49 protein-coding genes, 1 tRNA gene and 3 pseudogenes (2 of these 53 running past the window's edge) are annotated in these 56,181 nt (G+C 72.2%); 20 read left to right on the top strand and 33 right to left on the bottom strand.

The window, feature by feature from the left end; all coding sequences use genetic code 11:
- A protein-coding gene (gene tamR / locus ACFY2B_RS22730) for a MarR family transcriptional regulator TamR (protein WP_390764897.1) crosses the window boundary here: on the top strand, window positions 1-210 show its final stretch. It extends 288 nt beyond the left edge of the window; 210 of the gene's 498 nt are visible here — the last part of the coding sequence; its start codon lies off the left edge, out of view; it ends in the stop codon at window positions 208-210.
- Here the strand turns inward: tamR and ACFY2B_RS22725 are convergent.
- Entirely contained in the window at window positions 169-936 is a 768-nt protein-coding gene (locus ACFY2B_RS22725; RefSeq protein ID WP_390764896.1) for a LuxR C-terminal-related transcriptional regulator, read from the bottom strand. The genes tamR and ACFY2B_RS22725 overlap by 42 nt on opposite strands.
- Before the next feature lie 262 nt (window positions 937-1,198).
- Between ACFY2B_RS22725 and ACFY2B_RS22720 the strand changes: the two genes are divergently transcribed.
- A complete protein-coding gene (locus ACFY2B_RS22720) occupies window positions 1,199-1,660 on the top strand; it encodes a GNAT family N-acetyltransferase (protein ID WP_390764895.1) in 462 nt (153 codons plus the stop codon).
- Between the two features lie 57 nt (window positions 1,661-1,717).
- On the opposite strand, the gene ACFY2B_RS22715 is transcribed toward ACFY2B_RS22720, so the two are convergent.
- Window positions 1,718-1,933 (bottom strand): zinc-binding dehydrogenase, encoded by a 216-nt coding sequence (locus ACFY2B_RS22715; protein WP_390764894.1) that lies wholly within the window; start codon window positions 1,931-1,933, stop codon window positions 1,718-1,720.
- Here ACFY2B_RS22715 and ACFY2B_RS22710 point away from each other — a divergent pair.
- Window positions 1,932-2,153, top strand: coding sequence for a hypothetical protein (locus tag ACFY2B_RS22710; RefSeq protein WP_390764893.1), 222 nt, complete (start codon window positions 1,932-1,934; stop codon window positions 2,151-2,153). The two genes, ACFY2B_RS22715 and ACFY2B_RS22710, sit on opposite strands and share 2 nt — an antisense overlap.
- 423 nt (window positions 2,154-2,576) lie before the next feature.
- On the opposite strand, the gene galK is transcribed toward ACFY2B_RS22710, so the two are convergent.
- Genes galK through ACFY2B_RS22695 form a run of 3 tightly spaced genes read right to left on the bottom strand, consistent with a single transcriptional unit; the run spans window position 2,577 to window position 5,830 of the window.
- On the bottom strand, window positions 2,577-3,740 hold the full coding sequence (galK, locus tag ACFY2B_RS22705; RefSeq protein WP_390765048.1) for a galactokinase: 1,164 nt from the start codon (window positions 3,738-3,740) through the stop codon (window positions 2,577-2,579).
- 12 nt (window positions 3,741-3,752) lie between these two features.
- Window positions 3,753-4,718: a UDP-glucose 4-epimerase GalE gene (galE, locus tag ACFY2B_RS22700; RefSeq protein WP_390764892.1), complete on the bottom strand. Its 966-nt coding sequence runs from the start codon at window positions 4,716-4,718 to the stop codon at window positions 3,753-3,755.
- A complete protein-coding gene (locus ACFY2B_RS22695) occupies window positions 4,715-5,830 on the bottom strand; it encodes a galactose-1-phosphate uridylyltransferase (protein WP_390764891.1) in 1,116 nt (371 codons plus the stop codon). The genes galE and ACFY2B_RS22695 overlap by 4 nt, the downstream gene beginning before the upstream one ends.
- 177 nt (window positions 5,831-6,007) lie before the next feature.
- On the opposite strand from ACFY2B_RS22695, the gene ACFY2B_RS22690 reads away from it, so the two are divergent.
- Both ACFY2B_RS22690 and ACFY2B_RS22685 read left to right on the top strand, forming a co-directional pair.
- Entirely contained in the window at window positions 6,008-7,699 is a 1,692-nt protein-coding gene (locus tag ACFY2B_RS22690) for a sodium:solute symporter family protein (RefSeq protein WP_390764890.1), read from the top strand.
- 27 nt (window positions 7,700-7,726) lie between these two features.
- Window positions 7,727-8,059 (top strand): hypothetical protein, encoded by a 333-nt coding sequence (locus tag ACFY2B_RS22685; protein WP_390764889.1) that lies wholly within the window; start codon window positions 7,727-7,729, stop codon window positions 8,057-8,059.
- Window positions 8,060-8,264: 205 nt separating this feature from the next.
- On the opposite strand, the gene ACFY2B_RS22680 is transcribed toward ACFY2B_RS22685, so the two are convergent.
- The 3 genes from ACFY2B_RS22680 to ACFY2B_RS22670 form a co-directional block, all read right to left on the bottom strand.
- Window positions 8,265-8,993 (bottom strand): LuxR C-terminal-related transcriptional regulator, encoded by a 729-nt coding sequence (locus tag ACFY2B_RS22680; RefSeq protein ID WP_390764888.1) that lies wholly within the window; start codon window positions 8,991-8,993, stop codon window positions 8,265-8,267.
- A 206-nt stretch (window positions 8,994-9,199) separates the two neighbouring features.
- Window positions 9,200-11,077 (bottom strand): PQQ-binding-like beta-propeller repeat protein, encoded by a 1,878-nt coding sequence (locus tag ACFY2B_RS22675; protein WP_390764887.1) that lies wholly within the window; start codon window positions 11,075-11,077, stop codon window positions 9,200-9,202.
- 425 nt (window positions 11,078-11,502) lie between these two features.
- Window positions 11,503-13,311, bottom strand: a complete 1,809-nt coding sequence (locus tag ACFY2B_RS22670; protein WP_390764886.1) for an ABC-F family ATP-binding cassette domain-containing protein — start codon at window positions 13,309-13,311, stop codon at window positions 11,503-11,505.
- A 157-nt stretch (window positions 13,312-13,468) separates the two neighbouring features.
- Here ACFY2B_RS22670 and ACFY2B_RS22665 point away from each other — a divergent pair, with 157 nt between their 5' ends.
- Window positions 13,469-14,065, top strand: coding sequence for a Uma2 family endonuclease (locus ACFY2B_RS22665; protein ID WP_390765047.1), 597 nt, complete (start codon window positions 13,469-13,471; stop codon window positions 14,063-14,065).
- Window positions 14,066-14,109: 44 nt separating this feature from the next.
- Here the strand turns inward: ACFY2B_RS22665 and ACFY2B_RS22660 are convergent, their stop codons facing one another.
- The 6 genes from ACFY2B_RS22660 to rsmI all read right to left on the bottom strand — a co-directional run bounded on the left by ACFY2B_RS22660 (window position 14,110) and on the right by rsmI (window position 20,492).
- Window positions 14,110-15,003, bottom strand: coding sequence for a 4-(cytidine 5'-diphospho)-2-C-methyl-D-erythritol kinase (locus tag ACFY2B_RS22660; protein WP_390764885.1), 894 nt, complete (start codon window positions 15,001-15,003; stop codon window positions 14,110-14,112).
- Entirely contained in the window at window positions 15,000-15,962 is a 963-nt protein-coding gene (gene rsmA / locus ACFY2B_RS22655; RefSeq protein ID WP_390764884.1) for a 16S rRNA (adenine(1518)-N(6)/adenine(1519)-N(6))-dimethyltransferase RsmA, read from the bottom strand. The genes ACFY2B_RS22660 and rsmA overlap by 4 nt, the downstream gene beginning before the upstream one ends.
- A 122-nt stretch (window positions 15,963-16,084) precedes the next feature.
- On the bottom strand, window positions 16,085-17,587 hold the full coding sequence (locus ACFY2B_RS22650) for a ubiquitin-like domain-containing protein (RefSeq protein ID WP_390764883.1): 1,503 nt from the start codon (window positions 17,585-17,587) through the stop codon (window positions 16,085-16,087).
- Window positions 17,588-17,711: 124 nt separating this feature from the next.
- On the bottom strand, window positions 17,712-18,599 hold the full coding sequence (locus ACFY2B_RS22645) for a TatD family hydrolase (protein ID WP_390764882.1): 888 nt from the start codon (window positions 18,597-18,599) through the stop codon (window positions 17,712-17,714).
- 234 nt (window positions 18,600-18,833) lie between these two features.
- Window positions 18,834-19,259: a hypothetical protein gene (locus ACFY2B_RS22640; RefSeq protein ID WP_390764881.1), complete on the bottom strand. Its 426-nt coding sequence runs from the start codon at window positions 19,257-19,259 to the stop codon at window positions 18,834-18,836.
- Window positions 19,260-19,652: 393 nt separating this feature from the next.
- Window positions 19,653-20,492 carry a 16S rRNA (cytidine(1402)-2'-O)-methyltransferase gene (rsmI, locus tag ACFY2B_RS22635; RefSeq protein ID WP_390764880.1) on the bottom strand — a complete coding sequence of 280 codons (840 nt, stop codon included), beginning with the start codon at window positions 20,490-20,492 and terminating at the stop codon, window positions 19,653-19,655.
- A 96-nt stretch (window positions 20,493-20,588) separates the two neighbouring features.
- On the opposite strand from rsmI, the gene ACFY2B_RS22630 reads away from it, so the two are divergent.
- From ACFY2B_RS22630 to ACFY2B_RS22615, 4 genes are all read left to right on the top strand, one after another.
- Window positions 20,589-22,346 (top strand): dolichyl-phosphate-mannose--protein mannosyltransferase, encoded by a 1,758-nt coding sequence (locus tag ACFY2B_RS22630; protein ID WP_390764879.1) that lies wholly within the window; start codon window positions 20,589-20,591, stop codon window positions 22,344-22,346.
- Between the two features lie 250 nt (window positions 22,347-22,596).
- Window positions 22,597-23,274 (top strand): hypothetical protein, encoded by a 678-nt coding sequence (locus tag ACFY2B_RS22625; RefSeq protein WP_390764878.1) that lies wholly within the window; start codon window positions 22,597-22,599, stop codon window positions 23,272-23,274.
- Window positions 23,275-23,433: 159 nt separating this feature from the next.
- Window positions 23,434-25,056 carry a penicillin-binding transpeptidase domain-containing protein gene (locus ACFY2B_RS22620; protein WP_390764877.1) on the top strand — a complete coding sequence of 541 codons (1,623 nt, stop codon included), beginning with the start codon at window positions 23,434-23,436 and terminating at the stop codon, window positions 25,054-25,056.
- Between the two features lie 114 nt (window positions 25,057-25,170).
- Window positions 25,171-26,835, top strand: a complete 1,665-nt coding sequence (locus tag ACFY2B_RS22615) for a penicillin-binding transpeptidase domain-containing protein (protein ID WP_390764876.1) — start codon at window positions 25,171-25,173, stop codon at window positions 26,833-26,835.
- 75 nt (window positions 26,836-26,910) lie between these two features.
- Here ACFY2B_RS22615 and ACFY2B_RS22610 read toward each other — a convergent pair whose 3' ends face one another.
- On the bottom strand, window positions 26,911-27,273 hold the full coding sequence (locus ACFY2B_RS22610; RefSeq protein WP_390764875.1) for an SsgA family sporulation/cell division regulator: 363 nt from the start codon (window positions 27,271-27,273) through the stop codon (window positions 26,911-26,913).
- A 181-nt stretch (window positions 27,274-27,454) separates the two neighbouring features.
- Between ACFY2B_RS22610 and ACFY2B_RS22605 the strand changes: the two genes are divergently transcribed.
- The 5 genes from ACFY2B_RS22605 (at window position 27,455) to ACFY2B_RS22585 (ending at window position 31,744) form a co-directional block, all read left to right on the top strand.
- Complete coding sequence (locus tag ACFY2B_RS22605) at window positions 27,455-28,498, top strand: energy-coupling factor ABC transporter permease (protein ID WP_390764874.1); 1,044 nt, start codon at window positions 27,455-27,457, stop codon at window positions 28,496-28,498.
- A 1-nt stretch (window position 28,499) separates the two neighbouring features.
- Window positions 28,500-29,261, top strand: a complete 762-nt coding sequence (cbiQ, locus tag ACFY2B_RS22600) for a cobalt ECF transporter T component CbiQ (RefSeq protein WP_390764873.1) — start codon at window positions 28,500-28,502, stop codon at window positions 29,259-29,261.
- Window positions 29,249-30,031: an energy-coupling factor ABC transporter ATP-binding protein gene (locus tag ACFY2B_RS22595; RefSeq protein WP_390764872.1), complete on the top strand. Its 783-nt coding sequence runs from the start codon at window positions 29,249-29,251 to the stop codon at window positions 30,029-30,031. Before cbiQ ends, ACFY2B_RS22595 begins: the two co-directional genes overlap by 13 nt.
- 127 nt (window positions 30,032-30,158) lie before the next feature.
- Window positions 30,159-31,379 (top strand): serine hydrolase domain-containing protein, encoded by a 1,221-nt coding sequence (locus tag ACFY2B_RS22590; RefSeq protein WP_390764871.1) that lies wholly within the window; start codon window positions 30,159-30,161, stop codon window positions 31,377-31,379.
- Window positions 31,380-31,468: 89 nt separating this feature from the next.
- On the top strand, window positions 31,469-31,744 hold the full coding sequence (locus ACFY2B_RS22585) for a DUF1876 domain-containing protein (RefSeq protein ID WP_390764870.1): 276 nt from the start codon (window positions 31,469-31,471) through the stop codon (window positions 31,742-31,744).
- A gap of 195 nt (window positions 31,745-31,939) precedes the next feature.
- Here the strand turns inward: ACFY2B_RS22585 and ACFY2B_RS22580 are convergent, their stop codons facing one another.
- The 3 genes from ACFY2B_RS22580 to ACFY2B_RS22570 form a co-directional block, all read right to left on the bottom strand.
- On the bottom strand, window positions 31,940-32,818 hold the full coding sequence (locus ACFY2B_RS22580; protein WP_390764869.1) for an NAD(P)-dependent oxidoreductase: 879 nt from the start codon (window positions 32,816-32,818) through the stop codon (window positions 31,940-31,942).
- 305 nt (window positions 32,819-33,123) lie between these two features.
- Window positions 33,124-35,346 carry an MMPL family transporter gene (locus ACFY2B_RS22575; protein WP_390764868.1) on the bottom strand — a complete coding sequence of 741 codons (2,223 nt, stop codon included), beginning with the start codon at window positions 35,344-35,346 and terminating at the stop codon, window positions 33,124-33,126.
- 217 nt (window positions 35,347-35,563) lie between these two features.
- The gene (locus ACFY2B_RS22570) at window positions 35,564-36,205 is read right to left on the bottom strand and encodes a TetR/AcrR family transcriptional regulator (protein ID WP_390764867.1); all 642 of its coding nucleotides are present in this window, start codon (window positions 36,203-36,205) and stop codon (window positions 35,564-35,566) included.
- 193 nt (window positions 36,206-36,398) lie between these two features.
- Between ACFY2B_RS22570 and ACFY2B_RS22565 the strand changes: the two genes are divergently transcribed.
- Window positions 36,399-39,938 carry a S41 family peptidase gene (locus tag ACFY2B_RS22565; protein WP_390764866.1) on the top strand — a complete coding sequence of 1,180 codons (3,540 nt, stop codon included), beginning with the start codon at window positions 36,399-36,401 and terminating at the stop codon, window positions 39,936-39,938.
- Between the two features lie 182 nt (window positions 39,939-40,120).
- Here the strand turns inward: ACFY2B_RS22565 and ACFY2B_RS22560 are convergent, their stop codons facing one another.
- The 4 genes from ACFY2B_RS22560 to ACFY2B_RS22545 all read right to left on the bottom strand — a co-directional run bounded on the left by ACFY2B_RS22560 (window position 40,121) and on the right by ACFY2B_RS22545 (window position 43,912).
- The gene (locus ACFY2B_RS22560; protein ID WP_390764865.1) at window positions 40,121-40,360 is read right to left on the bottom strand and encodes a hypothetical protein; all 240 of its coding nucleotides are present in this window, start codon (window positions 40,358-40,360) and stop codon (window positions 40,121-40,123) included.
- Between the two features lie 86 nt (window positions 40,361-40,446).
- Window positions 40,447-41,331 carry an SDR family oxidoreductase gene (locus ACFY2B_RS22555; protein ID WP_390764864.1) on the bottom strand — a complete coding sequence of 295 codons (885 nt, stop codon included), beginning with the start codon at window positions 41,329-41,331 and terminating at the stop codon, window positions 40,447-40,449.
- Window positions 41,328-42,410: an alpha/beta fold hydrolase gene (locus ACFY2B_RS22550; RefSeq protein ID WP_390764863.1), complete on the bottom strand. Its 1,083-nt coding sequence runs from the start codon at window positions 42,408-42,410 to the stop codon at window positions 41,328-41,330. Before ACFY2B_RS22550 ends, ACFY2B_RS22555 begins: the two co-directional genes overlap by 4 nt.
- Window positions 42,407-43,912, bottom strand: a complete 1,506-nt coding sequence (locus tag ACFY2B_RS22545; protein WP_390764862.1) for a flavin-containing monooxygenase — start codon at window positions 43,910-43,912, stop codon at window positions 42,407-42,409. Before ACFY2B_RS22545 ends, ACFY2B_RS22550 begins: the two co-directional genes overlap by 4 nt.
- 201 nt (window positions 43,913-44,113) lie before the next feature.
- Between ACFY2B_RS22545 and ACFY2B_RS22540 the strand changes: the two genes are divergently transcribed.
- The gene (locus tag ACFY2B_RS22540; RefSeq protein WP_390765046.1) at window positions 44,114-44,734 is read left to right on the top strand and encodes a MerR family transcriptional regulator; all 621 of its coding nucleotides are present in this window, start codon (window positions 44,114-44,116) and stop codon (window positions 44,732-44,734) included.
- A gap of 71 nt (window positions 44,735-44,805) precedes the next feature.
- Here the strand turns inward: ACFY2B_RS22540 and ACFY2B_RS22535 are convergent, their stop codons facing one another.
- Window positions 44,806-45,609: an exodeoxyribonuclease III gene (locus ACFY2B_RS22535; protein WP_390764861.1), complete on the bottom strand. Its 804-nt coding sequence runs from the start codon at window positions 45,607-45,609 to the stop codon at window positions 44,806-44,808.
- Between the two features lie 68 nt (window positions 45,610-45,677).
- Between ACFY2B_RS22535 and ACFY2B_RS22530 the strand changes: the two genes are divergently transcribed.
- The gene (locus ACFY2B_RS22530) at window positions 45,678-46,154 is read left to right on the top strand and encodes a GNAT family N-acetyltransferase (RefSeq protein ID WP_390764860.1); all 477 of its coding nucleotides are present in this window, start codon (window positions 45,678-45,680) and stop codon (window positions 46,152-46,154) included.
- Window positions 46,155-46,181: 27 nt separating this feature from the next.
- Here ACFY2B_RS22530 and ACFY2B_RS22525 read toward each other — a convergent pair.
- Window positions 46,182-46,610 (bottom strand): annotated as a pseudogene (locus ACFY2B_RS22525) (nuclear transport factor 2 family protein); the annotation flags it as partial.
- A gap of 332 nt (window positions 46,611-46,942) precedes the next feature.
- Here ACFY2B_RS22525 and ACFY2B_RS22520 point away from each other — a divergent pair.
- Window positions 46,943-47,857 (top strand): LysR family transcriptional regulator, encoded by a 915-nt coding sequence (locus tag ACFY2B_RS22520; RefSeq protein WP_390764859.1) that lies wholly within the window; start codon window positions 46,943-46,945, stop codon window positions 47,855-47,857.
- 92 nt (window positions 47,858-47,949) lie between these two features.
- Here ACFY2B_RS22520 and ACFY2B_RS22515 read toward each other — a convergent pair.
- The 9 genes and pseudogenes from ACFY2B_RS22515 to galU form a co-directional block, all read right to left on the bottom strand.
- Window positions 47,950-48,642, bottom strand: a pseudogene (locus ACFY2B_RS22515) (FAD-dependent oxidoreductase); the annotation flags it as partial.
- Window positions 48,643-48,890: 248 nt separating this feature from the next.
- Window positions 48,891-49,102, bottom strand: a pseudogene (locus tag ACFY2B_RS22510) (bifunctional 5,10-methylene-tetrahydrofolate dehydrogenase/5,10-methylene-tetrahydrofolate cyclohydrolase); the annotation flags it as partial.
- A gap of 223 nt (window positions 49,103-49,325) precedes the next feature.
- Window positions 49,326-49,399: transfer RNA gene (locus ACFY2B_RS22505), tRNA-Ala, on the bottom strand.
- A gap of 299 nt (window positions 49,400-49,698) precedes the next feature.
- Window positions 49,699-51,090 (bottom strand): gephyrin-like molybdotransferase receptor GlpR, encoded by a 1,392-nt coding sequence (gene glpR, locus ACFY2B_RS22500; RefSeq protein ID WP_390764858.1) that lies wholly within the window; start codon window positions 51,088-51,090, stop codon window positions 49,699-49,701.
- A 172-nt stretch (window positions 51,091-51,262) separates the two neighbouring features.
- Window positions 51,263-51,958, bottom strand: coding sequence for a GNAT family N-acetyltransferase (locus ACFY2B_RS22495; RefSeq protein WP_390764857.1), 696 nt, complete (start codon window positions 51,956-51,958; stop codon window positions 51,263-51,265).
- Between the two features lie 20 nt (window positions 51,959-51,978).
- The gene (locus ACFY2B_RS22490) at window positions 51,979-52,635 is read right to left on the bottom strand and encodes a molybdenum cofactor biosynthesis protein B (RefSeq protein ID WP_390764856.1); all 657 of its coding nucleotides are present in this window, start codon (window positions 52,633-52,635) and stop codon (window positions 51,979-51,981) included.
- The gene (gene moaC, locus ACFY2B_RS22485) at window positions 52,632-53,111 is read right to left on the bottom strand and encodes a cyclic pyranopterin monophosphate synthase MoaC (RefSeq protein ID WP_376531940.1); all 480 of its coding nucleotides are present in this window, start codon (window positions 53,109-53,111) and stop codon (window positions 52,632-52,634) included. Before moaC ends, ACFY2B_RS22490 begins: the two co-directional genes overlap by 4 nt.
- 235 nt (window positions 53,112-53,346) lie before the next feature.
- Window positions 53,347-54,669 (bottom strand): gephyrin-like molybdotransferase Glp, encoded by a 1,323-nt coding sequence (glp, locus tag ACFY2B_RS22480; protein ID WP_390764855.1) that lies wholly within the window; start codon window positions 54,667-54,669, stop codon window positions 53,347-53,349.
- Window positions 54,670-54,673: 4 nt separating this feature from the next.
- A complete protein-coding gene (gene galU / locus ACFY2B_RS22475; RefSeq protein ID WP_390764854.1) occupies window positions 54,674-55,576 on the bottom strand; it encodes a UTP--glucose-1-phosphate uridylyltransferase GalU in 903 nt (300 codons plus the stop codon).
- A gap of 79 nt (window positions 55,577-55,655) precedes the next feature.
- Between galU and ACFY2B_RS22470 the strand changes: the two genes are divergently transcribed.
- Window positions 55,656-56,181, top strand: the 5' portion of a protein-coding gene (locus tag ACFY2B_RS22470; RefSeq protein WP_390764853.1) for a 5-formyltetrahydrofolate cyclo-ligase. The gene runs 110 nt beyond the window's last position; 526 of the gene's 636 nt are visible here — the first part of the coding sequence; it begins with the start codon at window positions 55,656-55,658; the stop codon falls past the right edge of the window.

Raw genomic sequence — 56,181 nt, 5'->3', positions numbered from 1 at the left:
GGCCTGGTCGAGCGGCTGCCCGACCCCAGCGACCGGCGCGGTGTGCTGGTCCGCCTCACCCCGGAGGGCCAGGACCGCGCGGACGAGGCGCTGGCGGGCCTGCTGGAGCAGGAGCGGGCGATCCTCGCGGAGCTGTCCCGCGCCGAGCGCACCGAACTGGCCGCGCTGCTACGCCAGCTGACCGCCCCGTTCGACAACATCCCTGGTTAGGTCGGCGGGGCCCACCCCGGCCCGGCGGGCCAGGGCCACGGCGGCGAGGGTGGAGTGGACGCCCAGCTTGCCGAGGACGTTCTGCATGTGGGTGCGCACGGTGTGCGGGGACAGGAACAGCCGCTCGGCGACCGCCTTGCGGCCGAGCCCGGCAACCATGCAGCGCAGCACCTCCCGCTCCCGCGGGGTGAGCGACTCGACCAGCCGCTCGCTCTCGGTGCGGTGCTTGCGCGCGGCGGTCAGCTCGCGCAGCACGCCGGTGAGCAGCGCGGGCGGCAGATGCGTCTCGTCGCGCAGCACGCCCCGGATGACGTTGAGCAGCCGGGACAGTGAGCAGTCCTTGGCGACCCAGCCGGACGCGCCGGCTTGCAGGGCGAGTGCGGCGCGGCGGGCCTCGTCCCGTTCGGCGAGGACGACGGTCCGCACCCCCGGGTACGCCGAGCGGGCCCCCGCGACCAGCGAGATCCCGTCCACCAGGCCCTCTTCGTTGCTCGCCTGCACCGGCACCGCTGCTCGCGCGCCGGGCAGGTGGCCGCCCAGATCGGCGTCGACGAGCAGCACGTCGAAGCGGCGGCCCTCACCGGCCGCCCGCTCCAGGCTGCGCAGCGCCGCCGGGCCGCTGCCGGCCGCGGAGACCTCCACGTCCGGTTCGGCGGCCAGAGCCGCGGCGAGCGACTCGGCGAAGATGCGGTGGTCGTCGACGACCAGGACTCGGATACGCACCATGAAACCCCCTTCCCCATGCTCTCGACGAGCAGGGGATGCCCCCAAAGGTCAGACGGACGACGACCTCGCGGGTACGACGCTGTGGCTGGCGGAATCGACCACACGGCCGCCGCCGTGCTGTCACTGCTACCCCCACCCGGGGCGTCGTACCCGCCTGTCTCGCCCCCTGATCGGCACCGGCCCCCACCGGTGCTGCTCCTCAGGGTACGGATGGGGGCCGGAAGGGGAAGCGGATTCGCAGAACTCGCCGTCCGACGCGTTTATGGTGTGCCGCATGTTTCGTATTGAGGCAGAAGTCGACAAGGCCCGACGTGATCTGCTCCGGTCCCGGCTGCGGAACACCAATACGGCGGCGTCCCCCGTCCTGGCCGCCCTGAGCGGCACGCCCGGCGCACGCGAAGTCCCCTTGCACGTCTGGGCGTTGGACGCCTCGGGGGAGCTGGCCGGCGGGCTGGTCGGCCACACCTGGGCGGCCTGGCTGCATCTGACGTACCTCTGGGTCGACGCCCGGCACCGTCGCGCGGGCCTCGGCGCCCGTCTGCTCACGGAGGCGGAGCGGCTGGCCGGGGAGGGCCGCGGCTGCCGGGCGGCGCGGGTGGAGACCTGGGACTTCCAGGCGCCGGAGTTCTACCGGAAGCAGGGGTTCGAGGTGGTGTGCGTGATCCCGGACTATCCGCCGGGGGTCACGGAGTACACGCTGACGAAGGCGTTGGTCCCCGCCTAGTGCTCTCCTGGTGTTCCGGCCCCGTCTCCCGCGCGGGGGCGGAGCCCGGCGCGGTCCTCAGACGCGGACCGTCGTCTTGCCGCGCGCGCCGCCGGCCATGATCTGCGGAAGTGCCTCGGGAAGCTGTTCGAGCGTGACCGTCCGCCGCACGGGGACCGTGATCCGGCCCTCGGCGGCCTCGGCGGTGATCCGGGCCAGCAGGCCCGGCTTGTCCCGCAGCTGGTAGTCGGTCACGCGGATCCGCTCGGACGCGAGCAGGTCCGGCGAAGCCATGACGGTGACGGAGTTGGTCTCGCCTCCGTCGCGGACGAGCGCTGTGTACTCGGCGAACGCGCCCACCGAGGCGAACTGCGACACCGCGCTGGAGCGGATGAAACAGGAACGGGACCGGCTGACCGAGCACATCGCCGATCTCACCCGCGCCCGGAACACGCTCGACGAACTCATGGTCACCAACCGGGCGCACCGCACGGCTCTGCGGGCGGCCCGCTGACGCCGCGGATCAGGTGGTTGCCGGGGGCGGCCGTCCCGGTGCGGGAAGGCGGGGCGGCGGTGTGCTGCCGCGCGGGTCGGGCCGGCGACGGCACCGAGCCGGTTCCGCGACGGCCGGGCGGTCGCCGTCGTCACGGGACGGGCGTCCGGGACCGGCACGGCCGCGCGCACGGGGCGGGCCGGTGCCGGCGGAATCGGGCGCAGTGCGGTACGGCAGAACGCGGCCGGCAGGAAGGGCCGTGTCAGGTTCGCTGCCGACGCCCCTGGTCCCTCAGGGCGGCAGGCGGTCCCGGCGCACGTCGGCCTCGTACGACGCACAGGCGGGGGGGGGGGGGGGGGGGGGGGGGGGGGGGGCCCCCCCCCCCCCCCGGCCGGGGGGGGGGGGCGGCCGGGGCCGCGGGCGCCGGGCCCCCCCCGCCCGCGGTCAGCTCAGCCTGCGCGCTCCGGCCGAGGGCACCGCCTCGAAGGTGCGCGGCGCGGTGAAGCCCGCCGTCTCGAACGCCGCCTGAACCGCCTTGGTGATCGCTTCGACGTCGGACTCCTCGGCGAGGACGATCGCCGAGCCGCCGAAGCCGCCGCCGGTCATCCGCGCGCCCAGCGCGCCCGCCTCCAGCGCCGTGTCGACCACCAGGTCGAGTTCGGGGCAGGAGATGCGGAAGTCGTCCCGCAGGGACGCGTGGCCCTCGGTCAGGACCGGGCCGATGGCGCGGGTGTCGCCGGACTCCAGCAGGGACACGACCCGCTCCACCCGCTGGTCCTCGGTGACGATGTGGCGCACCAGGCGGCGCACCTCCTCGTCGTCGCCGAGCCGGGCGAGCGCGGCGTCGAGACCGTCGTAGGGCACGTCCCGCAGGGCGTCCACGCCGAGCAGGGCCGCGCCCTTCTCGCAGCCGGCCCGCCGCTTGCCGTACTCGCCGTCGCTGTGGGCGTGCTTGACCCGGGTGTCGACGACCAGCAGGCGCATGCCCTCGGCGGCCAGGTCGAAGGGGATCTGCTGCTGGGAGAGGTCGCGGGTGTCGAGGAACAGGGCGTGGCCCTGCTCGCAGCACGCGGACGCGGTCTGGTCCATGATGCCGGTGGGCGCGCCGACGTAGACGTTCTCGGCGCGCTGGCACAGGCGGGCCAACTGCCAGCGTTGCAGGCCGAGTTCGTAGAGGTCGTTGAGGGCCAGCGCGACCACGACCTCCAGTGCCGCCGACGACGACAGGCCCGCGCCCGTGGGGACCGTCGAGGACAGGTGGATGTCGGCGCCGGTCACCGGGTGGCCCGCCTCGCGCAGCGCCCAGACCACGCCCGCGGGGTACGCGGTCCAGGTCCGGTCGGTCTCCGGGGCCAGCGCGTCGAGCCGGAGTTCCACGGCCGGGCCCGCGCCGCCTTCGATGTCCGCCGAGTGCAGCCGCAGCACGCCGTCCGTGCGGCGGGTCACGGCGGCCGTCGTCACGTGCGGCAGCGCGAACGGCATGACGAAGCCGTCGTTGTAGTCGGTGTGCTCGCCGATCAGGTTGACCCGGCCCGGCGCCGACCAGACTCCCTCGGGTTCTGCTCCGTACAGTCGGGCGAAGTCCTCCCGGACCTGCTGTGCCCCCACTGCTGACTCCATCTACTGCCCCCTGGAGATGTGCTGGGCGAACTCCCACGCGTCCGCGACGATGCCCGCGAGGTCCGCGCGGGACGGCCGCCAGCCGAGCTTCTCGCGGGCCGTGGCGGCCGAGGCCACCAGGACCGCCGGGTCGCCGCCGCGGCGGGGGGCGACGACCTCCGGAATGGGGTGGCCGGTGACCCGGCGGACGGTCTCGACGACCTCGCGGACCGAGAAGCCGTTGCCGTTGCCGAGGTTGCAGATCAGGTGCTCGCCGGCGGTGGCGGACCGCAGCGCCAGCAGATGGGCCTCGGCCAGGTCGGCGACGTGGATGTAGTCGCGGACGCAGGTGCCGTCGGGCGTCGGGTAGTCGTCGCCGTAGACGGAGATGGCCTCGCGCCGGCCCTGGGCGACCTGGAGCACGAGCGGGATCAGGTGCGACTCGGGGTCGTGGCGCTCGCCGTACGCGCCGTACGCGCCGGCCACGTTGAAGTAGCGCAGGGAGACCGCAGCGAGGCCGTGCGCCGTCGCCTCGCTCGTGATCATGTGGTCGACGGCGAGCTTGGTGGCGCCGTAGGGGTTGGTGGGCCGGGTGGGGGCGCTCTCCACGATCGGGACCTGCTCGGGCTCGCCGTAGGTCGCCGCCGTGGAGGAGAAGACCAGCCGGCGCACGCCCGCGTCGCGCATCGCGCCGAGCAGCGCCATGGTGCCGCCGACGTTGTTGTTCCAGTACTTCTCGGGCTTCGTGACCGACTCGCCGACCTGGGAGGAGGCGGCGAAGTGCAGCACGGCGTCGTAGGAGGAGTCGAGCCACTTGGCGGCGTCGCGGATGTCGCCCTCGACGAAGGCCGCGTCGGCGGGGACGCCCGCGCGGAAACCGGTGGAGAGGTTGTCGAGGACGGTGACCTCGTGACCGGCCTCCAGCAGGTGCTGGGCCACCACGCTGCCGACATAGCCCGCACCGCCGGTGACCAGATACTTGCTCATTGACTCGCTACCTCTCGCAGTCGCTCGGCCGCGCGCTCCGGCGGCACGTCGTTGATGAACACGCTCATGCCCGACTCGGAACCCGCGAGGAACTTCAGCTTGCCCGAAGTCCGGCGAATGGTGAAAAGCTCCAGGTGAAGCGCGAAGTCGTCGCGCGTCACACCGTCGAACTCGTCCAGCGCGCCGAACGGGGCCTGGTGCCAGGCCGCGATGTAGGGCGTGCCGGGCTCGCCCGTGGGGTTGCCGCCCGCGGAGTTCTCGGCCACGGTCCGCTCCCCTCCCGTCCGCTCGTCGAAGATCCGGTCGAAGCGCCTCAAGAGTTCCAGATAAACCTTGGGGAATTCTGAGCGCGCGGCCTCGTCGAGTCCCAGCAGATCGGGCACCCGGCGCTTCGGGTACAGGTGGATCTCGTACGGCCAGTGCGCAGCGTACGGCACGAAGGCCACCCAGTGGTCCCCCTCCAGGACGACCCGTTCGCCGGCGAGTTCGCGCGCCAGGACGGCGTCGAAGAGGTTCTCGCCGCCGGTCGCTTCCTTATGAGTTGCCAGTGAACGCAGCATCAGCGCGGTGCGCGGGGTGGTGAAGGGGTAGGCGTAGATCTGGCCGTGCGGGTGGCCGAGCGTGACGCCGATCTCCTCGCCGCGGTTCTCGAAGCAGAACACCTGTTCCACGGAGGGGAGATGGGAGAGTTCCGAGGTCCGGTCGGTCCACGCGTCCAGGACCAGCCGGGCCTGCTCCTCGCCCAGGTCCGCGAAGGAGGCGTCGTGGTCCGAGGTGAAGCAGACCACCTCACACCGGCCCGAGTCGCCGGCCAGCGACGGGAAGCGGTTCTCGAAGACGACGACGTCGTACGAGGAGTCCGGGATCTCGCTGAGCCGGCCCTCGCGCGTGGGGCACAGCGGGCACTGGTCGGCCGGCGGGTGGTAGGTGCGGCCCTGCCGGTGCGAGGCGATGGCGACGGCGTCGCCGAGCAGGGGGTCGCGGCGGATCTCGGAGGTCGTCGCGGTCGCGTCGAGCGGCCGCTGGTCCACCGCGTCGCGCACCGTGTCGTCGAGCAGGTCGTAGTAGATCAGCTCACGACCGTCGGCCAGCCGGGTCGAGGTCTTCTTCACGCCGGACTCCTCTATGTCCGCACCCAATCAATCAACACAATCAAACATAACAAACCAGAACCCGTCGCCACCACGACGATCACAATCCAACAAAGAACACCATCCGAACCCTTCAACACCTGAACGCCGAGGCATAGGTTCCGCTACGTATCAGTTCGCGCAACGAAGCGAGTACTCATGCATACCCCCACACAAACCCCCACATATCTGGCAGCAGAGTTGCGGCTTCCCACCAACTGGCTCGACTACACGATCCTGGCGATCTACTTCGTCGTCGTGCTGGGCATCGGTTTCGCCGCGCGCCGGTCGGTCAGGACCAGCCTGGACTTCTTCCTCTCCGGGCGCTCGCTGCCCGCCTGGATCACCGGCCTCGCCTTCATCTCCGCCAACCTCGCCGCCACCGAGATCCTCGGCATGGCCGCCAACAGTGCCCAGTACGGCGCCTACACCGTCCACTGGTACTGGATCGGCGCCATCCCGGCCATGGTCTTCCTCGGCCTGGTGATGATGCCGTTCTACTACGGCAGCAAGGTCCGCTCGGTCCCCGAGTTCCTGCTGCTGCGCTTCGACCGGTCCGCCCACCTGCTGAGTTCGATCCTGTTCGCGTTCGCCGCCATTCTGATCGCCGGTGTGAACCTCTACGCCCTGGCGATCGTCGTCGAGGCCCTCCTCGGCTGGCCGCAGTGGGTGGCGATCGCGGTCGCCGGCCTCTTCGTGCTGGCCTACATCACCCTCGGCGGGCTGTCCTCCGCGATCTACAACGAGGTCCTTCAGTTCTTCGTGATCCTGGCCGCCCTCATCCCGATCACCATCCTCGGCCTGAAGAAGGTCGGCGGCTGGGGCGGCCTGACCGACAAGCTCACCGCGGCCCACGGGGACAACTTCACCACCGCGTGGGGCGGCACCGGCATCGGGCACGTCAACCCGCTCGGCGCCAACTGGCTGACCATCGTCCTCGGCCTCGGCTTCGTCCTGTCCTTCGGCTACTGGACGACCAACTTCGCCGAGGTGCAGCGCGCCCTGTCCGCGAAGAACCTCTCGGCCGCCCAGCGCACCCCGCTGATCGCCGCGTACCCGAAGATCTTCATCGTCTTCCTGGTGATGATCCCGGGCCTGGTGGCCGCCGCGCTGGTACCGAACATCGGCACCTCGTCCTCCGGGCTCCAGTACAACGACGCCATCCCCTACCTGATGCAGGAACTGCTGCCCAACGGCGTGCTCGGCATCGCGGTGACCGGCTTGCTGGCCGCGTTCATGGCCGGTATGGCGGCCAACGTCTCGTCGTTCAACACGGTCTTCACGAACGACATCTGGGCCAAGTACGTGATCAAGGGCCGCGAGGACGCGTACTACGTCCGCTTCGGCCGGCTGATCACCGCGATCGGCGTGCTCGCCTCGATCGGCACGGCGTTCCTGGCGTCCTCGTTCTCGAACATCATGAGCTATCTCCAGACGCTGTTCTCCTTCTTCAACGTGCCGATGTTCGTGGTCTTCATCGTGGGCATGTTCTGGAAGCGCGCCTCCGCGAAGTCCGGCTTCTGGGGCCTGCTCGCCGGCACCGTGACCGCGATGGTCAACTACTTCGTGATGTACAAGAAGGACATCATCAGCATCCCCTCCGACCAGGGCGCCAACTTCGTCTCCGCCATCGCGGGCTTCGTCGCCGGTGCCGTCGTCATGGTCGCGGTGTCGCTGTTCACCAAGCCGAAGCCGGCCGACCAGTTGCAGGGACTGGTCTACGGCACCAGGTCCCCCGGGATGACCGAGGCCCCCGCCGCCGGCGACAACGCCTGGTACCGCAGGCCGGCCCTCCTGGGCTGGGGCGCCGTGATCCTGGCCGCCGCCTGCTACATCCCGTTCTCGTTCTGACGGCCACCGAAGGGAGTCTGAGCAACCATGACCGAGCACTCCGGGCAGTCCGGATTCTCCGAGCAGGACCTCCAGCGGGAAGTCACCGAGCTGGAACAGAAGTCGGCAACCGCCGCCCGCATCTTCGACCTGCGCCGCATCATCGGCGGCCTGTTCGTCCTCTACGGCGTCATCGTCACGATCGTCGGCATCACCGACTCGCAGTCCGCCATCGACAAGGCGCAGGGCGTCAACATCAACCTGTGGACCGGCATCGGGATGCTGATCCTCGGCCTGTTCTTCCTGGCCTGGCTGAAGCTCCGCCCGACCCCGCCGCCGGTCCCCGCGGAGACGGAGCAGGACACCACCGGGCCTGAGTGACGGCGCCTCCGGCGGTGGTACGTCCGGTGGCGATGCCTCCGGAGGTGACGCCCTGGGTGGTGGTGCCTCCGGGGGATGCCGGGGACGCCGGGGATGCCTCCGGAGGCGACGCACCCCGTCGGGCGCGTGATCAGAGGGGATCAGGGCGGATCACGGAGGAAGCAGAGGGAATCAGGGGGAATCAGAGAGGAAGGGTACGGAGCCGCTATAACTCCGGCTGCGGCTCCGGCCCCTGCCCCGCGTGCGGTGCGTGCGACGTGCCGTCGGGCAGTGGACCGGCCCGGTCCAGCAGGCCGGTGCGGGCGGCCAGGGCCGCCGCCTCCAGGCGGGAGCCCACGCCCAGTTTCATGAGCACCCGCTGGACGTGCGTCCGGGCGGTCGACGGGGCGATGCCCATCCCGGCGGCGATCAACCGGGTGTCCTCGCCGTCCGCGACCCGGACCAGGACCTCCACCTCGCGCGGGGTGAGCATCTGCAACAGCCGCTGGCCCTCGTCGTCGGGCTGGGCGGCGGGGTTCAGCAGCTCGCCGAAGGCGCCCTGGAGCAGTTGCGGTGCGACGGCCGCCTCGCCGGTCCGGGCCTTCATGATGGCCCGCTCGACCCCCTCGATCCGCTCGTCGTGCCGCACGTACCCGGACGCACCGGACGCGAACGCCGCGGCGATCCCGCGCGGGGACGGCACCGGACCCAGGACCACCACCGCGACCTGCGGACGCTCCCGCTTGATCTTCACCACCGGGTCGAAGGTCCCCGGCTCGGCCGGTGCCGCCGTACCCAGCAGGCACACCTCGGGCGCGCGGCTGATCACCAGATCCGCCGCGCCCACGGACGGCGCCGCCGCGGCGAGCACCCGGTGCCCGCGCAGCTTCAGTGCCGAGGCCAGTGCCTCCGCGAGCAGTCGATGGTCGTCGACGACGATGAGCCGCACTCCCATGGAGCAACCCCCCAGTCCCCCCTACGGAGCCCCCACTATGGATGCCCACCGGTCCACATGGACAGAGGGCCCCCCGGCACCTCGTCCTTCATGCCCCCGGAAGCTACACGCTTGTTCGACGTTCCGCTGCCCCTACAGATGAGAAGTGCCCCGGATCGGAGGAATCTCTTGCTTTTCTGGCATTCGACGGTGACGAGCGGGACCGTTCAGCCGCCGGTTCCCGCGCCGAACGCGACCACCAGATACTCCTTGCCGTACGTGGCGGACGCCTTGTGGGCGAACACCGCCGACAGGTACAGGCGGCCCCGCGCGTAGCGGATCTCCGCGTACTCCGGTGACAGCCGGGTCTCCGCGTCGCGCACCGCCCGGGTGGCCGGGTTCTCCAGCAGCTCGGTCTCCTTGAAGGAGTTGCCGTCGATGCTGACGATCCGACCGCCCTTGTCGTACGGCGGGCGCTTGTACGCGAGCAGGTTGCCGCCGTCCATGCGCAGCGGGCTGATCGTGCAGCCGTCGCCGGCGTCCGCGCGCTGGCCGGTCTGTTCGCCGGTGGCCAGGTCGAAGGCGACGATCTCGTTGGTCCGGTTGCGCGGACCGCCGCCGTCGTGCTGCTCGGTCGGCACGTACAGCCGGTCGCCGCCGACGACGATCTGCCGGCAGTACTCGATCCGGGCGGCGCCGTCGCAGCGGCCCGCGTAGGAGTCGCCCGGCGCGGAGATCCTGGCGCGCAGCCTGCCAGTCCGGCCGTCGATGGAGAAGTAGTCGGAGACGCCGCTGCCGTCGCCCGCGCTGTCGCCGACGTCGGCGGCCACCACCAGCGGGTCGGTCGAGACGATCGACGCGTACTCGATGCCCGCGGTCATCCGGTACTCGGAGAGCACCTTCCCGGACGTCGGTTCGAGGGTCTGGATGTGCAGCCGGCGGTTGCCGTAACTGCCGCACTTGCGGACCGAGACCAGGCTGTCGCCACCGCCGTATCCGGCGTCGTAGCAGGTGTCGGCCGGCTGCGGCTGCCAGAGCAGCTTTCCGGAGGACATGTCGAAGGCGGCGCCGCCGCCGGTGCTGCCCACGGCGACCGTGTTCCGGGCGAGGGTGACGTTATCGAAGTTGATCAGCTTGTCACCGGACTTGACCGTCTTCGTCCAGAGCTTGGTTCCCGCGTCGAGGTCGATCACGGCGACCTGGCTGCACCCCTTGGAGGAGTTCTTCGCCGGCATCCCCGGCTGGAAGACGACCGCGGTCCTGTCGTCCGAGGTGATGTGCTCGGTGACCGAGCACACCGGGCCGGGCAGCTTGACCGTCCACAGCTCGGTGCCCTTCGCGGGGTCGTAGCCGACGATCTCGGCGATGCCGCTCTTGGCGTACACCTTGTCGGTGAGCCAGGAGCCGGAGGTGACGACCGTGTCGTCGGCGGTGGGCAGCGGGACCTGGAAGAGGACCTTGGAGGCGGTGTCCGCCGGCGCCTTCTCCTTGCCGCTGGTGCCCCCGGTGCCGCCGTCCTCGGCGCCCTTGCCGCCGCTGCCGCCGCTGGAACCGGCCGTGTCCTCCTTCTTTCCGGCGTCGTCACCGGACGACTTCGCGTACAGCAGACCGCCGCCCACGATCAGCGCGATGGCGACGACCGCCGACACGATGATGACCAGCGGCGCCCTGGACTTGCGCGGGCCGCCGGGCGATCCGTACTGCGGCTGCGGGGGCGGGGGCACGACCGACTGGCCCGGGGGGCCGTAACCGGGTTGCTGGGCGTACGGCCCCGGCTGCTGGGCGTACGGCCCCGACTGCTGGGGGTGTCCGTACGGGCCGCCGGGCTGGGCGTAAGGGCCCGGCTGGGCATAAGGGCCGGGCTGGACATCAGGACCGGTGTGGCTGTGAGGGCCGGGCTGGGCGTAAGGGCCCGGTTGGGCGTAGGGGCCCGGTTGGGCATAAGGGCCGGGTTGCGGTGGGGAGCCGGGTTCCGGTTGGTGGTGCGGCGGGGACGGCGGCTGGGCGGGCGGGGTCTGCGGGGCCCCGGGTCCGCCGTCCTGCGGTGGTCGGCCCTGCGGTGGTCCGAAGCCGCCGTGCGGCGGCTGGTCGGGCGGCTGAGTCATCAGCGCTGCTCCCCCTCGTTCACTGACTTTTAGCCACGCCCTGAGGCTCACGATGGGCCCAAGGCCGCTCTCGGATGGTTCTGAGTCGGCCCTTTCTACCACCCGGATCCGGCCGCCGAAGGAACCCGAGTCGGCGCTGTTCCCAAGGGTGGACCGGCCCGTGATGCCGCCGTTACGAGCCTGCACGCCCCCTGCACGCGGCGCTCGCGAGGGCCGCGCCCCGGCGCGTACGGCGGCATACGACGGCTCCCGACCGACCCGCGCGCAACCGGGGAACGGACAGGAACGGAACGGAACGGACCGGACCGGACCAGGGAACAGGCCGGGGCGGACCGGGCCGGGGACGGACCAGGGAACAGGCCGGAAAGAGGCCGGGAAACAAACCGGGAACCGGCCGGAGAACCGGCCGTGCTCCCGCGTCGCGGTCAGGCGTCCTCGGCGAGTTCCAGCCAGCGCAGCTCCAGTTCCTCGCGTTCCCCCGCCACCCCACGCAACTGCCCGTCGAGTTCGGCCACCTTCGCGAAGTCGGTGGCGTGCTCGGCGAGCTGCGCGTGCAGCTTGGCCTCCTTCTCCGAGATCTTGTCCAACTGGCGCTCGATCCGCTGGAGTTCCTTCTTCGCGGCCCGCTGGTCGGCGGCGCTCCGCTCGGTCGTCACGGGCTTGGGCGCCACGGCGGCCGCCGAGGCGGACTCGGCCTCCGCCATGCTCCGGCGCCGCTCCAGGTACTCCTCGATGCCGCGCGGCAGCATCCGCAGCGTCGCGTCGCCGAGCAGCGCGAACACCCGGTCGGTGGTGCGCTCGACGAAGAACCGGTCGTGCGAGATGACGATCATCGAGCCGGGCCAGCCGTCGAGCACGTCCTCCAGCTGGGTCAGGGTCTCGATGTCCAGGTCGTTGGTGGGCTCGTCGAGGAAGAGGACGTTGGGCTCGTCCATGAGCAGCCGCAGCAGTTGCAGCCGCCGCCGCTCACCGCCCGACAGGTCGCCCACCGGCGTCCACTGCTTCTCCTTGTTGAACCCGAACGTCTCGCACAGCTGCCCCGCGGTCATCTCGCGGCCCTTGCCGAGGTCGACCCGCTCACGCACCTGCTGCACGGCCTCCAGTACCCGCAGGGCGGGGTCGAGTTCGGCGACCTCCTGGGAGAGGTAGGCGAGCTTGACGGTCTTGCCGACGACGACCCGCCCGGCGACCGGCTGCGCCTCCCCCGCGGTGCGCGCCGCGTCGGCCATGGCCCGCAGCAGGGAGGTCTTCCCGGCGCCGTTGACCCCGACCAGGCCGATGCGGTCGCCGGGGCCGAGCTGCCAGGTGACGTGCTTGAGCAGCATCTTGGGGCCGGCCTGGACGCTCACGTCCTCCAGGTCGAAGACGGTCTTGCCGAGCCGCGAGGAGGCGAACTTCATCAGTTCGCTGCTGTCCCGGGGCGGCGGCACGTCCTGGATCAGCTCGTTGGCGGCCTCGACCCGGAAGCGCGGCTTGGAGGTACGGGCAGGGGCGCCGCGGCGCAGCCAGGCCAGCTCCTTGCGGATCAGGTTCTGCCGCTTGACCTCCTCGGTGGCGGCGATGCGCTCGCGTTCGGCACGGGCGAAGACGTAGTCGGAGTAGCCGCCCTCGTACTCGTACACGGTGCCGCGCTGCACGTCCCACATGCGGGTGCAGACCTGGTCGAGGAACCAGCGGTCGTGGGTCACGCAGACCAGCCCCGAACGCCGCTCCTGAAGGTGCCGGGCCAGCCAGGCGATGCCCTCCACGTCGAGGTGGTTGGTGGGCTCGTCCAGGACGAGCAGGTCCTGTTCCTCGATGAGCAGCTTGGCGAGCGCGATCCGGCGCCGCTCGCCACCGGAGAGCGGACCGATGACGGTGTCCAGGCCGGCCGGGAAGCCCGGCAGGTCAAGGCCGCCGAACAGGCCGGTGAGGACGTCCCTGATCCGGGCGTCGCCCGCCCACTCGTGGTCGGCCAGGTCCCCGATGACCTCGTGCCGCACGGTGGCCGCCGGGTCGAGCGAGTCGTGCTGGGTGAGCACGCCGAGCCGCAGCCCGCCGGAGTGGGTGACCCGCCCGCTGTCGGTCTCCTCCAGCTTCGCGAGCATCCGGACGAGGGTGGTCTTGCCGTCGCCGTTGCGTCCGACGACCCCGATCCGGTCCCCTTCGGACACTCCGAGCGAGACGCCGTCCAGCAGCGCACGCGTGCCGTACACCTTGCTGACGTTCTCGACATTGACCAGGTTGACGGCCATTTCACTCCTGTGCGCGGGGATCGATCAGCCTTCAAGCGTAGGGCCTGCGGGCGCGGGGGCGGGGCGCGCGGGGGTGGTCACTCTTTGTGATGACCTGATCGGGAAACGGCCGCTACCGTTGGGGGCAGGCAGCAGAATCCCGTCCATGGGAGGAACCATGACCGCCGAGTCCGTAGAGCACCACGTCCAGTGGCCGGTGCCACCGCAGGACGGCTACACCGTGGACGACCTGTTCACGCTGCCGGATCTCCCGCCGCACACCGAGCTGATCGACGGGAGCCTGATTTTCGTGAGTCCGCAGCGCCGCTTCCACGGCAACATGGTCGACTTGCTCGTCTTCGGCCTGCGCGGCAGCGGTCTGCCCGCTGAGCTCAGGGTAAGCCGGGAGATGACCGTGGTCCTCGACAGGCGCAACGGCCCGGAACCCGATGTGAGCGTGATCCGGGCCGACGCGATCACCGGTCCGGAACAGACGAGCTACCGGGCCGACGATGTGCTCCTGGCCGTCGAAGTCGTCTCCCCGGATTCCGAGTCCCGCGACCGCACCACCAAGCCGCAGAAGTACGCCGCCGCCGGTATCCAGAACTTCTGGCGGGTCGAGGCGAGCGGGACGAGCGGCAGGCCCGTCGTCCACGTCTACGAACTCGACCCGCTCACCAAGGCGTACGTGCACATGGGCATGCACCGCGACCGCATCAAGGTCGACAAGCCCTACCCCATCGACATCGACCTCACGGCGATCGACGAACTCTGAGTCGGGCGAGGACGAACTCCGAGCGGGCGGGGCGGGGCGCCTGCTCAGATCACCGTCGCCCCGGCCGTCGGCCCCGCCGCCGTACGCACCGTCCGGCACGTCCCGGACGCCCGCAGCACCCCCGCCACCCTCTCCGCCGACCCGGCGTCGCCCGCCAGGAACGCCGTCGTCGGGCCCGAACCGGAGACCAGCGCCGCGAGGGCACCGGCCGTGCGGCCCGCGGCCAGCGTGTCCGCCAGCTCGGGGAAGAGGGACAGCGCGGCCGGCTGGAGGTCGTTGGAGACGGCGGCGGCCAGCGCCTCCGGATCGCCCTTGGCCAGGGCGTCGAGCAGCGGTTGCGAGGCGACCGGCGCGGGGATGGCACGGCCCTCGGCGAGCCGGTCGAACTCCCGGAAGACCGCCGGAGTCGACAGCCCCCGGTCGGCCATCGCGAACACCCAGTGGAAGGTCCCGCCGACCTCCAGAGCCGTCAGCTTCTCACCGCGCCCGGTGCCGAGGGCCGCCCCGCCGATCAGGCTGAACGGTACGTCGCTGCCCAACTCGGCGCAGATGTCGAGGAGTTCGGCGCGGGAGGCGCCCGTACCCCACAGGGTGTCGCAGGCCAGCAGCGCGCCCGCCCCGTCCGCGCTGCCGCCCGCCATGCCCCCGGCGACGGGGATGTCCTTGGCGATGTGGAGGTGCACGGCCGCCTCGATGCCGTGGCGTCCGGCGAGGGCGAGGGCGGCGCGGGCCGCGAGGTTGGTGCGGTCGAGCGGGACCTGACCGGCGTCCGGGCCCGCGCAGGTGACCCTCAGTTCGTCCGCGGGGGTCACCGTGACCTCGTCGTAGAGGCCGACCGCGAGGAAGACGTTGGCGAGGTCGTGGAAGCCGTCGGGCCTGGCGGCGCCCACGGCGAGCTGGACGTTGACCTTGGCCGGGACGCGTACCGTCACCGTCACTGGGCGGTCTCCTTGTACTCGGACTGCTGCTGGGGCCGGTCGGTCCGGTCGGGCTGGTCGGTGTGCCCGTCGCGCACGGCGTGCCCGGCGTGCCCGGCCGGTGTGCCGTGCTCGGCGATCCGGGCGAACTCCTCCACCGTCAGCGACTCGCCGCGCGCCTGCGGCGGGACACCGGCGGCGACCAGCGCGGCCTCGGCCGCGGCGGCGGAGCCCGCCCAGCCGGCCAGCGCCGCCCGCAGCGTCTTCCTGCGCTGCGCGAACGCCGCGTCGACGACCGCGAAGACCTGGGTCCGGGAGGCCGTCGTCCGGACCGGCTCGGCCCGCCGGACCAGCGAGACCAGCCCGCTGTCCACGTTCGGCGCGGGCCAGAACACCGTGCGTCCGATGGCCCCGGCCCGCTTCACCTCGGCGTACCAGTTCGCCTTCACGGACGGCACGCCGTACACCTTGGAGCCGGGCGCGGCGGCCAGCCGGTCCGCGACCTCCGACTGCACCATCACCAGCGTCCGTTCGATGCTGGGGAAGGTTTCGAGCATGTGCAGCAGCACCGGCACGGCCACGTTGTACGGCAGGTTCGCGACCAGCGCCGTCGGGGCCGGGCCGGGCAGCGCGCCGACCGCCATCGCGTCGGAATGGACCAGCGCGAACCGGTCGGCGCGCTCGGGCATACGGGCCGCGATCGTCGCGGGCAGCGCGGCGGCCAGCACGTCGTCGATCTCGACGGCGGTGACCCGGCCGGCCGCCTCCAGCAGGGCGAGGGTGAGGGAGCCGAGCCCCGGACCGACCTCGACGACCACGTCGTCGGGGCGGACCCCGGCGGTGCGGACGATCCGGCGGACCGTGTTCGCGTCGATCACGAAGTTCTGGCCGCGCTGCTTGGTCGGGCGCACGCCCAGCGCTGCCGCCAGCTCACGGATGTCGGCGGGGCCGAGGAGGGCGTCGGGGATGGGGCTGCTCACGGCACAAGGGTACGGGGCGAGCACCACCCCCTCGGCCCACCGCCCGGACAGACCCGAGAGCCACGGATCACGACGGGCCACCGGCCGGTGGATCTACCGGCCAAGGGCCACCGGCCGGGTGCTCAGCTGTGCAGGCGCATCCCGCAGTGCGGCCAAGGGCTCGCTCCGTGCCGTAGGTACAGCTTCTTCGCCCGGTAGGTCTGCTCCGCCGGTGAGGCGTCCTGCGGGCGTCCCTTGCCGCCGAGGCCGTGCCAGGTGCGGGTGTCGAACTGGTAGAGGCCGCCGTAGGTCCCCGAGGGATCCACGGCCGTGGGCCGCCCGCCGGACTCGCAGGCCGCGAGGCCGTGCCAGTTCAGGCCCTCGGCGCCCTCGACGGAGGGCGGCGGCGGTTTGACGCCCACCCGTACGAGCTGGGTGCGCGGTTCGCGGACCACCTCGGCCCGCTCCCGGCGGGGCTTCTGCCGGACCCCGTTGACGGTCCGCATGAGGTAGGTGACGCGTCGCACACCGGGCTGCCCGGCGCTGTCGACCACCTCGATGCCCCGGAACAGCGAGGGGTCGTCCGTCCGGCTCACCAGGAACGGGATCAGTTCCTCCCGGACCTCCTTGGCGCCGGTCACCCGCAGCACGGTCACCGTCTGGCCGTCCCGCGGGAAACTGCCGAGCGGCACGGACGTGGTGTCCTGACCGCGCAGGGTGACGCCGGCTCCCCGGACCGCCTCGCGGACGGTCGCCGCGTTGGTGCGGACGACGCGGGCACGGCCGTCCGCGATGACCGTCACCGCGCGTTCGGTGCGTACGTCGAGGGTGAGACCGGAGCGGCCGATGGGCCGGGAGCGCGGCACCGACAGGTACGCGCCCTCCGCACGCACCCCGAGCCGGCCGAGCATGCCCTCCACCGTGCGGGCCGTCGTCCACACCTCGTGCCGCCGGCCGTCGAGCGTGAGCCGCACGGGGCGTCCGTGGTCCACGCTGACCTGGTCGCCGCTTTCCAGCTCCGTGTCCCGGCCGGGCGTGACCCGGTCGTGCGCGCCCACCGGCAGGTCCTCCTCGGCGAGCAGTTCGCGCACGTCGTCGGCGAAGGTGTGCAGGGTGCGCGCCTTGCCGTCGACGCTCAGTTCGACCGCCTTGTCCTTGGCGACGAACGCGGTGGTGCCGCCGGCGAGGAACGCGACGACCAGCGCCTGCGGCACCAGTCGGCGCATGGCGGACTCCGAGCGCCGGGCGTTGCGCTCCCGCCGCCGGCGCGCGGCGCGCCGGTCCGACCGGGGGCCCAGACCCGGCTCACGCAGACCGGACTCACGCAGACCCGGCTCACGCAGACCCGGCTCACGCAGACCCGACTCACGCAGACCCGGCTCACGCAAACCGGACTCACGCAGGCCCGACCCGAGCCGGGACTCGCCGGACGCCTGCCGGGGCAGCAGCCGCTGTTCGTAGGCGGGCCGGTAGGTGTCGCGGTACGCCCCGCCCGCGACGGGCGCCTCCCACATGCCGTAGCCCGCCGTCGGGTCCGGGCCCGTGCCGTACCCCGCCGTCGGATCCGGGCCGGGGCCGGGAATGTACGTTGCGTACGGCCCGTACATCCCATCAGTCCCGTACGTCTCGTACTGCGGATTGCTCACACCGACACGCTCCAGAGGGCCAGAAGGGTGCAAAAGGCCCCCAGAACCTAGCGGAGCACCCGCCATCCTCCAAAACGACGCAACAGCAGACAGTTGGGAAAAGTATCCTCGCGGCCGCCCGCGATCAGTAGTCGAAGGCGCGGGCGGTGTTCGCCCCCAGGGCCGTCGCCAGCACGTCCTCGCCGATGCCGCGCACGGCGGCCATGGCGCGCACCGTCACCGGAACCAGATACGGCGCATTGGGCCGTCCGCGGTACGGCGCCGGGGTCAGGAACGGCGCGTCCGTCTCCACCAGGACCAGTTCCAGCGGGGCGACGGCGAGGGCGTCGCGCAGGTTCTGGGCGTTCTTGAAGGTGACGTTGCCGGCGAAGGACATGAAGTAGCCCTCGCGGGCGCACACTTCGGCCATCGCGGCGTCGCCCGAGTAGCAGTGGAAGACGGTGCGCTCGGGGGCACCCTCCTCCTTGAGGACGCGCAGCACGTCGGCGTGCGCGTCCCGGTCGTGGATGACCAGCGTCTTGCCGTGCCGCTTGGCGATCTCGATGTGGGCCCGGAAGGACCTCTCCTGGGCCGCCATGCCCTCGGGCCCGGTACGGAAGTGGTCGAGTCCGGTCTCCCCGACGCCCTTCACCTCGGGCAGTCCGGCCAGCCGGTCGATCTCGGCGAGCGCCTCGTCCAGGGCGGCGTCCCCGCCGGGCACGCGCGCCCCCTGCCGGGACCAGCCGTCGGGGTCACCGTGGACGATCCGCGGCGCCTCGTTGGGGTGCAGGGCGACGGTCGCGTGGACGCGGTCGTGGGCCGCGGCGGTCTCCGCGGCCCACTGGGAGCCCTTGATGTCGCAGCCGACCTGGACGACGGTCGTCACCCCCACCGACGCGGCCTTGGCAAGCCCCTCCTCGACGGTGCCGGACTGCATGTCGAGATGCGTGTGGGAATCGGCGACCGGCACCCGGAGGGGTTCCGGGAGCGGCGGCGCCGCGTTCTTGTCGGCGGTGTCGGCATTCGAAGACATGTCCCGATCCTACGGACGCGGCCCACCGCACCGACCGGCGAGCGGGACGGCCCGCCGCGCACGGGCCGGGACGGCCCGCCTTGGGCGGCGGGTGCCAGGTCAGCCCGCCGCGCACGGGAAACGGGGTCGCCCGCCGCGCACGGGAACCGAGTCGCCCGCCGCGCGCGGGTGCCGGGCCGGTCCGCCCCGGCCAGGAACCCTGCCGGTCCGCCCGCCTCCGCGGGCGGATCCGGGTCAGCCCGCCTTGCGCTGGAACGGATGGAGGAGATCGGACAGGTGCCAGTGGCGGTGCACCGGCTCCCGGTCGGCCGTCAGCGGCACCGTCGGCACCTCCGGGACCTCGACGGGTCCGGCCGGCGGCGTGCGGTGCGCGTTCCCGTACGCCGCCGCGCCGCGCACCGACGCGACCTGCCCGGCCCGCATGATCCGCACCACCTGGCCGTCGCAGTTCTGGCACCCGGGCCGGCTCAGCGGCGACGGCACGATCCGCCCGCCCGCCACGTATATGACGAACTGGGCACCGTCGGCATCCGTGTGGTGCTCTATCTCGTACGACTGCTCCCAGCCGTGCCCGCAGCGCATGCAGGCGAAGGAATACGACTCGTGAACGACGGCTGTGGCCGCACCGCGGAGGCCGGTCTGCCCTGCGATCTCACTCATGCCAGCTGCTCCTCTTGTCCGCTGGACAAGCGCCCCCTGCGTACGGGACTCCCCCCGGAATCCCAACGGGGACGGGGGACGGGTCCGCCCCCTCGACCCAGTGGACTCCCGCACCGGAGCGAATGCACCGGGGCCTGTCGAGTGTTGGAGCCGATTTGGACTTCCCTTGCCCTGGCGGTCCCGGCGGGCAGGCGCGGGCTTTGCCTTGCACGAGCCCCCTTTGCCCACGCATGGGGCCGCGCCCCCAAAGGGGCGCGGGGAACTGAGGGTCCCCCCTGTTCGAGCGAAGCCGAGAACTTGAGGGAGCGCCCAGCCACAACCCACCCGCACCCGACCGACCTCCGCCCCACCTGCACCGGCGCCCCCGGAACCCCCGCCAAACCCAGCGGAGCGCTACCGTTTCGCCGCCACCACCGCGTCGAACACCTCCCGCTTGGGCACGCCCGCCTCGGCCGCCACCGCCGCGATCGCCTCCTTGCGCCGCTCCCCCGCCTCCTCCCGCGCCCGGACCCGGCGCACGAGTTCGTCCGCGCCGAGATCCCCGGGGCCGGGTTCCGGGGCGCCCTCGACGACGACGGTGATCTCGCCCCGTACCCCCTCGGCCGCCCAGGCGGCCAGCTCGGCGAGGGGACCGCGCCGTACCTCCTCGTACGTCTTGGTCAGCTCCCGGCAGACCGCGGCCCGCCGCTCACCGCCGAACACCTCGGCCATCGCGGCGAGGGTGGCGTCGAGGCGGTGCGGCGCCTCGAAGTACACCAGGGTGCGCCGCTCCGCCGCGGCCTCCCGCAGCCGCGACAGCCGCTCGCCCGCCTTGCGCGGCAGGAACCCCTCGAAGCAGAACCGGTCGACGGGCAGCCCGGACAGCGCGAGCGCGGTGAGCACGGCGGACGGTCCGGGGACCGCGGTGACCCGGATGTCCCGCTCGACGGCCGCGGCGACCAGCCGGTATCCGGGGTCGGAGACCGACGGCATCCCGGCGTCCGTGACCAGCAGCACCCGCGCGCCGCCCAGCAGCTCCGCGACCAGTTCGGGCGTGCGGGCCGACTCGTTGCCCTCGAAGTAGGAGACGACGCGCCCCTTGGGGGTGACGCCCAGCGCCTGGGTCAGCCGGCGCAGCCGCCGGGTGTCCTCGGCGGCCACGACGTCCGCGTCCGCCAGTTCCGTCGCGAGCCGCGGCGGCGCGTCCGCGACGTCGCCGATGGGGGTGCCAGCCAAGACAAGGGTTCCAGTCACCCGACCATCCTCCCAGGGGCGGTCGGAGGCAGGCTCGGCCGGATCGGTACCGCCCAGGCGCGGGACTCACACAGAAGGGTTCCCTACGATGGCGCGGTGACCAGTACCGCGTCCTCCATGGACACCCGGCAGGGCCAGGCCCCGCACGACCAGCGGCCGTCGTGGCTGCGGCGACTGCGCCACTTCGGCTATCGGTCGGACCCGGCCGGGTCCGACCACGGCCTCGGCGACGTCCGCGACCGCCTGGTGCCGCCGTTCGCCGAGCCCAGCCCGCGCCTGTGGCACGCCCTGGGGATGCCGCCGGCCCTGGCCGAGCGCGTCACCCGCTGGTCGGGCTGGATCGGCCCGCTGCTGGTGACGCTGATGGCGGGCCTCCTGCGGTTCTGGCACCTGGGCAGCCCGAAGGCGGTGATATTCGACGAGACGTACTACGCCAAGGACGCCTGGGCGCTCGTCCACCGCGGTTTCGAGGTCAACTGGGACAAGAGCGCCAACGACCAGATCCTCCAGTCGGGCGGACATCTGGGCATCCCGCTGGACCCGGCGTACGTCGTGCACCCGCCGGTCGGCAAGTACGTCATCGGGCTCGGCGAGCTGATCTTCGGCTTCAACCCGTTCGGCTGGCGGTTCATGACCGCGCTGCTCGGCACGCTCAGCGTGCTGCTGCTGTGCCGTATCGGCCGGCGGATCTTCCGCTCGACCTTCCTCGGCTGTCTGGCGGGCGCGCTGATGGCGGTGGACGGCCTGCACTTCGTGATGAGCCGCACCTCGCTGCTGGACGGCGTGCTGATGTTCTTCGTCCTCGCGGCCTTCGGCTGCCTGGTCGTGGACCGGGACCGGACCCGGGCGAGACTCGCCGCGGCGCTGCCCGCCGACGCCGACGGCCGCGTCCGCCCGGACGCGCACACCGGCGACACGCTGCGCCTGGGCTGGCGCCCCTGGCGCTGGGCGGCCGGTGTGCTGCTCGGCCTCGCCTTCGGCACCAAGTGGAACGGCCTCTACGTCCTCGCCGCGTTCTGTGTGCTGGCGCTGCTGTGGGACGTGGGCGCGCGGAAGGTGGCCGGGGCCCGCAGCCCCTACGTGGCGGTCCTCAAGTACGACACCGGCCTCACGTTCCTGGCCACGGTCCCGGTGGCGATCGGCGTGTACGTGCTCTGCTGGCTCGGCTGGATCCTCTCCCCCTCGAACGGCTCGGGCGGCTACTTCCGCGACTGGGCGGCGACCGCCGGCAAGGGCGGCCACTGGACCTTCCTGCCGGACTGGGTGCGCAGCCTGTGGCACTACGAGCACGAGGTGTACGAGTTCCACGTCAACCTGTCGTCCCCGCACACCTACCAGTCCAACCCGTGGAGCTGGCTCGTGCTGGGCCGCCCGGTCTCGTACTTCTACGAGTCGCCGTCCCCCGGCACGGACGGCTGCCCGGCCGACGCGGGCGGGAAGTGCGCCCGCGAGGTCCTGGCGCTCGGCACGCCGCTGCTGTGGTGGGCGGCCTGCTTCGCCGTCCTCTACGTCCTGTGGCGCTGGCTGTTCCGCCGCGACTGGCGCGCGGGCGCCATCGCGTGCGGCATCGCCGCCGGCTACCTGCCCTGGTTCATGTACCAGGAGCGCACGATCTTCCTCTTCTACGCCGTCGTCTTCGTGCCGTTCCTGTGCCTGGCAGTGGCCATGATGATCGGCGCGATCATCGGCCCACCCGGCTCCAGCGACACCCGCCGCCTGTTCGGCGCGTCGAGCGCGGGCATCCTGGTCCTGCTGATCGCCTGGAACTTCATCTATTTCTGGCCGCTCTACACGGGCACCGCGATCCCGATAGACGAGTGGCGGTCGCGGATGTGGCTGGATACGTGGGTCTAGCTGGGCGTACGTAGCGTGGGGGCGTGGCCGACGGCCGCGCCCCCACGGTCGTTGTCGGACGTCAGTGGTCGCCGCCGTCCCCGCCGGTCCCTGTCGGACGGCCGCAGAAGCCCACAGAAGCTGACGGACAGCCCGGAAACGCCCGGCAGGGGCATCGCGCCGCACGCGAGGTCGCCCTCACCCTCTGGTGAACCGGCAGGCCGACGCCTACGTTTCCTCCTGACAACGGAAGTCACCGGAAGGAGCTCCCATGGACAGCGAAGGCACGACAAGACCAAGTGGGCCAGCGGCAGGCGACGTTCACGAGCGAAGCCAGCAGCAGTCGCGCAACTTCTCGCTTCCTCTCGGCGAGGAGCGGTCAGAGGCTCCGGATGCCGCGCCTTCCACGTCGGCAGATCCTTGGCAGCCTGATACGCCATCGCTGGTGAGCGCCACGGGGATTGAGCTGGTGAACGACCCGAGATCCTTCATGAATCCTCGACCGGTCCCCGTGCCTGGAGGCACTCGGCCGGACAGTCCCATGCCCTCGGAATCCCCGGACGTCAGGATCGTGACCGACCCGCAAGCCAGTCAGAATCCTCGATCGATCCCCGCACCTGGAGAAGATCGGCCGGACAGTCCGACGCTCTGGGACTCCCCGAAGATAAAGACCGAGACCGGCCCTCAAGCGCCCGCCGAGCCGACCACCGCTCAGACGGCCGAGCCGACCACCGCTCAGACGTCTGAGGAGAGTTCGTACTTCCACCACGACTCCAAATCCGGCAAATCCCGGTTCATGGCACAGATCGGGCAGTTCACCAAGAAGCTGCTCCCACAAACGCAGACGGCGGAAAGGTCCGGGAAAGCCGCCAGGCAGCAGGCTGCTCCCGGTGCGCGCTGGACGGGCAGAAACGCCGCGCAGCAGAATCAGCAGAAACGGTCGAAGTGATCCTCTGCCTTGTGGCCGGACGGTTCACGGGCACGAGGCTTGCGCGAAGCGGTGACCGATCACTGTTCGGACACCATCCGACAACATCTCCCACATCAGTAACCTGCTGCACCTAGAGTACGTGGGTCATGCACGGGGGCACGGGGAGGGGTGCGCGGTATGCGCAAGGGGGCCAAGATAGGCATCGTCGGCGGCGTGTGCGCCGTGCTGGTGGGCGGTGCCGGTTACGGGACGTACAACTTCGTCTCCGCGCTGACCGGCGGCGGGTCGGGCAGCGGTTCCGAGGCCGTGCGCACCGGTCCGCCCGACGCCGCCGAGGTCCGGGAGACCACACAGAAGTTCTTCTCCGCCTGGGAGAAGGGCGCCGCGGCCGAGGCGGCCTCGTACACGAACGACGCCGGCACCGCCGGGCCGCTGCTGACGGCGTACGCGCAGGCCGCGGACATCACCGAGGTGCACATCACGCCCGGAACGGCGACCGGTGCCACCGTGCCCTTCACGGTCAAGGCGACGGTGTCCTACGGCGGGAAGTCCGCGCCGCTCGACTACAAGAGCGAGTTGACGGTCGTCCGCGGCCGGACCACGCACCGCCCGCTGGTCGACTGGCGGCCCTCCGTCGTCCACCCCGACCTGAAGGCCGGCGACACGCTCGTGACCGACGAGTCCGCGAGCCCGCCGATCGACGCCGTGGACCGGAACGGGAAGGTGCTGACGAAGGACGCGTACCCGTCCCTGGGTCCCATCCTGGACGGGCTGCGCGAGAAGTACGGTGCGAAGGCGGGCGGCAGCCCAGGAGTGGAGCTGGTGATCCGGCACCAGGCCGGCGGCGCCGCCGACACCACGCTGCTCACCCTCGCCAAGGGCAAGCCGGGCCGGCTGCGGACGACGCTGAGCGCGGGCGTCCAGGCCGCGGCGGAGAAGGCGGTGCGCGCCTACGACGAGTCGTCGGTGGTGGCGGTGCAGCCGTCCACCGGTGAGGTGCTGGCGGTCGCCAACCACCGCGCGGACGGCTTCAACGCGGCCTTCCTCGGCCAGCTGGCCCCCGGCTCCACCATGAAGATCATCACCGCGGCCACGCTCATCGACAACGGGATCACCACCGCGAACGGGCCCGCGCCGTGCACCCCGGACGCGATGTGGGAGGGCCAGACCTTCCACAACCTGAAGGACCTGGCCCCGAACCTGAACGCGACGCTCTCCGAGAGCTTCGCCCGCTCCTGCAACACGGCCTTCATCAAGTACACGGACGATCTGAAGACGGACTCGCTCACCCGGGAGGCCGAGGACCGCTTCGGCCTCGGCCGGGACAACTGGCAGACCGGTATCCCGTCCTTCGACGGCTCGGTGCCCGCCACCGAGGGTCCGGACAAGGCGGCCGCCCTCATCGGGCAGGGCCAGGTCCAGATGAGCCCGCTGAACATGGCGTCGGTGACGGCGACCGCGATGACGGGCGCCTTCCACCAGCCGGTGATCGTGCCGCTCTCTCTCGACGACCGCGAGGCCGCCCAGGCGCGCGGGCTGTCCGCGGGCACCGTCCAGCAGTTGCGGGCGATGATGAACCGCACCGCGACCAGCGGCACCGCGTCCGGTGTGATGGCCGGCCTCGGCGGCAGCATCGGCGCGAAGACCGGTTCCGCGGAGGTCGACGGGCAGTCCAAGTCCAACAGCTGGTTCACCGGTTACCGCAACGATGTCGCGGCGGCGGCGATGGCCCAGGACGCCGGCCACGGTGTTGACGCGGCCGGGCCGATTGTCGCAGCTGTGCTACGGACGGGTGGCTGAAGTCACCCGTACAGGACGGGACTCTAGGGTGGTTTCCGTCGTTTGCCATCGTTGAGGAGCACGGGGGCGACGAGGGTGACGGGGCCCTGGAGATTTCGCGGAGGAACTGAGGCAGTGGGCAAGAGAAGGCGCGTCGCCGAGCGACGGAAGGCCGGGCCGGTCGTGCTCGGCGGCATGGCCGCCGTGGTCGTCATCGGTGCCGGGGTCGGCGGCTACGCGCTCTACGGGGGCGGCGCCGCGGCCGACGACGGCGACCGGGCGGCGGACCACAAGGCGGTGAAGACCGGCCCGCTGACCGCCACCGAGGTGCGGACCGCCGCCACCCGCTTCCTGACCGCCTGGCAGCGGGGCCAGACCCCGCAGGCGGCCGCCGCCACGGACGACGCGAGCACCGCCACCGCGCTGCTCACCGGCTACACGAAGGACGCCCACCTCAAGGACGTCAAGATCACCCCGGGCACCGCGGCCGGCGCCAAGGTGCCCTTCTCCGTGCGGGCCACGGTCTCCTATCAGGGAATCAGCAAGCCGCTGGCGTACGACAGCGCGCTCACCGTGGTGCGCGCCGAGTCCGACGGCAGGCCGCTGGTCGGCTGGCACGCCGCCGTCCTGCACCCCGATCTGGCGGACGGCGACAAGCTGGTCACCGGCGCGTCCGGCACGCCGCCGGTGACGGCGCTCGACCGCAACGGCGGGAAGCTGACCACGGCCGCGTACCCGTCGCTGGGCGCGGTGCTGGACGGGCTGCGCGAGAAGTACGGCAAGCTGGCGGGCGGCAAGGCCGGCGTGGAGCTGCGGGTGGTGCGCGGCGAGGCGTCGAAGAAGGCCAAGCTGTCCGACAAGACGCTGCTGGAGCTGAGCCAGGGCACGCCGGGCACGGTGAAGACGACGTTGAGCCCCGGCCTTCAGGACCTCGCCGAACGGCAGGTCGCCAAGTCGGACCACGCCTCGGTCGTGGTGATGCGCCCCTCGACGGGTGAGATCCTCGCGGTGGCCAACACCAGCCACGGCTTCAACGCGGCCCTCCAGGGCTCGCTGGCCCCGGGCTCCACGATGAAGGTCATCACGTCGTCGCTGCTCATCGAGAAGGACCTGGCCTCCGCGGACAAGCCGCACCCCTGCCCGAAGACGTTCACCTACGGCGGCTGGAAGTTCCACAACGACGACGACTTCGAGATCAAGGGCGGCACGTTCAAGGCGAGTTTCGCGCGCTCCTGCAACACGGCCTTCATCAGCCAGGCCGGGAAGCTGAAGAACGACGACCTGACCAAGCAGGCCGAGCAGGTCTTCGGCCTGTCCATGAACAACTGGGCGATCGGTGTCCCGAGCTTCGACGGCTCGGTGCCGGTGCAGTCGGCGGCCCAGATGGCGGCCTCGCTGATCGGGCAGGGCGGGGTGCGCATGAACCCGCTCAACATGGCGTCGGTGGCCGCGACGGTGAAGGCGGGCAGCTTCCACCAGCCGTATCTGGTCTCCCCGACGGTCGACCACCGCAAGCTGGCCACCGCCTCCCGCACGATGTCCGCGGGCACCCTCTCCCAGCTGCGCGAGCTGATGCAGTACACCGCCGCGTACGGCACGGCGGCGCAGGCGATGTCCGGTCTCGGCCCCGATTACGGCGCCAAGACGGGCTCCGCGGAGGTGGACGGGCAGAAGAAGCCCAACGGCTGGTTCACCGCGTACCGCGGGGATCTGGCGGCGGCGGGCGTCGTCCAGGCGGGCGGCCACGGCGGTGACACGGCGGGCCCGATCGTGGCGGCCCTGCTGCGGGCGGGCGGCTGAGCGAGCGCGCGGGCGGGCGGCGGCGGGCCGCCGTGGGGGCGGGGACCGCCCCCGGGCGGCGCCGCGGCCGACCGCTCACCGCGCCACGGGCGCGGCCGCCGTGTACGTACGGCGCAGGAACCGCAGCAGGGCCTTCGTCTCGAACTGGACCACCGAGACGCCGCCCGCGGAGTGGAACTCCACCACGGCCTGGACCCTGCCGCACGGCCACACCCGGACGTCGCCGCTCTCGACGGGCGCCCGCAGGCCCTGTTCGAGCAAGGTGCGCGGGAGCGTCCAGTCGTGCGGTCCGGGCAGCGGTCCCGGCAGGCCGACGCGCACCGACCGCGGGTCGGTCTCGGGGTCGTAGCGCAGGACGACGGGTACGGACGCGGGGTCGGCGCGAGGGTCCTCGTCCGTGACGATATGGGCTCGTGCGTACTGTTCGACTACAGACATCGGACAGCCCCTAACACTGCGTCACCTATACAGAAACTGGGCATCGCTGTCTTCCGCTCTCCTTCCAAATGTCGCATATTTCCAAGATTGCGCTCATTGGGAGGCGGTCGATCTCACCTGTGCAAAAAACGACAACCTCGCTCTTGCAATCTGTTCGCAACAAGCCCCTAAAATCGGGGCTGTGCATGTACCTGACGGATTCATCGACGCCCCTACCTCCGCCGTCACCGGAGTGGTCGCCGCCGCCGCCATCGCCGTGAGCCTGCGCGGCGCGCGGCGCGAGCTGGAAGAGAAGACCGCGCCGCTGGCCGGTCTCGTGGCGGCGTTCATCTTCGCGGTGCAGATGCTGAACTTCCCGGTCGCCGCCGGGACCAGCGGCCACCTGCTGGGCGGCGCGCTCGCCGCGATCCTCGTCGGCCCCTTCACCGGAGTGCTCTGTGTGTCCGTGGTCCTGCTGATGCAGGGCATCCTGTTCGCCGACGGCGGCCTGACCGCGCTGGGCGTGAACATCACCGACATGGCGGTCGTGACCACCGTGGTGTCGTACGCCCTCTTCCGCGGCCTGCTCACGGTGCTCCCGCGGGGCAGGCGGTCGGTCACCGCGGCCTCCTTCGTCGCCGCGCTGCTGTCGGTGCCCGCCGCCGCCGTCGCCTTCACGCTGATCTACGCGATCGGCGGCACCACCGACGTGGCCATCGGCAAGGTCGCCACCGCGATGATCGGCGTCCATGTGCTGATCGGCATCGGCGAGGCCGCGATCACCGCGCTCACCGTCGGCGCCGTCATCGCCGTACGGCCGGACCTGGTGCACGGCGCCCGCGGCCTGCGGCAGGAGCTGAAGCTGCGGGTGAACGGCGAACTGGTCGACGCCCCGGCCGCGCCCGCGCCGGCCGCCGCCCGCACCTCGCGCCGCACCCTGTGGATCACCGGGCTCGTCGCCTCCCTCGTCCTCGCCGGGTTCGTCAGCTTCTACGCCTCCGCCAACCCCGACGGCCTGGAGAAGGTCGCCCACGACCACGGGATCGACCAGAAGGCTAAGGAGCACACCTCGGCCGACTCGCCGCTCGCCGACTACGGCGTCAAGGACGTCTCCGACGCCCGCCTCTCCGGTGGTCTCGCGGGTGTGATCGGCGTGGGCGTCACGGTCGTCGCGGGCAGCGCGGTGTTCTGGGCGCTGCGCAGGCGCCGCACCCAGGAGGTCTCCCCCGCGGGCACGGACCTCTGACATGGGGGCCGGACACTCCCACCGGCTGTACCGGCACGGGCACTCACCCGTGCACGTGCTGCCGCCGCACACCAAACTCGCCGCCGCCTTCACCTTCGTCGTGGTCGTGGTCTCCACGCCGCGGGAGGCCGTGTGGGCCTTCGGGTGGTACGCGGTACTGCTGGCGGGCGTGGCCTGTCACGCCCGTGTACCCGCCGGTTTCCTGTTCAAGCGCCTGCTGATCGAAGTGCCGTTCGTGGCGTTCGCGGTGCTCATGCCGTTCGTGGCGCAGGGCGAACGGGTCGACGTCCTCGGCCTGTCGCTGAGCGTCAACGGCCTGTGGGGTGCCTGGAACGTCCTCGCCAAGGGCACCCTCGGCGTCGCCGCCTCGGTGCTGCTGGCCGCCACCACCGAACTGCGCGCACTCCTGCTCGGACTCCAGCGGCTGAAGCTGCCGCCGCTGCTGGTGCAGATCGCGTCGTTCATGATCCGCTACGGCGATGTCATCACCGACGAGATGCGCCGCATGCGGATCGCCCGCGAGTCGCGCGGCTTCGAGGCGCGCGGGGTGCGCCACTGGGGCGTGCTCGCCAAGTCCGCCGGCGCGCTGTTCATCCGCACCTACGAGCGCGGCGAACGCGTCCACCTCGCCATGGTGAGCCGCGGCTACGCCGGTTCCATGCCGGTCATCGACGAGGTGACCGCGTCCCGGGCCCAGTGGTCGCACGCCCTGGCCCTCCCCGTCGCCGCCCTCGTCGTCTGTCTGCTGGGATGGACCCTGTGAGCACTGACCCGATCCCCGTGTCCCTGGCGGTCTCCGGCCTCGCCTTCGCCTACCCCGACGGCCACCAGGCCCTGTTCGGCGTGGACTTCCGCATCGACCGCGGCGAACGGGTCGCGCTGCTCGGCCCGAACGGCGCCGGCAAGACCACCCTCGTCCTGCACCTCAACGGCATCCTGAGCGGCGGGACCGGGACGGTGACCGTGGCCGGGCTGCCGGTCGGCCGCGCGCACCTGGCCGAGATCCGGCAGAAGGTCGGCATCGTCTTCCAGGACCCGGACGACCAGTTGTTCATGCCGACCGTGCGGGAGGACGTGGCGTTCGGGCCGGCCGCCGCCGGGATGCGGGGGGACGCGCTGGCGGAGCGGGTGCGCACGGCCCTGGAGCGGGTGGGCATGCAGGACTTCGCGGACCGGCCGCCGCACCACCTCTCGTTCGGCCAGCGGCGCCGGGTGGCCGTCGCGACCGTGCTGGCGATGGAGCCGGAGATCCTGGTCCTGGACGAACCCTCCTCCAACCTCGACCCGGCCTCCCGCCGGGAACTCGCCGACATCCTGCGCACCCTGGACGTCACCGTCCTGATGGTCACGCACGACCTGCCCTACGCGCTGGAGCTGTGCCCGCGCGCGCTGGTCCTCAGCGACGGTGTGATCGCGGCGGACGGGCCGACCGGCGACCTGCTGTCCGACGACGCGCTGATGCGGGCCCACCGCCTGGAACTGCCCTTCGGCTTCGACCCGCGCTCGGTGAACGGGCGCTCCGCCCGGCTGTGACGGGTCCGCCGCCGGCCCACGGCAACGTCGATGTAACGATCCCCTTCGGCCCGCGAAACGAAGGAATCGCAGGCTGACAGCGGGTGTTCCACCCACTGTCGAAGGCAAGCCGAAGGGAAGTGCGGGCGTGGACGGCAACGGCACGGACGTCAGCGCACCAGACGTCAGCGCACCAGACGTCAGCGGCACCGTGGCCGAGGGCTTCGAGCCGGTCAGGGACGCGTTCCAGCGGAACTTCGACCGGCTGGGCGACCGGGGCGCGGCGGTGGCCGTGTACCGGGACGGGCAGCGGGTCGTGGACCTGTGGGGCGGCGCCAGGGACGTGGACGGCGGGGACGGCTCGGCGCCCTGGGAGCGCGGCACCGCGCAGATCGTGCGCTCCGCGACGAAGGGCGTCGCCGCGGCCGTACTGCTCCTCCTCCACCAGCGCGGCGAGCTGGACCTGGACGCCCCGGTGGGCGCGTACTGGCCCGAGTTCAAGGCCGCCGGCAAGGAACGGACCCTGGTGCGGCACCTGCTCGCGCACCGCGCCGGCGTCCCGGTGCTCGACCGGCCGCTCACCCCGCGGGAGGCGGCCGATCCCGAGACCGGCGCGGCGGCCGTCGCGGCCCAGGCGCCAGTGTGGGAGCCGGGCACGGACCACGGCTATCACGCACAGACCTACGGCTGGCTCACCGGCGAACTGGTACGGCGCGTCACCGGCCGGCCGATCGGCGCGTGGCTGGCCGCCGAGATCGCCGGGCCGGTCGGCGCGGACCTGTGGCTCGGGCTGCCGGACGCGCAGGCGGTGCGCGTGGGCCGGGTCGGCCCCGTCGACGCCCCCGAGACGGCCGGCGGACTGCGGACCCGGCCGAGGCGGTCCGTCGCCGCGGCCTACGCCGACCCCGGCTCGCTGACCCGACGCGCCTTCGCCGCGATCACCCCGCTGCCCGACGAGAACGCCCCCGCTTACCGGGCCGCCGCCCTGCCCGCCTCCAACGGCATCGCCACCGCCGACGGACTGGCCCGCTTCTACGCGTCGCTGATCGGCGAAGTGGACGGCGGCCGGCGGCTGTTCACCCCGCGCACCATGGAGCTGGCCCGCGGGGAGCGGTCCGCCGGGCCCGACCGCGTCCTGGTCGTGAACACCCGGTTCGGCCTCGGCTACATGCTGCACGGCACGGCCTCGCCGCTGCTGTCCCCCGCGTCCTTCGGGCACCCGGGCCGGGGCGGGGCGCTGGGCTTCGCCGACCCGGAGTCGGGCATCGCCTTCGGCTACGTGACCAACGGCTTCCGGCAGAGCGTGACGGCCGATCCCCGGGCGCAGGCTCTGGTGGGGGCGGTACGGGTGGCTCTCGCGCAGACGTGAGCGCTCCGCTGGTTCCCCGCGCCCCTTTGGGGGTGACGTTGCGGTGGGGTGGGCGCACCCTGGAATCAGGGATTCCGGAGGTGGTCGTCATGATGCACACCACAGTGGGCTGGCATGTCGAGATGGAGTTCGAGGAGGACGATCAGCACACGCGGGCGGTGGCGCTGGTGCGGCTGCCCGACGGCACGGAGATCCGGGGGCACGGCCGGGCGAGCCGGCACCGCACCGACTCCAACCAGCCACGGGTCGGCGAGGAGATAGCGGGCGCCCGCGCCCTCAACGAACTCGCGATGAACCTGCTGTCCAAGGCACACGGAGAAATCGACGCGCTGTCCGGCCGCACCTCACACCCGATCAACGTCTGACCCCCACCACCCCGAAGGGACGCCCCAAGCGAGGCGCCCCAAAGGGGCGCGGGGAACTACACGCTCAGCCACGACCTACCCGCGGACTTCCACAGGGGCGCGGGGAACTGCGCGACCAGCCACGACGAACCCGCGGACGAACATGGCGGGAGGCACCTCATAGGGGCGCGGGGAACTGCGCAACCACCGCCGAAACTACTCCGCGAAGCTCGCGAAATACGCGGCAGCCATGTCCTCGTCGCCATGCCCCTGCGCCGCCGCGCGAGCGAGACGCGCGGCGGTGGCGGCGGCCACGTCGAGACGCACATGCCCCCGCTCCCCCGCCTCCACGATCAGCCGCGCGTCCTTCCCGGCGGTGCTCACCGCGAACTGCGCCGGGCTCAGCCGGCCCTCAAGGACCAGCCCCGCCTTGGCCCGCAGGTACCCCATGTCGAGCGGCCCCCCGGCGATCAGGTCGAAGAAGCTCTGCGGGTCGACGCCGAGGGCCTGGGAGAGGGCGAGGACCTCGCCGCCCGCCGCGGTGACCGCGAGGACCCAGCTGTTGGCGACGAGCTTCAGCCGGGTCGCGCCGGCCGCGGCCCCGTCCTCACCGGTCCACACGGTCCGCACGCCGACCGCGTCGAAGACGGGCGTGACCGTCTTCCGGTGTTCCTCGGGCCCGGCGGCCAGCACGGTGAGCTGCCCGGACTCGGCGGGCTGGCGGGTGCCGAGGACGGGGGCGTCGTAGAAGACGAGGCCGTGCTCGCGGGCGAATCCGGCGAGTTCGGCGACGGAGTCGAGTCCGGCCGTGGTCGACTGCGCCCAGACCGCGCCGGCGGGCAGCGCGGGTGCCGCCTCGCGCATGACCTCCAGGACGGTGTCACCGTCGTAGAGCATGGTCAGCACGACATCGGCGTCCCGCACGGCCGCGGCCGGGTCGGCGGCGACCTGCACCCCGTCGGCGGCCAGCGGCAGGGCCTTGTCCGCGGTGCGGTTCCAGGCGCGGACGGTGTGCCCGGCGCGGGCGATGTTGCGGGTCATCGCGGCACCCATGATGCCGGTGCCCAGGACGCTCACGGTGAGTTTCTCGGTCATGCGTCGGTTCCTGTTCTCGGATGTCCTGCTCGCGGATTCCCCTCGCCGTCGGCGATCTTAGGCGGCCTTTCGGTCAGATCGCGGTCATCCCGGCGTCGGCGGCCGACGCGGTCGGCCTTTCCCCCCGTACGCCCTGTTCATCCCGTTCGTCCCAGCGGGACGGGACTCGTCGGCCCGTGGGCAGGGGGTGCGTTCGCGTACGTCCAACGGCGTGCCGCCGGCGGACGTACGCGACAAGGAGGCCGGTGAGGGCTACGCCGTCCCCACGGTGCCCTCACCGGCCGGCTCTCGGCAAGCGGTGCGCGTCAGGCGCGCACCAGCTCGCGGTCCTCGTCCTTGGGCCGGTCCTCGTCCCGGGCGCGCAGCCCCTCGCCCTCGACGTCCACGTTGGGCAGCAGGCGGTCCAGCCACCGGGGCAGCCACCAGGCCCGGCGGCCGAGCAGCGCGAGCACCGCCGGCACGATCGCCATGCGCACGATGAACGCGTCGAAGAACACGGCGGCCGCAAGGCCGAAACCGATCATCTTCACCATCGACTCGCTGGAACCGATGAAGCCGGAGAAGACGGCGATCATGATCACGGCGGCGGCGGTGACGACCCGGGCACCGTGCCGGAAGCCGGTCACCACGGCCTGGGTGGGCCTCTCCCCGTGGACGTACGCCTCCCGCATCCGGGTCACCAGGAACACCTCGTAGTCCATGGCGAGGCCGAAGACCACACCGACCATGAAGATCGGCATCATCGACATGACCGGGCCGGTCTCCTCGACGCCCAGCAGGCCGGACAGCCAGCCCCACTGGAAGACCGCGACGACGGCGCCCAGGGCCGCCAGCACGCTCAGCAGGAAGCCGAGGGCCGCCTTCAACGGGACCAGGACGGAGCGGAAGACCACGATCAGCAGCAGGAACGCGAGGCCGACGACCAGGGCCAGATAGGGCAGCAGGGCGTCGTTCAGCTTCTGCGAGACGTCGATGTTCATCGCCGTAGCACCGGTGACCAGGATCTTGGCGTCCGTGGTCCGGCTGATGTCCGCGCCGGTCGAACGGATCGTGTGCACCAGGTCCTCGGTGGTCGACGAGGACGGCTTGGAGTGCGGGATCACGGTGATGGTCGCGGTGTCGCCGGCCTCGTTGGGCGCGGGCGGGGTCACCGAGGCGACGTTCTTGAGGCCCTTGATCTCGTCGTCGACATCGGTGAAGACGGTCTTCGGGGTGTCGCTGCCGCGGGCGTCGACGACGACCATCAGCGGACCGTTGAAACCGGGCCCGAAGCCCTCGGAGAGCAGGTCGTAGGCGCGGCGCTGGGTCGTCGACGCCGGCTGGGAGCCGTCGTCGGGCAGACCCAGTTGCAGGGAGGTCGCGGGGAGGGCGGCGGCACCGAGGCCGACGACGCCCAGCAGCAGGACGGCGACCGGGCGGCGCACGACGAAGCTCGCCCAGCGGGTGCCCAGGTTCGGCCGGCCCGCCTTGTGCGGGTGCCTGGTCCCGCGTCCGCCGCCGAACAGCCTGCTCTTCTGGCCGGCCGGCGTGACCCGGCGGCCCGCGTAGCCGAGCAGCGCCGGGATCATGGTGAGGGCGATCAGGACCGCGACGGCGACCGTGCCGGCGGCGGCGACGCCCATCTTCGTCAGCATCGGGATGTTGACGACGGACAGGCCGACCAGGGCGATCACGACGGTGAGTCCGGCGAAGACCACTGCGGAGCCCGCGGTGCCGACGGCCCGCCCGGCGGCGTCCTCGCGTTCCCTGCCCTCGGCGAGTTCGGCGCGGTAGCGGGAGACGATGAACAGCGCGTAGTCGATACCGACCGCGAGGCCGATCATCATCGCCAGGATGGAGGTGGTCGAGCCCAGGTCGAGGGCGCCGGCCAGCGCGGTAATGGTGGAGACGCCGATGCCCACGCCGATGAGCGCGGTCAGCAGCGGGAGTCCGGCCGAGAGCAGCGAGCCGAACGTGATGACCAGGACGACCGCGGCGATGACGATGCCGATGGCCTCGCTGGACCCGGTCTCGGGTGACGCGCTGAGCGCGTCACCGCCTATCTCGACGGTCAGCCCGGCGTCCCGGGCGTCCTGGGCCGCCCGGTTGAGCGCGTCGCGCGAGGAGTCCTTCAGCTCCATGCCGGAGACCCGGTACTTCACGGAGGCGTAGGCGATCGTGCCGTTCTTGCTGACGGCCTTCCCGGTGTACGGGTCGGTGACGGAGACGACCTCGGAGCCGTCCCGCAGCTCCCGCACGGTCCGCTCGGCGGCGGCCTTGTTGCCCCGGTCGGTCATCTTCCCGCCACTCGGGGCCTTGAAGACGACGCGGGCCGTGGCGCCGTCGGCGCTCATGCCGGGGAAGCGCTGGTCCAGCAGGTCGAAGGCTTTCTGCGCCTCCGTACCGGGGATGGAGAAGGAGCTGTTGCCCGCCGCCGGCGCGCTCGCGGCGCCGGCACCGGCCAGCGCCAGCAGCGCCACCCAGATCAGGGCGACGAAGTGCCGTCGCCTGAAGGCGAGCCGGCCCAATGTGTAGAGGAACGTGGCCACGAGGTCGTACTCCCGATCAGTCGTGGGGTGGTTCAGGGCAGAGGTGATCAGCCCGCGGGGCAGGCGTGACCGGCCCCTGAAGGCAGGGGTGATCAGCCCGTGGGGGCAGGTGTGATCAGCCCGACGACGTGAGCGGTGACGTCAGGTGAGGCTGGGGAGGCCAGGGGGCTAGAAGAGGCTTGAGGAGGTCAGGGAGGCGGACAGCCGACCGGCGGGGTCAGCCGACCGGCACGCCGAGAGCGGGGAGGACCACGGCGTCCAGGTACGACGTGAGGAATGCCTGGGTCGGCGGCTGGTCGTCGAGCAGTGCCCGGGTGGCGAAGCCGCCCACCATCATGTGCACCAGGAACTCCAGCGCGGGACAGTCCGGGCGGACCTCACCCCGGTCGATGGCGCGCCGCACCATCGAGTGGAACCCCTTGATCTCGGGATCCACCACCAGATTGCGGAAGGCTTCGCGCAGATCCGGGTTGTGGTGCATGGCCATGGCGACACCCCGCATCAGCGCGGAGCTCCGCTCCATCTCGCAGTCGTCCTCGGCCGCCACCAGGCCGTGCAGGTCGCCCCGCAGCGATCCGGTGTCGATCTCGTCGGTGCGGACCCGCTTGCCGTGCCGGATGGCCTTCACGACCAGCTCGGCCTTGCCGCCCCACTGGCGGTAGAGGGTGGCCTTGCTGGACCGGGTGCGGGTGGCCACGGCGTCCATGGTGAGGGCGTCGTAGCCGACTTCCCGGAGCAGATCGAGCACGGCCTCGTACAACTCGGCCTCGCGCTCGGGGGTGATGCGACTGCGACGCCCCGGTGCAAGCACCGGCTCCACCGGAGCGGCCAGCGCCACGCCCTTGGATGCCTCAGTCATGTCTCTCGCCCTTTCCCGCTCCGGACGACACGGTTTTGTATGTGATGAATGTAGCGCACCCCTCAACGAAACGAAACCGTTTCGTACGTGCCTTGAATCACGTCTGTGAGTTGCGCATAAGGTGCCCGTTTTCCGGTTGGATCAGAGTTGCCCTGAGTTGCCCGTTCCCCATCGGCCGGAAAAATATGGGGAGGTGAGCTATCTGCGCCTGCCCCACCTCAGCCGCGACCTGCTGTGCTTCGTGGCCGAGGACGACCTGTGGCTGGCCCCGCTCGGCACCCCGGGCCGCGCCTGGCGACTCACCGTGGACCGCACCAAGATCGGCCATCCGCGTTTCTCCCCCGACGGCCGCCACATCGCCTACACGACCTGGCACAGCCTGGTGCCCGAGATCCACCTGGCCTGCGTCGACGGCGGACCCGGCCGGCAGCTGACGTACTGGGGCAGCGCCGACACCCGGGTGTGCGGCTGGACCCCGCCCGACCCGGACGGCCGCTCCGACATCCTCGCCGTCGCCTCCCACGGCCAGCCCTTCTCCTACTTCACCTGGGCCTACAAGGTCTCCCCCGACGGCGACCCCGGCCGCAAACTGCCCTGGGGCCCGGTCTCCGACATCCAGACCGCCGACCTCGGCGACGAACGCAGAACCCTGCTGCTCACCGGCACCCCACCGCACGAACCGGCCGGCTGGAAGCGCTACCGGGGCGGTGCCATGGGCCGGCTGTGGCTGCACGGACGGCGGCTGCTCGCCGGCATCGGCGGCCATCTGGACTCGCCGATGTTCGTGGCCGGCCGGATCGCCTTCCTCTGCGACCACGAGGGCGTCGGCAACCTCTACTCCTGCGCGTACGACGGCTCCGACCTGCGCCGCCACTCCGACCACGACGCCTTCTACGCCCGGAACGCCGCGAGCGACGGCACCCGCGTGGTGTACCAGTGCGGGGGCGACCTGTGGCTGGTCGACGACCTGTCCCCGGACGCCGTGCCGCGCCGCCTGGACATCCGGCTGTCCGGGCCGCGGGCCGGCCGCCGCAGGTACCAGGTCCCGGCCGCCCAGCACCTGGACGGCATATCGGTCGACGAGACCGGCCGGGCCAGCGCCGTCGTCGTACGCGGCAGCCTGTACTGGCTCACCCACCGGGACGGCCCGGCCCGCACCATCGCGGACACTCCGGGCGTACGGGTCCGGCTCCCGGAGATGCTGGGCTCGACCGGGCGGATCGCCTACGTCACGGACGCGGCGGGCGAGGACGCGATCGAGATCGCCTACCTGCCCCGGGCCAGCGGCGACCGCGCGCCGCGCCGGCCCGCCACCGGTGAGCTGGGCCGGGTCCTGGAACTGGTGTCGGACCCGTCGGGCGAACGCCTCGCCGTCGCCTCGCACGACGGACGCCTGCTGCTCGTCGACGCGGCCGAGGGCGGTGGGGGTGGTGAGGGCAGTGAAGATAGTGAGGGTGGTGGGGACTCTGGGAGCGGGTCCGGGGGCTCCGAGGGCTCCGAGGGTTCTGCGGGTTCCGCGGCGGACGCGGCGGACGCGGCGGATGCGGCGGACTCCGGGCCCCTCGGACAGGCCGACGGCGCGGGAGGGGCCGACGGCGCCCGCGGAAGCGAGGTCACCGAGTTGATCCGGTCCGTCAACGGCCCGGTGAAGGACCTGGCCTTCTCCCCGGACGGGACCTGGCTGACCTGGTCCCACCCGGGGATCGGGCGTTCGCTGCGGCAGATCAAGATGGCCCGCGTGCCCGGGGCCGGACAGCCGGACCGGCTGATCGTCGACGTGACCAACGGCCGCTTCGAGGACGAGAACCCGGTGTTCACCCGGGACGGCCGCTACCTGGCGTTCCTGTCCTGGCGCGGCTTCGACCCGGTGTACGACGTGCACACCGGGGACCTGTCCTTCCCGCTCGGCTGCCGCCCGTACCTGGTGCCGCTGTCGTCCGCGACCCCCTCCCCGTTCGCCCTGAACCCGGACGGCCGTCCGGCGGCCGGCGGCCTGGACCCCGCCGAGGGCGGGCCCGGCGACGGCTCCGCGGTCACCGTCGAGGTCGAGGGCCTGGAGAACCGGGTCACCCCGTTCCCGGTGACCGCCTCCAAGTACTCCGCGCTGCAACCGGTGGCCGGCGGCGGCCTGGTCTGGCTGCGCTGGCCGATCTCGGGTGCCCTGGGCGAGACCTTCGTCAACCCGGCCGACACGAGCGGGCGCCCCACCCTGGAGTACTTCCACATCACCAAGGCGAAAAAGTCCGAACTCGTAGGCCATCTGGACTGGTTCACGGTCAGCGGCGACGGCACCCGGCTGGTCGTGGTCGACGAGGGCGACCTGCGCGCCGTCCCGTCGACCGAGTACGGCGACGCCGACACCACGGTCTGGATCGACCTGCGCCGCATCCTGCACGAGGTCGACCCGCCCGCCGAGTGGCGCCAGTCCTTCGAGGAGGCGGGCCGGCTCATCCGGGCCTACTTCTGGGACCCGGGCATGTGCGGCATCGACTGGGACGCGGTCCTCGACCAGTACCGGCCGCTGGTCGAACGCGTCGCGTCCCCGGACGAGTTCGCGGATCTGCTGCGCGAGGTGCTGGGCGAGCTGGGCACCTCCCACGCCTATGTCACCCCGGCCCGGCGCAACGAGGGCCCGCCCCACTTCCAGCGCTACCAGGGCCTGCTCGGCGCCGACTTCGTCCGCCGGGACGGCCGCTGGACGGTCCGGCGGATCCTGCCGGGCGACTCCTCCGACTCCCGGGCGCGTTCGCCGCTGGCCGGCACCGGCATCCGGGCGGGCGCGGTACTCACCCAGGTGGACGGGCGGCCGGTGGACCCGGTGGCGGGCCCGTACCCGCTGCTGGCGGGCGCGGGCGGGACGACCGTGGAACTGACCTTCGTCCATCCCCCGCCCGACGAAGAACCACCGGCCACCGCCGGCTCCACGAGACCTGCGGAAGAACAGGGCGCGGCGGACGAGCAGGACGCGGCGGACCGGAAAGGCGCGGCGGGCGAGGCGGGTCCGGCGCGGCGGGTGGCGGTGGTGCCGCTGATCGACGAGCGGCCGCTGCGCTACCAGGACTGGGTGGCCAAACGCCGCCAGGTGACCCGGGAGTTGAGCGGCGGCCGGTGCGGCTATCTGCACATCCCGGACATGGGCGGCTCCGGCTGGGCCCAGTTCAACCGCGATCTGCGCATGGAGGTGTCCCGGCCCGCGCTCCTGGTGGACGTGCGCGGCAACGCGGGCGGGCACATCAGCGAACTCGTCGTCGAGAAGCTGACCCGGACCATCCTCGGCTGGGACCTGACGCGGGACGCCCAGCCCGTGTCGTACGCCTCCAACGCGCCGCGCGGCCCGATCGTGGCGCTGGCCGACGAGGCCACCTCGTCCGACGGCGACATGATCACCGCCGCGATCCGGCTGCTGAAGCTGGGTCCGGTGGTCGGGCAGCGCACCTGGGGCGGCGTGGTCGGCGTCACCGGGCGGCACCGGCTGGGCGACGGCACGGTGATCACGGTGCCGATGAACGCGGCCTGGTTCGACGCGTACGGCTGGTCCGTGGAGAACCACGGGGTGGCACCGGACGTGGAGGCCCTGCGCACCCCGCTGGACTGGGCCGAGGGCCGGCACGTCGAGATGGACGACGCGATCCGGCTGGTCCTGGAACTGCTGGTGTCCTGGCCCGCGGCGACGCCGCCCGACCTCAGCGAGGTACCGGACCGCTCGCGCCCCGAACTGCCGCCCCGGGCCTGACCGCCCGCCCGCGTGCGCGCGGACCGGACACCGGGACCGGGCCCGAAGAACGGGTGCGAAGAACAGGTACGAAGAACGGACGCAGAGAACGGGAACGGGAACAGGCATGGGCACGGGAACGGGTACGGGAAGGGCGCCCCGCGTCCGGGGCGCCCTTGTGCGGACCGATGACCGACCGTGGGTCAGGCGTCGTAGTCCTGGTCCATGCGGTCGTGCATCTCACGCTCGCTGTCCGGCGTGTCCCGCGTGTCCCGCGGGTTCTGGCGGCCGCCGCGCTCGGACTGCGGCTTGCCGCCGGGCTGCGGCTTGCCGGACTGCTGCTGGCCGCGCTGACCGCGCTGGCCGGCCTTCTCACGCGCGCTCTGCTCGGCCTGGTCCCGCAGGTTCTTGGCCTTCTCCTGGAACTGGTCCTTCATACCCATGTGGGTTCACTCCCGTGAGGGTAGGGGGGTTGGGCCTCGATGGGCCCCGACCAGATTCACACGGCCCGACACCCCGCGCATGTCGATCAGTCACGGTGCGTAGCCCGCGCCCGTTCGTCGGCCTCCCCGCCCGCGCCGACCAGCCCGATGCGCATCCCCTGGAGCCGGGGCCCGAACCGCCGCATCTCGCGCTGCCCGACCGTCCCGACGAGCGCCGGCAGACAACCCCGTACGCCCTGCATCCCGCGCAGCCACCACTGCCCGTACACATGGCTCGACCGGCGTTCGATCCCGGCCACGATCCGCTCCGCCGCGGGCCCCAGCGGATAGGTCCTGTTGGCCGGCCACGGCAGCCGCTGCCGCAACTCCCGCATGGTCCCGTCCTGGTCGGCGCCGCGCACCATGTCCGTGTCGGTCCAGGACAGGTACGCCACCCCGACCCGCACCCCCTGGTGGCCGACCTCGGCGCGCAGGCTGTGCGCGTACGCCTCCACGCCCGCCTTGGAGGCGCAGTACGCCGTCATCATCGGCGCCGGGGTGAGCGCGGCGAGCGAGGCGATCTGGAGCAGATAGCCGCGGCTCTGAGCGAGCGCGGGCAGGAAGGCACGGCCGGTCACCGTCGAGCCGATCAGGTTGACCTCGATCACCCGCCGCCAGGCGTCCGGGTCGGAGTCGGCGAACGGACCGCCGGTGGCGACACCGGCGTTGGCGACGACGATGTCCACCTTGCCGAAGCGCTCCTTGACCTCATCGGCCACCCGGACCATCGCCGCGTGGTCGGTGACGTCGGCGTACCAGTGGCCGCTGTCGCCGTGCAGCCGCCCGGAGACCTCCTTCAGCGCGTCCGGCTCCAGACCGACCAGCGCCACCTTCGCGCCGCGCGCGGACAGTTTGCGGGCGAGCATCTCGCCGACGCCGCGTGCCGCGCCGGTGACGACCGCGACCTGCCCTTCGAGGCCGACCCTGCTCATGCGCCCTCCTTGGCCCGCACGTCCGCACCGTCCACCGCGCCCGCACCCGCGGCCGTGCCCGTGCCCGTGCCTGTGCCTGTGCCTGTGCCTTCGGTGTCTGCCGTACGTGCCGTGTCCGCAGCGCCGTTCGCGCCGTTCGCGCCCTTCGCGCCGTTCGCGTCTTTGGGCCGCGCCGGGTCGTCGAGGTACGTCGCGACGAGTTCCCGGATCCGTCCGGTGACCAGTTCGGGCGCCTCCACCGGCGTCATGTGGCCGAGTCCGGGCAGTTCGGTCAGGCCGACGCAGTGCGGCAGCGCGGCGACGATGGCGCGCGCGTGCACCGGCGGCGTGAGCCGGTCGGCGGTCCCGGCGACCACCGCCGTGGGCACCGTCAACTCCCGTACGCCGTCGTCGAGATCGAGCCGGTCCAGCACCTGCGACCAGGCGTACCGCGCACCGGGCGGGCAGGCGTGCACGATCCGGGCGCACGCGTCCACCATGTACGGCGCGGAACCGGCACCCATCGTCGCGTACTTGAGGATCCGCCGGGCCACCGGCGTGACCGGACCGAGCGGGGCGCGCGAGCCCAGGATGCGCGCTGTGATCCAGGTGCGTGCGCGCCCGGCGCGCAGCGGCACGATGCGTGCCTCCGCGACCAGCCGCGAACTGCCCGTGCTGCACAGCAGGACGGCGGCGGTGTGCTCGCGGAAGCGGGGCCGCGTGGCCGCCGCCAGTACCGTCATGGCGCCCATGGAGTGCCCCGCGAGCACGGCTCGTTCGCCCGGCGCGAGCGTCCGGTCGAGCACGGCCTCCAGGTCGTCGGCGAGCGCCCGGGTCGAGCAGACGGGGTTCGCCGGACTGCGCCCGTGGCCCCGCTGGTCGTAAGCGATGACCCGGTGGTCCGCCGCCAGGTCCCGGATCTGGGCCGCCCAGAAGGCGGTCGAGCACGTCCAGCCGTGGGCGAGGACGACCGGCGGCGCGCCCTCGGGGCCGTGCACCTCGGTGTGCAGCCGCGCGCCGTCGGCGGAGACCACCGTCAGCTCGCGGGCGGGCGTGGGCGGCGCGTAGGGGCCCGCGGTCACGTGCGTCGGACGGCTCACGCCCCCACCTCCACCGGGGCCGCCGCGCGGGCGGGTACCCGCAGGACCTCGTACTCGGCGAGGTCCACCCGCCGGGTGGCACGCCGCAGCTCCGTCGTCGTGCCGGGCCAGATGGTGGTGTTGCGGCCGCTCGCGTCCAGGTACCAGCTGGTGCAGCCGCCGGTGCTCCACACCGTGCGCAGCAACCGCTCCTGGATCCGCTCGTTCCAGGCGCGCACCGCGCCGGGGCGGGCGTCGAGGGCGGCCCGGCCGCCGAGGACGTCGAGCTGGCGCAGGAAGTCGGCCATGTAGTTCAGCTGGGACTCGATCACCAGGATCATGGAGGAATTCCCGAGGCCGGTGTTCGGCCCGATGATCGTCATCCAGTTGGGGAAGCCGGCCGCGGAGGCGCCGCGCAGCGCCTGCATGCCGTCCTGCCATGCCTGGGCGAGGGTTATGCCGTCCGCGCCGACGACCCGCTCGGCGATCGGCATGTCGGTGACGTGGAAGCCCGTCCCGAGGACGATCGCGTCGGCCTCGGCCTCGGTGCCGTCGGCGGCGACCAGGGTGGCGCCCCTGACCTCGCTCAGCCCGCTCGCCACCACGTCGACATTCGGCTGGGCGAGGGCCGGGTAGTAGGAGTTGGACAGCAGGATCCGCTTGCAGCCGATCCGGTAGTCGGGGGTGAGCCTGGCGCGCAGCGCGGGGTCCTTGACGGCGCGGGCCATGGTGCGCTTGGCGAGCTGCTCGACCGGGCCGAGTTCGTTCGGGTGCTTGGTGAACGCCTGCACCTGCAGTTCCCGGATGCCCCACAGCAGTCCGCGCCGGGCCTGCACGGTGATCGGAAGGTGCCGGTGCAGCCACCGCTCGGCGCCGGTGATGGCCCGGTCGACGCGCGGCAGCACCCACGGCGGGGTGCGCTGGAAGAGGGTCAGCCGGGAGACGAGCGGCTGGACGGCCGGCACGATCTGGATGGCGGAGGCGCCGGTGCCGACCACGGCGACGCGCTTGCCGCGCAGGTCGTAGTCGTGGTTCCAGCGGGCGGAGTGGAAGACCTCGCCGGGGAAGGAGTCGAGCCCCGGGATCCGCGGGATCCTGGGGTCGGCCAGCGCCCCGGCGGCGGAGACGACGACGTCGGCGCTCAGCGCACCGCTGCTGGTCTCGATCTCCCAGCGCAGTTTCCCGCCGTCCCAGGCCATCCGCTTCACCTCGGCGCCGAAGCGCAGGTGCGGGCGCAGCCGGAAGGTGTCGGTGACGCGCTCCAGATAGGCGCGGATGTGCTCCTGCCCGGAGAAGGCGCGCGGCCACTCGGGGTTGGGCGCGAAGGAGAAGGAGTACAGGTGGGAGGGTACGTCGCAGGCGCACCCGGGATAGTCGTTGTCCCGCCAGGTGCCGCCGACGCTGTCCGCCCGTTCCAGGACGACGAAGTCGGTGATCCCCTCGCGGCGCAGCCGCACGGCCGCGCCGAGGCCGCCGAACCCGGACCCGATCACCGCCACCCGTACATGCTCGTGCTGGGCCATCCCGCAGCCTCCCGGCATCGCAACGGATTCCGCCAGTGAACACTGGCACGATGGGAGCGTAGGGCAGCCCCGTACCGATGGGTAGGGGTCGGACGAAGGAAAGTTACCGGCGGTACGCCCTAGGCTGCCCCTGTGGCAGCAGACGGTGGACGAAGCGACGGACAGGGCGGCGGCCGTCAGGGCGGCCCCCGCGAGTACCGCATGGAGGAACTGGCCCGGCTGGCCGGCATCACGGTGCGCACCCTGCGCTTCTACCGCGAACGCAAGCTGATCCGGCCGCCCCGCCGCGAGGGCCGCATCGCCTGGTACGACGACCAGCACCTCGCCCGTCTGCGCACCATCTCGGCGCTGCTGGAGCGCGGCCACACGCTCAGCGGCATCGCGGAGCTGGCCGACGCCCTCGACCACGGCCGCGGCGTCGCCGACCTGCTCGGCGTCGACACCCCCACCGAGGAGGAGCCGGTCCGCCTCACCCCCGAGGAACTGGCCGCCCGCTTCGAGGGCGAGGTCACCCCGGAGAACCTGGCCGCCGCCCTGGAGCTGGGCTACCTGGGCACCGACGGCAACGAGCTCGTGCACATCAGCCGCCGCCTGCTGGACGTGTCGTCCGCGCTGGTCCGCGAGGGCATCCCGCTCGCCGAGGTACTGGCGGCGGGCAAGCGGGTACGCGAACACACCGACGCGCTGGCCGACATGTTCGCCCGGATGGTCCTGCGCCACGCCCCCGAGGACGACCTGGAACGCCTGCGCCCGCTGGCCCGCAGCGTGGTCGAGGCGGAGTTCTCCCTGGCGCTGGACAGGCGCCTGCACAAACGGGACTGACCGGACTGACGGCAGCCCGCGCCGGGCCGGAAAGCAGGCCGCAGGGAAGCATGCGCCGCGGAGCGCGAGACCTACAGGTCGTAGACCACCGTCACCGGCGCGTGGTCCGACCAGCGTTCGGCGTGCGTGGCCGCCCGTTCCACGTACCCCTTGACGGCCTTGCCCGCGAGCCCGGGCGTCGAGACGTGGTAGTCGATCCGCCAACCGCTGTCGTTGTCGAAGGCCCGTCCCCGGTACGACCACCAGGTGTACGGCCCCTCGGTCTCGGGGTGCAGGGCCCGTACGACATCGGCGTACCCGCCGTCCGCCGGGTCGAGGACCCGCGTCAGCCAGGCCCGCTCCTCGGGCAGGAAGCCGGAGTTCTTGGTGTTGCCGCGCCAGTTCTTGAGATCGCTGTTCTGGTGGGCGATGTTCCAGTCGCCGCAGACGACGACCTCCCGCCCGTCGGCGGCGGCCCGCGCACGCAGCGCCTTCAGATGGGCCAGGAACTCGTCCATGAACCGGATCTTCTCGTCCTGCCGCTCGGTGCCCACCTCTCCGGAGGGCAGATAGAGGGAGGCGACGGTGACCCCGGGCAGATCGGCCTCGACGTACCGGCCGCTCGTGTCGAACTCGGCCGAGCCGAAGCCGACCTGGACGCGGTCGGGTTCCCGCCGGGTGTACAGGGCGACGCCCGCGCGCCCCTTGGCGGCGGCCGGGGCCTGAACGACGTGCCAGCCCTCCGGCTGCCGTACGCCCTCGGGCAGCTGCTGCGGCTCGGCGCGCACCTCTTGCAGGCAGAGCACGTCCGCGGAGGTCCCGGCGAGCCACTCCACGAAGCCCTTCTTCGCGGCGGCCCGCAGCCCGTTCACATTGACAGAGGTCACAGTCAGCACCAGGGCACGATACCGGCACACTGTACGAGGCCCACGTCCGCACTCTGCATAGAAGTACGATGCCTAGCATGCTTATACGTCGCGTCCCCTTCGACCACCCCGACGCCGTCAAGCTCAACGACGAAGTCCAGGCCGAGTACCACCTGCGCTACGGCGACGGCGGTGACGCCACCGTCCTGGACGCCCTGGACTTCACCCCGCCGAGGGGTGTGTACCTGATCGCCTACGACGGCGGCGACCGCCCCGTGGCCACCGGCGGCTGGCGCAGCCAGGACGCCAACGGGCAGGGCAACGAGGACGGCGACGCCGAACTCAAGCGCATGTTCGTGATCGAGCAGATGCGCGGCCGCGGCCTGGCCCGCCGCATCCTGGCCGCCCTGGAGGAGGACGCACGCGCGGCCGGCCGCGTCCGCATGGTGCTGGAGACGGGCACGGCACAGCCGGAGGCCATCGCCCTGTACACCTCCAGCGGCTACGAACCGTGCACCAAGTTCGGCTACTACCGCCACCACGAGTCCAGCCTCTGCTACGCGAAGCCCCTGTAGCCGGACCGTCCGTCCGCCGGCCCCCGCTCAGCCGTGCCGGTGATAGACCTTGTTGGCGATGCGCCAGCCGCCGTCGGCGTGCACCAGCAGGAAGACGTCGGTGAAGGTGTCCGCGCCGTGCCGGAGCGTCATGGCCGCGGTCGCGACGGTGCCGTGGACGTCGACGGCGTCGATACGGCGCGACCGGGTCGCCTCGTCCGGCGCGGGCCGGCCGGAGAAGAGGGCGCAGTACTCCTCCAGCCGCCACGAGACGAAGGCGCCGTCCCGGATTCCCTCGACGTGGGCGGTGGGCAGGAACGCGTCGCGGAAATGGGCGGGGTCGCCGGTGGCGTGCCCGCGGACGTAGGCGCGCAGCGGTACGAGCACGTCCTCGCCCACGGCGGGATCCGGGCCCGGCGAGGGGGTACCCGAGACGGCAGCCGGCAGCGCCGGGTCGGCGGCGCTCGGATCATCAGCCTCATTCGGATCGCCGACGTCGCTCCGATCATCAGCCTCATTCGGATCGCCGACGTCGTTCGGGTCGGCGTCGTTCGGATCGGCGTCGTTCGGATCGGCGGTCGTGCGTGCGGTGTCCGACGCGCGCCCGGAGCGTGCCCAGCCGACGATGTCCCGGCCCCGCGCGGCGAGGCGGGTCGTGAGCGCGCCGCCCATGCGCCCCCGGCCGGGAACGGCGACGGTGTGTGCTGTGGTCATGCGTGCCAGAGTGGTTCACCCCCGGCTCTGCGACAAGCGCAGATTCCGCAGCCCTCCCCTGCCGGACGCGCATACCGGCTGGACATACTGGCGCCATGGAACTGACCGTGTGGCGAACCTTCGTGACCGTGTGCCGACTCGGGTCGCTGTCGGCGGCGGCCGTCGAACTCAACCACACGCAGTCGGCCGTCTCCCGGCAGATCGCCGGCCTGGAGCGGCAACTCGGCGTGTCCCTCATCGAGCGCCACGCGCGCGGTGTGCGCCCGACGCCCGCGGGCGAGGCGTTCCACCACCACGCCCTGGCCACACTCGACGAGGCCGACCGCGCCGTGCGCGCCGCCCGCGACCTGCGCGACGGCGCGTTCGAACGGCCGTTGGCCGTCGGCGCGACGCCCTCTCTGGCCGCGGGGATCGTCCCCGAGGCCGTCCGGCGGATGCTGGAGCGGGCCGGGCCCGTCCGGTGGAGCCTGTTCCCCGGGCTGAGCGAACAACTGCACCACCGCGTGACCGCCGGCGATCTCGACGTCGCCGTGGTCACCGACGCACCGCCGGGACTGCCCAACGACCCCCGTGTCGAACGCCGGTTCCTCGGGCTGGACCACATGGTCGTCGTACTGCCGGCCGGTCACCCGCGGGCCGGCCGCGGGCCCGTGTCCATCCGGGCCCTGGCCGACGAGACCTGGGCCGAGGACAACGACGGCTCGGCGGCCCTGCTGCGCCGGCACGCGGCCCGTGCCGGAGTCACCGCCCGTATCGACCTCACCGCGGCCGACCTGCCCGGCAAGCTGGCTCTGGTCGCGACCGGCCACGCCATCGCCCTGATACCCGGGCTCCTGACCTGTGCGCTGCGGCCCGACGTCACCACGGCGGCCCTCGTCGACCCCCCGAGCCGTGGCATCTACACGATCACCCCGCGCCGCGCCCCGCACCCGTCCGCGGCGCCCCTGCTCGACCAACTGGCGACGGCCTTCACCCCGGCCGGCCCCACCCGACCCGGGACACGGACCTGACGCGATGGCTGGTGGACTCTCCTGGTCCCAAGGCCCGCACGACGGCGAACACCTTGCGCGAACGCCTTGGGCGAACGCCTTGGGCGAACGCCTTACTTGGGCTGCTCGTGCCGGGTGAACGCGGCGATCAGGCTGTGGACCGGATTGTCGTCGGAGTCGGTCCCGTGCGCCTCGAAGCCTTCGAAAGTGACCACCTCGGCGCTGCGGGGGAACATGGCCTGCTCGTATTCGGTGAGTGCGGCCTCGGTGTCGTCGGGGTGTGCGGCGAGGGCCTTGCCGAGTTCGGCGCCGTCGAGCATGGCCAGGTTGGCGCCTTCGCCGTTCGGGGCCGAAAGGTGGGCGGCGTCGCCGAGCAGGGTCACTCCCGGCACCCGGTCCCACCGGTGCCCGGTCGGCAGGGCGTAGAGGGGGCGCAGGACCGGCGCGATGTCGCTGTCGGTGATCAGCGCGGTGAGTTCCGGCGCCCAGCCGGCGAACTCCTGCGCGATCCTGGCGGTGGCCACGGCGGCATCGGCGAAATCGATGGCGGCGAACCATTCCTGCGGCTCGGACAGTTCGACGTAGGCGTGCAGGGTGTCGTCCCTTTCCCGGTGGGCGAAGATCTCCCGGCCCGGCTTGGGCGCGATCATCGACCCGCCACCGACCGCTTTCGCGGTGGCCGGGTGCCGGGTGTCGGCGTCGAACAGGTAGGTCTCGACGACCGACTTGCCGGTGAGAACACCTACCGCGCCTGGACGACCATGCGCACCGCCCCCAGACCTGCCACGGAGACACCCCGGCACCACCGCCTCAAGGGTGGTCTGGCGCACGGAATCCACCGCGGACAGACCTGCGGGCAATGGCAGATCGAGGTGACCGGCGGCGGCCGCATCTGGTATCTCCTGGACACCGCCCGTGACACCTGCTGGATCACCTTCGCAGGGACCGGGCACCCGCGAGCCACGGATCGCCGCTGATCCGGCACAGAAGACGTTTCCTGTGGCGTTGAGTCTACGGTGACAGTGATCCGACGGGTCAGCCGATGTGGGTGGTGTCAGCGTCCCGGGACTCCGAGCTGACGTGCTGCGGCGTCGACGGTCTGCGAGAGCAGGAGGGCGATGGTCATCGGCCCGACTGCGCCGAGGACGGGAGTGATCAGGCGGACACGGGTTCGGGCAGTGGCGAAATCCACGCGTCGCCGACGTTGCCCGGGTTGTACCCGGCATCGATCATTACCGCGCCCGGTTTGACGTCCTCACCGCTGATCGACCAACAGACCAGACCCGTCACCCCCGGCAACCCGGGGTTGGCCGTCCTGCGCTCAACGGAGAAAAGCGAGTCGTCGACACAGCTGCGCACCACCACCGCCGCCATCCACCACCCCGAACACCCTCGGACAGACCCCGGAAACGACAAAGATCCCGAGCGATCATCATGATCGCCGGGATCTCGTCAACCGACCTTGAGCTAACTCAAGAACAGTCGTGCGTGGACCTGAGGGGATTCGAACCCCTGGCCCCCTCGATGCGAACGAGGTGCGCTACCGGACTGCGCCACAGGCCCTTGCAACGAGTGAAACTTTAGCATCCCCGTCGGGGTGCTTGGTAATCCGTTCCCCGACTGGTCAGGGGCCGGGTTTCCGGCTGGTCACACGGGCTTTCGGCCGCTGCCGGACGCCGCTCCGCACAGCCGCACGCACCCGGCCGTCGTCGCGGTCGTGCGCCCCGCCGCCGCCACTGCCGCACCCCGAGTCGTCGTACGCCCCGCCGTCGCCACTGCCGCGCCCCGGGCCTCGTGCGCCCCGCCGTCGTCGCCGACGCGCATCCCGGCATCGTCACCGCCGCTCGTCGGCCGGGCCGCTGTCACTCGTTGGCCGCGCGCGGCCGTTCGCCGTCCTCGTACTGGTCGAACAACGGGGTGCGGCCGCGCTCGCGGGCACGGCGGGCAGAAGCGGCCCGGCGTGCGTCACTGCGTCCGCCCGCCGTCGGCTTGTCCTCGGCCGGGTGTGCCGACTCCTCCGTCGGCCCGTCCGGCTCGGCGGACTCCGCCTCCTGCTCCGGGGCCACCGAACTGGACCGCGCCGAACTCCACGCGTCGGGTGCCGCCAGGTCCACGTCGGAGGTGGCGCGCGGCGCGACCGGCGCGGTCACGTACGTGGGCAGCGGCACCGGCACCGGGTCCCAGCTGTCGCCGTGCCCGGGGCGCCGCTGGCGCTCACGCTGCTGGTCGACCCATTCGGCGTGGTCGGTCTGCTCGACGAGCGCGCGCCGGTCGGCGGCCAGGGTGGAGAGTGCGGGGTCGGCCTCCGGCTCGGGTCCCTCGTCCGCCTCGTCGGCGGTGGCACCCGAGTCCACGGGCGTGCGCCGGCGCGGCTGGCGCTCCCTGAGCCGCTGCGCCGCGACCTCGGCCCGGCGCCGGTCCATCTGGTAGGCGAACCGGCGGCGCTCCTGGGCGCGCAGGTACGCGATGTATCCGCTGAGCAGGACCGCGGGCACACCGGGCGCCCAGAGGAAGGCGAGCCCGCCGACGGCGGCGACGATCGCGCCGAGGGTGAAGGCGAGGAACAGCAGCACCGTGGTGCGCCGACGGCGCGCGAGCACCTTGGTGCGCCGGGCGCGCGCCGCGGCGGCCTGCGCCGAAGGGGCGTGCCGGGCCGCCGGGGCGCCCTGCTGCGCGGGCACGGCCGGGGACTCGGCCGCCTCGGCGGACGGGGAACCAGCCGGGGCGCCGGACGCCGACGCCGCCCCGTACTCACGTGCGGACGCCTGAGCCGCCCCGTGCTCACGCCCGGCGGCCGACGCGGAGGCCGACGCCGCCGCGTGGTCGCGCCCGGAGGCCGGCCCGGAGCCGGACTCACGCGCGGACGCCGGCACGGACCCGGACTCACGCGCGGACGCCGGCACGGACCCGGGCTCGCGCGGCCGTTCGGGGCGTCCCGGTGCCACCGGTTCGGCGTCCGCCCGCACCTGACGGCGGATCCGGGGCATGGCGAAGGCCCGGACGTCCACCGAATCGGTGACGGCGCCGGGAGCATTGTCGGTGTCGGGCTCCCCCTCGCGGGCGGAGCGCGACCGCAGGTCCTTGGCGTATCGGCGCTCCATCCCCGCCCGTCCGGACAGCAGCCGGATGGCGGTACTGAAGCGTTCCGTAGGACGGGCCTCGTTCAGCTCGTCCTGCCTACGGAGCCACATCGGCACCAAGTAGGCGGCCCAGGCCCCGACAATGACTGCGTAGATGAGGCCGCTGCTGCTCACGCCTCACACGGTAGAGGGGTTTGCGTGAGGCCATCTGCCAATTGGGCCGGTGTGTCGCACGATCAGGCTGATACTTCCAGCTTTTTTGCCATCGATGTGATCAGCGGACGGGCGTTCCCGTGAATTTCATTACCCCGAGTCGGTCATCCGCCGATCAATTTCGAACACACATTCAATTTCCGCGCCAGCCGGGATTCCCCGGAGCGTTCTGTGGATTCCAGGGGGCGGATGTGCTCTGCCCGCTCTGGGCGTTCGGCACACTCCCGGTGTCCGTCGTCGGCCGGGACCGCGCCCGCTCCCAGCGCCCGCGCAACCCCTCCGGGACCTCCTCCGCGGTGAGCGCAAAGACGAGGTGGTCGCGCCAGGCCCCGTCGATGTGGAGATAGCGCGGCCGCAGCCCCTCCTCACGGAATCCGAGTTTCTCCACGACCCGGCGGCTGGGCCGGTTCTCGGGGCGGATGCAGACCTCGATGCGGTGCAGACCCACGGTGCGGAAACAGTGGTCCACCGCGAGCGCGACGGCCGTCGGCATCACTCCCCGGCCGGCCACCGCCTGGTCCACCCAGTAGCCGATGTGCGCCGAGCACATCGATCCCCAGGTGATCCCGGCGACCGTCAACTGCCCCACCAGCCGCCCCTGGTACTCGATGACGAACGGCAGCATCCGGCCCGCGTTCGCCTCGGACCGCAGATGCCGGACCATCTGGCGGTAGGTCGGGCGGTGGGTGATCGGGCCGCTGGGCGTGGGCGGTGGAATGGTCGCTTCCCACGGGCGCAGCCAGTCCCGGTTGCGCCGGTTCACCTCGCGCCAGACACGCTGGTCGCGCAGCCTTATCGGTCTCAGGACGACCTCGCCGTCCGTCAGCACCGCGGGCCAGGACGGGCTGTTCAGCTCACACCCCCTGGGGGTACTTCCCCAGCTGCCGCCGGGGGCACCTCCCCCTGGGCCCCGCGGGCACCGGGGGAGGGTCTGGAGTTCTCCTCGCCCGCCTGCTCGGACGACGCGGCGGGCTGCGCGGAGCCCGCGGCCGGCCGGGGGTGGTCGCCGCCGCGGATCTGGTCCACGGCGTGGACCAGCAGCGGCTCCAGGACGGCCAGCCCGTCCTTGACCCCGCCGCTGGACCCGGGCAGGTTGACGATCAGCGTCCCGCGTGCCACCCCGGAAAGCCCCCGCGAGAGCGCCGCGGTCGGCACCTTCTCGCGTCCGAACGCCCGGATCGCCTCCGCGATGCCCGGCACCTCGCGGTCGATCACCTCGCGGGTCGCCTCCGGTGTGCGGTCGGTGGGCGAGATGCCGGTGCCGCCGGTGGTGACGACGACGTCGTACCCGGCCTCCACCGCCGCCCGCAGCGCCGCCTGAACGGGATCCCCGTCCGGCACCACCTGCGGCCCGTCCACGGCGAACCCGAGCCGTTTCAGGCCCGCGACGACGAGGGGCCCGCCGCGGTCCTCGTAGACACCGGCGGCGGCGCGGTTGGACGCGGTGACGACCAGCGCGCTGTACGGAGCGGTCAGCGCACCGCCGAGGAACGGCCAGTCGCTCATGCCCGGCTCCAGTCGCCCGACTTGCCGCCCGTCTTCTCCTCCACCCGTACGTCCGTGATGACCGCTCCCTTGTCGACCGCCTTGACCATGTCGATCACGGTGAGGGCGGCCACCGACACCGCGGTCAGGGCCTCCATCTCGACGCCCGTACGGTCCGTCGTCCTCACGGTGGCGACGATCTCGACGGCGTCGTCCGCGACCGACAGGTCCAGTTTCACACCGGACACCGACAGCGGGTGGCACAGCGGGATCAGGTCCGGGGTGCGTTTGGCGCCCATGATGCCCGCGATGCGCGCGGTGGCCAGGGCGTCGCCCTTGGGGACGCCCGCACCGCGCAGCAGCTCGATCACCCGGGGCGAGACCAGGACGCGTCCGCTGGCGCGGGCGGTGCGCGCGGTCACGTCCTTCCCGGATACGTCGACCATGCGGGCCGCGCCCGCCTCGTCGATGTGGGTCAGTCGGTCCTGCGTACTCATGCTGTGTGGCGGCTTCCGGTCGGGTCCGTCGGGGTGCGGCGCACGGATGTGTCGTGCGCGACACGGTACCGCCAACTCGCGGTGCGCACCGGAGCGGGACCGCGGCCCGAGCGTTCGGGCCGGCCGGGCCGTACGGTGCTGTCGTCGTCCACGGCGGCATCGTCACCGGTCCCGCGGTTCCCCGCGCCGCTCGGGGCACTGCCGGGCCGCTGTGGGCCCCGCTCCGGGTACCCGCTCAGCGGAGCAGGATCACCTCGACCTCGGCTCCCGGTTCGACGGACGCCACGTCCTCGGGAAGGACGATCAGCGCGTCGGCGTGCGCCAGGGCCGCGACCAGGTGGGAGTCGGCGCCGCCCACCGGCGTCACCTCGCCGTCGGCGTAGGTGCCCCGTAGGAACTGTCTGCGGCCCTTGGGGGAGCGGAGCGGCGCGTCCGCCGTGAGGGTCGCGCGGATCCGGGGCCGGTGGACGTCCGTCAGTCCCATCAGGGTGCGGATGGCGGGGCGGACGAACAACTCGAAGGAGACGTACGACGAGACGGGGTTGCCGGGCAGGGCCAGCAGGGGTGTGTGGTCGGGGCCGATGGTGCCGAAGCCCTGGGGCTTGCCGGGCTGCATGGCGAGCTTGCGGAACTCGACGCCGCTGCCCGGCTCGTCCGCGTCGCCGACGTCCGACAGCGCCTCCTTGACGACGTCGTAGGCGCCGACGCTGACGCCGCCCGTGGTGACCAGCAGGTCGGCGCGGATCAGCTGGTCCTCGATCGTGGCGCGCAGGGTCTCGGCGTCGTCGGCGACGGCGCCCACCCGGTAGGCGATGGCGCCGGCATCGCGGGCGGCGGCGGTGAGGGCGAAGCTGTTGGAGTCGTAGATCTGGCCGCCGTCGAGCTGCTCGCCCGGCTGGATCAGTTCGCTGCCGGTGGACATGACGACCACGCGCGCACGCGGGCGTACGCGTACGGTGCCGCGGCCGATGGCGGCGAGCAGGCCGATCTGCGGCGGGCCGAGGACCGTGCCGGCCTCCAGGGCCCGGTCGCCGGCCCGTACGTCGCTGCCCTTCGCGCGCACGTGCGCGCGTGGCTCGGCGGAGCGGTACACCCGCACGTGCCCGGCGGCGCCCTCGGGGGCCAGGCTGCGGGCGCGCATCCCGGCCGCCGGGCCCTCGCCGAGGCCCCCGTCGGTCCACTCGACGGGGACGACGGCCTCCGCTCCGGGCGGCAGCGGGGCGCCGGTCATGATGCGGGCGGCCTGGCCGGGACCCACCCGGACCAGGTCCGCCGCGCCGGCCGCGACGTCCCCGACGACCTCCAGGACGGCGGGAAACTCCTCGCTCGCGCCCGCGACGTCCGTCACCCGCACCGCATACCCGTCCATGGAGCTGTTGTCGAACGGCGGCAGCGAGACCGGCACCATGACGTCGTCGACGAGGACGCAGCCCAGGGCGTCGAGCAGTTGCAGCTCGAGGGGCTCCAGGGCGCGGACGGTGGTGAGGATGTCCTCCAGGTGGTCGTCCACCGACCACAGGTGGTCCGGGTCGGCGGTGCGGGGCGCGGCACTGGTCAAATCGCTACATCTCCTCGGCTACGTAACTGCGAAGCCAGGCCCGGAAGTCCGGGCCCAGGTCTTCACGTTCGCATGCGAGTCTGACAATGGCACGCAGGTAGTCGCCACGATCGCCGGTGTCATAGCGGCGGCCCTTGAAAACGACGCCGTGCACGGGGCCGCCGGTCTTCTCGTCCTGGGCGAGCTGCTGGAGGGCGTCGGTGAGCTGGATCTCGCCGCCGCGGCCCGGCTCGGTCTGCCGCAGTATGTCGAAGACGTGCGGGTCGAGGACGTAGCGGCCGATGACCGCGTAGTGCGACGGCGCGTCCGCCGGGTCCGGCTTCTCGACCAGGCCGGTGACCTTGACGACGTCGGCGTCGGCGGTGGCCTCGACGGCCGCGCACCCGTAGAGGTGGATCTGCTCGGGCGCGACCTCCATGAGCGCGATCACGCTGCCGCCGTGCTGCTCCTGGACCTCGATCATGCGCTTGAGCAGGGGGTCGCGCGGGTCGATCAGGTCGTCACCGAGCAGGACGGCGAAGGGCTCGTGCCCGACGTGCGGGGCCGCGCACAGGACGGCGTGACCCAGGCCCTTGGGGTCGCCCTGGCGCACGTAGTGCATGGTCGCGAGGTCGCTGGACTCCTGGACCTTGGCGAGCCGCTCGGCGTCGCCCTTCTTCTGCAGAGCCGATTCCAGCTCGTAGTTGCGGTCGAAGTGGTCCTCCAGGGGGCGCTTGTTGCGTCCCGTGATCATGAGGACGTCATCGAGCCCAGCCGACACGGCCTCCTCGACCACGTACTGGATCGCCGGCTTGTCCACGACCGGCAGCATTTCCTTGGGGGTGGCCTTGGTGGCGGGCAGGAACCGGGTGCCAAGACCTGCTGCGGGAATGACAGCCTTACTGATCCTGGGGTGCGACTGAGTCATGCGCGCAACCTTATCCGGTGCCTTTGCCAGGAAACTGGGGCTCCGGTTAATTCGCTCTCATATGAGCACATTGAGAAGGATGCGAGAACGATCCGTGGAACACGAAGGACACCCGGCCGACCCTGACAAGCGGACGTTGCGACTACAGCTCCTCACGGTGAGGAACAGGTTGACGGCGGATGACATCGAGGAGGCCGGTGCCGCGCTGGCCGGGCGCGCGCTGGAGCTGCCGGAGCTGGCGCGGGCCCGCACGGTGGCAGCGTACGTCTCCGTCGGGAGCGAGCCTGCGACGCGGGCGCTGCTGGACGCGCTGCACGCGCGCGGTGTGCGGGTCCTGCTGCCCGCCCTGCTGCCGGACCAGGACCTGGACTGGGGCGCGTACGCCGGGGAGGGCTCCCTCACTCAGGTCCGGCACGCCGGGCGGATGACGCTGCACGAACCCACGGGGGACCGGCTGGGCCCGCAGGCCGTGACGGGTGCCGACGTCGTCCTGCTGCCCGGCCTCGCGGTCGACGCGCACGGGATGCGGCTGGGCCGCGGCGGAGGCTCGTACGACCGGGTGCTGGCCCGCCTGGAGCGCGCGGACGCGCACCCCGCCCTGGTGG

Origin of the sequence: Streptomyces sp. NPDC001270, from assembly GCF_042896695.1 — a bacterium.
GTDB lineage: Bacteria > Actinomycetota > Actinomycetes > Streptomycetales > Streptomycetaceae > Streptomyces.
This window is presented reverse-complemented; position numbering and strand designations above follow the sequence as displayed.

Bases quoted from the DNA above. Each gene is read 5' to 3' on its own strand.
- ACFY2B_RS22725 (WP_390764896.1), bottom strand. From the start codon at position 936: ATGGTGCGTATCCGAGTCCTGGTCGTCGACGACCACCGCATCTTCGCC.
- ACFY2B_RS22720 (WP_390764895.1), top strand. From the start codon at position 1,199: ATGGTGTGCCGCATGTTTCGTATTGAGGCAGAAGTCGACAAGGCCCGA.
- ACFY2B_RS22710 (WP_390764893.1), top strand. From the start codon at position 1,932: ATGACGGTGACGGAGTTGGTCTCGCCTCCGTCGCGGACGAGCGCTGTG.
- ACFY2B_RS22715 (WP_390764894.1), bottom strand. From the start codon at position 1,933: ATGGCTTCGCCGGACCTGCTCGCGTCCGAGCGGATCCGCGTGACCGAC.
- galE (WP_390764892.1), bottom strand. From the start codon at position 4,718: ATGAGCAAGTATCTGGTCACCGGCGGTGCGGGCTATGTCGGCAGCGTG.
- ACFY2B_RS22690 (WP_390764890.1), top strand. From the start codon at position 6,008: ATGCATACCCCCACACAAACCCCCACATATCTGGCAGCAGAGTTGCGG.
- ACFY2B_RS22685 (WP_390764889.1), top strand. From the start codon at position 7,727: ATGACCGAGCACTCCGGGCAGTCCGGATTCTCCGAGCAGGACCTCCAG.
- ACFY2B_RS22680 (WP_390764888.1), bottom strand. From the start codon at position 8,993: ATGGGAGTGCGGCTCATCGTCGTCGACGACCATCGACTGCTCGCGGAG.
- ACFY2B_RS22675 (WP_390764887.1), bottom strand. From the start codon at position 11,077: ATGACTCAGCCGCCCGACCAGCCGCCGCACGGCGGCTTCGGACCACCG.
- ACFY2B_RS22670 (WP_390764886.1), bottom strand. From the start codon at position 13,311: ATGGCCGTCAACCTGGTCAATGTCGAGAACGTCAGCAAGGTGTACGGC.
- ACFY2B_RS22665 (WP_390765047.1), top strand. From the start codon at position 13,469: ATGACCGCCGAGTCCGTAGAGCACCACGTCCAGTGGCCGGTGCCACCG.
- ACFY2B_RS22645 (WP_390764882.1), bottom strand. From the start codon at position 18,599: ATGTCTTCGAATGCCGACACCGCCGACAAGAACGCGGCGCCGCCGCTC.
- ACFY2B_RS22640 (WP_390764881.1), bottom strand. From the start codon at position 19,259: ATGAGTGAGATCGCAGGGCAGACCGGCCTCCGCGGTGCGGCCACAGCC.
- ACFY2B_RS22625 (WP_390764878.1), top strand. From the start codon at position 22,597: ATGGACAGCGAAGGCACGACAAGACCAAGTGGGCCAGCGGCAGGCGAC.
- ACFY2B_RS22620 (WP_390764877.1), top strand. From the start codon at position 23,434: ATGCGCAAGGGGGCCAAGATAGGCATCGTCGGCGGCGTGTGCGCCGTG.
- ACFY2B_RS22610 (WP_390764875.1), bottom strand. From the start codon at position 27,273: ATGTCTGTAGTCGAACAGTACGCACGAGCCCATATCGTCACGGACGAG.
- cbiQ (WP_390764873.1), top strand. From the start codon at position 28,500: ATGGGGGCCGGACACTCCCACCGGCTGTACCGGCACGGGCACTCACCC.
- ACFY2B_RS22595 (WP_390764872.1), top strand. From the start codon at position 29,249: ATGGACCCTGTGAGCACTGACCCGATCCCCGTGTCCCTGGCGGTCTCC.
- ACFY2B_RS22585 (WP_390764870.1), top strand. From the start codon at position 31,469: ATGATGCACACCACAGTGGGCTGGCATGTCGAGATGGAGTTCGAGGAG.
- ACFY2B_RS22580 (WP_390764869.1), bottom strand. From the start codon at position 32,818: ATGACCGAGAAACTCACCGTGAGCGTCCTGGGCACCGGCATCATGGGT.
- ACFY2B_RS22570 (WP_390764867.1), bottom strand. From the start codon at position 36,205: ATGACTGAGGCATCCAAGGGCGTGGCGCTGGCCGCTCCGGTGGAGCCG.
- ACFY2B_RS22560 (WP_390764865.1), bottom strand. From the start codon at position 40,360: ATGGGTATGAAGGACCAGTTCCAGGAGAAGGCCAAGAACCTGCGGGAC.
- ACFY2B_RS22555 (WP_390764864.1), bottom strand. From the start codon at position 41,331: ATGAGCAGGGTCGGCCTCGAAGGGCAGGTCGCGGTCGTCACCGGCGCG.
- ACFY2B_RS22545 (WP_390764862.1), bottom strand. From the start codon at position 43,912: ATGGCCCAGCACGAGCATGTACGGGTGGCGGTGATCGGGTCCGGGTTC.
- ACFY2B_RS22540 (WP_390765046.1), top strand. From the start codon at position 44,114: ATGGAGGAACTGGCCCGGCTGGCCGGCATCACGGTGCGCACCCTGCGC.
- ACFY2B_RS22530 (WP_390764860.1), top strand. From the start codon at position 45,678: ATGCTTATACGTCGCGTCCCCTTCGACCACCCCGACGCCGTCAAGCTC.
- ACFY2B_RS22520 (WP_390764859.1), top strand. From the start codon at position 46,943: ATGGAACTGACCGTGTGGCGAACCTTCGTGACCGTGTGCCGACTCGGG.
- ACFY2B_RS22490 (WP_390764856.1), bottom strand. From the start codon at position 52,635: ATGAGCGACTGGCCGTTCCTCGGCGGTGCGCTGACCGCTCCGTACAGC.
- moaC (WP_376531940.1), bottom strand. From the start codon at position 53,111: ATGAGTACGCAGGACCGACTGACCCACATCGACGAGGCGGGCGCGGCC.
- galU (WP_390764854.1), bottom strand. From the start codon at position 55,576: ATGACTCAGTCGCACCCCAGGATCAGTAAGGCTGTCATTCCCGCAGCA.